Annotated in this window: 52 protein-coding genes and 1 pseudogene (1 of these 53 cut by a window edge); 37 read left to right on the top strand and 16 right to left on the bottom strand. The window is 70.7% G+C overall.

Annotated features, from left to right (window positions below):
- Both ACX80L_RS13655 and ACX80L_RS13650 read left to right on the top strand, forming a co-directional pair.
- Positions 1-178 carry the 3' portion of a F0F1 ATP synthase subunit epsilon gene (locus tag ACX80L_RS13655; protein ID WP_459290294.1) on the top strand. The gene continues 116 nt to the left of window position 1, outside the view, so only the last 178 of its 294 coding nucleotides appear in the window; the start codon falls outside the window, past its left edge; its stop codon occupies positions 176-178.
- A 10-nt stretch (positions 179-188) separates the two neighbouring features.
- Positions 189-620: a DUF2550 domain-containing protein gene (locus ACX80L_RS13650; protein WP_133080837.1), complete on the top strand. Its 432-nt coding sequence runs from the start codon at positions 189-191 to the stop codon at positions 618-620.
- Positions 621-654: 34 nt separating this feature from the next.
- On the opposite strand, the gene ACX80L_RS13645 is transcribed toward ACX80L_RS13650, so the two are convergent.
- Complete coding sequence (locus ACX80L_RS13645) at positions 655-1,863, bottom strand: N-acetylglucosamine-6-phosphate deacetylase (protein ID WP_459290292.1); 1,209 nt, start codon at positions 1,861-1,863, stop codon at positions 655-657.
- Positions 1,864-1,901: 38 nt separating this feature from the next.
- Entirely contained in the window at positions 1,902-2,597 is a 696-nt protein-coding gene (gene nucS, locus ACX80L_RS13640; protein ID WP_133080835.1) for an endonuclease NucS, read from the bottom strand.
- A gap of 347 nt (positions 2,598-2,944) precedes the next feature.
- Here nucS and ACX80L_RS13635 point away from each other — a divergent pair, with 347 nt between their 5' ends.
- The 3 genes from ACX80L_RS13635 to ACX80L_RS13625 all read left to right on the top strand — a co-directional run bounded on the left by ACX80L_RS13635 (position 2,945) and on the right by ACX80L_RS13625 (position 5,602).
- Positions 2,945-4,177 carry a hypothetical protein gene (locus ACX80L_RS13635; protein ID WP_459290290.1) on the top strand — a complete coding sequence of 411 codons (1,233 nt, stop codon included), beginning with the start codon at positions 2,945-2,947 and terminating at the stop codon, positions 4,175-4,177.
- A 118-nt stretch (positions 4,178-4,295) separates the two neighbouring features.
- A complete protein-coding gene (locus tag ACX80L_RS13630; RefSeq protein WP_133080833.1) occupies positions 4,296-4,619 on the top strand; it encodes a hypothetical protein in 324 nt (107 codons plus the stop codon).
- 179 nt (positions 4,620-4,798) lie between these two features.
- Positions 4,799-5,602, top strand: a complete 804-nt coding sequence (locus ACX80L_RS13625) for an alpha/beta hydrolase (protein WP_459290288.1) — start codon at positions 4,799-4,801, stop codon at positions 5,600-5,602.
- A gap of 12 nt (positions 5,603-5,614) precedes the next feature.
- On the opposite strand, the gene ACX80L_RS13620 is transcribed toward ACX80L_RS13625, so the two are convergent.
- Positions 5,615-6,928: an AI-2E family transporter gene (locus ACX80L_RS13620; RefSeq protein ID WP_459290286.1), complete on the bottom strand. Its 1,314-nt coding sequence runs from the start codon at positions 6,926-6,928 to the stop codon at positions 5,615-5,617.
- Between the two features lie 297 nt (positions 6,929-7,225).
- Between ACX80L_RS13620 and ACX80L_RS13615 the strand changes: the two genes are divergently transcribed.
- The 7 genes from ACX80L_RS13615 to ACX80L_RS13585 all read left to right on the top strand — a co-directional run bounded on the left by ACX80L_RS13615 (position 7,226) and on the right by ACX80L_RS13585 (position 15,389).
- On the top strand, positions 7,226-8,971 hold the full coding sequence (locus ACX80L_RS13615) for a hypothetical protein (protein ID WP_459290284.1): 1,746 nt from the start codon (positions 7,226-7,228) through the stop codon (positions 8,969-8,971).
- A 59-nt stretch (positions 8,972-9,030) separates the two neighbouring features.
- On the top strand, positions 9,031-9,987 hold the full coding sequence (locus ACX80L_RS13610) for a tetratricopeptide repeat protein (RefSeq protein WP_133080830.1): 957 nt from the start codon (positions 9,031-9,033) through the stop codon (positions 9,985-9,987).
- Positions 9,988-10,049: 62 nt separating this feature from the next.
- Positions 10,050-11,162: an NADH:flavin oxidoreductase/NADH oxidase gene (locus ACX80L_RS13605; RefSeq protein WP_459290282.1), complete on the top strand. Its 1,113-nt coding sequence runs from the start codon at positions 10,050-10,052 to the stop codon at positions 11,160-11,162.
- Between the two features lie 64 nt (positions 11,163-11,226).
- Entirely contained in the window at positions 11,227-12,036 is an 810-nt protein-coding gene (locus tag ACX80L_RS13600) for an ABC transporter ATP-binding protein (RefSeq protein ID WP_459290280.1), read from the top strand.
- Entirely contained in the window at positions 12,018-13,583 is a 1,566-nt protein-coding gene (locus ACX80L_RS13595; RefSeq protein WP_459290278.1) for a transporter, read from the top strand. The genes ACX80L_RS13600 and ACX80L_RS13595 overlap by 19 nt, the downstream gene beginning before the upstream one ends.
- 178 nt (positions 13,584-13,761) lie before the next feature.
- The gene (locus tag ACX80L_RS13590; protein ID WP_208741497.1) at positions 13,762-14,412 is read left to right on the top strand and encodes a DUF6318 family protein; all 651 of its coding nucleotides are present in this window, start codon (positions 13,762-13,764) and stop codon (positions 14,410-14,412) included.
- Between the two features lie 311 nt (positions 14,413-14,723).
- On the top strand, positions 14,724-15,389 hold the full coding sequence (locus tag ACX80L_RS13585) for a PKD domain-containing protein (RefSeq protein WP_208741496.1): 666 nt from the start codon (positions 14,724-14,726) through the stop codon (positions 15,387-15,389).
- Positions 15,390-15,409: 20 nt separating this feature from the next.
- Here the strand turns inward: ACX80L_RS13585 and ACX80L_RS13580 are convergent, their stop codons facing one another.
- A complete protein-coding gene (locus ACX80L_RS13580; RefSeq protein ID WP_459290275.1) occupies positions 15,410-16,843 on the bottom strand; it encodes an HNH endonuclease in 1,434 nt (477 codons plus the stop codon).
- A 167-nt stretch (positions 16,844-17,010) separates the two neighbouring features.
- Here ACX80L_RS13580 and ACX80L_RS13575 point away from each other — a divergent pair, with 167 nt between their 5' ends.
- The 3 genes from ACX80L_RS13575 to ACX80L_RS13565 all read left to right on the top strand — a co-directional run bounded on the left by ACX80L_RS13575 (position 17,011) and on the right by ACX80L_RS13565 (position 21,013).
- Entirely contained in the window at positions 17,011-17,310 is a 300-nt protein-coding gene (locus tag ACX80L_RS13575; protein WP_208741494.1) for a DUF3039 domain-containing protein, read from the top strand.
- 482 nt (positions 17,311-17,792) lie between these two features.
- A complete protein-coding gene (locus tag ACX80L_RS13570; RefSeq protein ID WP_459290273.1) occupies positions 17,793-19,238 on the top strand; it encodes an MFS transporter in 1,446 nt (481 codons plus the stop codon).
- A complete protein-coding gene (locus ACX80L_RS13565; RefSeq protein ID WP_459290271.1) occupies positions 19,235-21,013 on the top strand; it encodes a DEAD/DEAH box helicase in 1,779 nt (592 codons plus the stop codon). The genes ACX80L_RS13570 and ACX80L_RS13565 overlap by 4 nt, the downstream gene beginning before the upstream one ends.
- 117 nt (positions 21,014-21,130) lie before the next feature.
- Here ACX80L_RS13565 and ACX80L_RS13560 read toward each other — a convergent pair whose 3' ends face one another.
- Positions 21,131-21,754: an isochorismatase family protein gene (locus tag ACX80L_RS13560; RefSeq protein ID WP_459290269.1), complete on the bottom strand. Its 624-nt coding sequence runs from the start codon at positions 21,752-21,754 to the stop codon at positions 21,131-21,133.
- Positions 21,751-23,067 (bottom strand): nicotinate phosphoribosyltransferase, encoded by a 1,317-nt coding sequence (locus tag ACX80L_RS13555; protein ID WP_459290362.1) that lies wholly within the window; start codon positions 23,065-23,067, stop codon positions 21,751-21,753. The genes ACX80L_RS13560 and ACX80L_RS13555 overlap by 4 nt, the downstream gene beginning before the upstream one ends.
- Positions 23,068-23,202: 135 nt before the next feature.
- Here ACX80L_RS13555 and clpS point away from each other — a divergent pair, with 135 nt between their 5' ends.
- The 8 genes from clpS (at position 23,203) to ACX80L_RS13515 (ending at position 28,873) form a co-directional block, all read left to right on the top strand.
- Positions 23,203-23,511 carry an ATP-dependent Clp protease adapter ClpS gene (gene clpS / locus ACX80L_RS13550; protein WP_133080820.1) on the top strand — a complete coding sequence of 103 codons (309 nt, stop codon included), beginning with the start codon at positions 23,203-23,205 and terminating at the stop codon, positions 23,509-23,511.
- A gap of 5 nt (positions 23,512-23,516) precedes the next feature.
- Positions 23,517-24,092, top strand: coding sequence for a DUF2017 domain-containing protein (locus ACX80L_RS13545; RefSeq protein WP_133080819.1), 576 nt, complete (start codon positions 23,517-23,519; stop codon positions 24,090-24,092).
- A gap of 89 nt (positions 24,093-24,181) precedes the next feature.
- A complete protein-coding gene (gene murI, locus ACX80L_RS13540; RefSeq protein WP_133080818.1) occupies positions 24,182-25,093 on the top strand; it encodes a glutamate racemase in 912 nt (303 codons plus the stop codon).
- Positions 25,090-25,887 carry an MBL fold metallo-hydrolase gene (locus ACX80L_RS13535; protein WP_133080817.1) on the top strand — a complete coding sequence of 266 codons (798 nt, stop codon included), beginning with the start codon at positions 25,090-25,092 and terminating at the stop codon, positions 25,885-25,887. Before murI ends, ACX80L_RS13535 begins: the two co-directional genes overlap by 4 nt.
- An 84-nt stretch (positions 25,888-25,971) precedes the next feature.
- The gene (gene rph / locus ACX80L_RS13530; RefSeq protein WP_459290266.1) at positions 25,972-26,763 is read left to right on the top strand and encodes a ribonuclease PH; all 792 of its coding nucleotides are present in this window, start codon (positions 25,972-25,974) and stop codon (positions 26,761-26,763) included.
- Positions 26,756-27,382, top strand: coding sequence for an RdgB/HAM1 family non-canonical purine NTP pyrophosphatase (gene rdgB, locus ACX80L_RS13525; RefSeq protein WP_459290264.1), 627 nt, complete (start codon positions 26,756-26,758; stop codon positions 27,380-27,382). Before rph ends, rdgB begins: the two co-directional genes overlap by 8 nt.
- 112 nt (positions 27,383-27,494) lie before the next feature.
- Positions 27,495-28,175 carry a DedA family protein gene (locus ACX80L_RS13520; RefSeq protein WP_432206156.1) on the top strand — a complete coding sequence of 227 codons (681 nt, stop codon included), beginning with the start codon at positions 27,495-27,497 and terminating at the stop codon, positions 28,173-28,175.
- Positions 28,172-28,873 (top strand): GNAT family N-acetyltransferase, encoded by a 702-nt coding sequence (locus tag ACX80L_RS13515; RefSeq protein WP_459290262.1) that lies wholly within the window; start codon positions 28,172-28,174, stop codon positions 28,871-28,873. The genes ACX80L_RS13520 and ACX80L_RS13515 overlap by 4 nt, the downstream gene beginning before the upstream one ends.
- Here the strand turns inward: ACX80L_RS13515 and ACX80L_RS13510 are convergent.
- Positions 28,839-29,528, bottom strand: a complete 690-nt coding sequence (locus ACX80L_RS13510) for an HAD-IA family hydrolase (protein ID WP_459290260.1) — start codon at positions 29,526-29,528, stop codon at positions 28,839-28,841. The genes ACX80L_RS13515 and ACX80L_RS13510 overlap by 35 nt on opposite strands.
- 94 nt (positions 29,529-29,622) lie before the next feature.
- Between ACX80L_RS13510 and ACX80L_RS13505 the strand changes: the two genes are divergently transcribed.
- Positions 29,623-30,624 (top strand): exonuclease domain-containing protein, encoded by a 1,002-nt coding sequence (locus ACX80L_RS13505; RefSeq protein WP_133080813.1) that lies wholly within the window; start codon positions 29,623-29,625, stop codon positions 30,622-30,624.
- Here ACX80L_RS13505 and ACX80L_RS13500 read toward each other — a convergent pair.
- Together ACX80L_RS13500 and ACX80L_RS13495 are read right to left on the bottom strand one after the other, a co-directional pair.
- Positions 30,621-31,601 (bottom strand): SDR family NAD(P)-dependent oxidoreductase, encoded by a 981-nt coding sequence (locus ACX80L_RS13500; protein WP_459290258.1) that lies wholly within the window; start codon positions 31,599-31,601, stop codon positions 30,621-30,623. The two genes, ACX80L_RS13505 and ACX80L_RS13500, sit on opposite strands and share 4 nt — an antisense overlap.
- The gene (locus ACX80L_RS13495) at positions 31,602-32,660 is read right to left on the bottom strand and encodes an ADP-ribosylglycohydrolase family protein (protein ID WP_459290256.1); all 1,059 of its coding nucleotides are present in this window, start codon (positions 32,658-32,660) and stop codon (positions 31,602-31,604) included.
- A 140-nt stretch (positions 32,661-32,800) separates the two neighbouring features.
- Between ACX80L_RS13495 and ACX80L_RS13490 the strand changes: the two genes are divergently transcribed.
- The 6 genes and pseudogenes from ACX80L_RS13490 to ACX80L_RS13465 all read left to right on the top strand — a co-directional run bounded on the left by ACX80L_RS13490 (position 32,801) and on the right by ACX80L_RS13465 (position 39,730).
- A complete protein-coding gene (locus ACX80L_RS13490; RefSeq protein ID WP_459290254.1) occupies positions 32,801-33,811 on the top strand; it encodes an aquaporin in 1,011 nt (336 codons plus the stop codon).
- A gap of 66 nt (positions 33,812-33,877) precedes the next feature.
- Positions 33,878-35,041 (top strand): exonuclease SbcCD subunit D, encoded by a 1,164-nt coding sequence (locus tag ACX80L_RS13485; protein WP_459290252.1) that lies wholly within the window; start codon positions 33,878-33,880, stop codon positions 35,039-35,041.
- A gap of 9 nt (positions 35,042-35,050) precedes the next feature.
- Entirely contained in the window at positions 35,051-37,177 is a 2,127-nt protein-coding gene (locus ACX80L_RS13480; protein WP_459290250.1) for an AAA family ATPase, read from the top strand.
- A 381-nt stretch (positions 37,178-37,558) separates the two neighbouring features.
- A pseudogene (locus ACX80L_RS13475) lies at positions 37,559-38,104 on the top strand (SbcC/MukB-like Walker B domain-containing protein); the annotation flags it as partial.
- A 70-nt stretch (positions 38,105-38,174) separates the two neighbouring features.
- The gene (locus ACX80L_RS13470; protein WP_459290248.1) at positions 38,175-39,494 is read left to right on the top strand and encodes an MFS transporter; all 1,320 of its coding nucleotides are present in this window, start codon (positions 38,175-38,177) and stop codon (positions 39,492-39,494) included.
- A gap of 77 nt (positions 39,495-39,571) precedes the next feature.
- Positions 39,572-39,730 carry a hypothetical protein gene (locus ACX80L_RS13465; RefSeq protein WP_208741469.1) on the top strand — a complete coding sequence of 53 codons (159 nt, stop codon included), beginning with the start codon at positions 39,572-39,574 and terminating at the stop codon, positions 39,728-39,730.
- Between the two features lie 12 nt (positions 39,731-39,742).
- On the opposite strand, the gene ACX80L_RS13460 is transcribed toward ACX80L_RS13465, so the two are convergent.
- Together ACX80L_RS13460 and ACX80L_RS13455 are read right to left on the bottom strand one after the other, a co-directional pair.
- Positions 39,743-40,714: a serine/threonine-protein kinase gene (locus tag ACX80L_RS13460; RefSeq protein ID WP_459269079.1), complete on the bottom strand. Its 972-nt coding sequence runs from the start codon at positions 40,712-40,714 to the stop codon at positions 39,743-39,745.
- Between the two features lie 136 nt (positions 40,715-40,850).
- On the bottom strand, positions 40,851-41,648 hold the full coding sequence (locus ACX80L_RS13455) for an alpha/beta fold hydrolase (protein ID WP_459290246.1): 798 nt from the start codon (positions 41,646-41,648) through the stop codon (positions 40,851-40,853).
- A gap of 234 nt (positions 41,649-41,882) precedes the next feature.
- Here ACX80L_RS13455 and ACX80L_RS13450 point away from each other — a divergent pair, with 234 nt between their 5' ends.
- The 6 genes from ACX80L_RS13450 to ACX80L_RS13425 all read left to right on the top strand — a co-directional run bounded on the left by ACX80L_RS13450 (position 41,883) and on the right by ACX80L_RS13425 (position 48,530).
- Positions 41,883-42,578: an NUDIX hydrolase gene (locus tag ACX80L_RS13450; protein ID WP_459290244.1), complete on the top strand. Its 696-nt coding sequence runs from the start codon at positions 41,883-41,885 to the stop codon at positions 42,576-42,578.
- Between the two features lie 110 nt (positions 42,579-42,688).
- Positions 42,689-43,972, top strand: a complete 1,284-nt coding sequence (nadA, locus tag ACX80L_RS13445; RefSeq protein WP_459290242.1) for a quinolinate synthase NadA — start codon at positions 42,689-42,691, stop codon at positions 43,970-43,972.
- The gene (gene nadB / locus ACX80L_RS13440) at positions 43,969-45,645 is read left to right on the top strand and encodes an L-aspartate oxidase (RefSeq protein ID WP_459290240.1); all 1,677 of its coding nucleotides are present in this window, start codon (positions 43,969-43,971) and stop codon (positions 45,643-45,645) included. The genes nadA and nadB overlap by 4 nt, the downstream gene beginning before the upstream one ends.
- Positions 45,642-46,580 (top strand): carboxylating nicotinate-nucleotide diphosphorylase, encoded by a 939-nt coding sequence (gene nadC, locus ACX80L_RS13435; protein WP_459290238.1) that lies wholly within the window; start codon positions 45,642-45,644, stop codon positions 46,578-46,580. The genes nadB and nadC overlap by 4 nt, the downstream gene beginning before the upstream one ends.
- Positions 46,567-47,721, top strand: a complete 1,155-nt coding sequence (locus ACX80L_RS13430) for a cysteine desulfurase family protein (RefSeq protein ID WP_459290236.1) — start codon at positions 46,567-46,569, stop codon at positions 47,719-47,721. The genes nadC and ACX80L_RS13430 overlap by 14 nt, the downstream gene beginning before the upstream one ends.
- Positions 47,722-47,756: 35 nt before the next feature.
- Positions 47,757-48,530, top strand: coding sequence for a hypothetical protein (locus ACX80L_RS13425; protein WP_459290234.1), 774 nt, complete (start codon positions 47,757-47,759; stop codon positions 48,528-48,530).
- Positions 48,531-48,537: 7 nt separating this feature from the next.
- On the opposite strand, the gene ACX80L_RS13420 is transcribed toward ACX80L_RS13425, so the two are convergent.
- Positions 48,538-49,458, bottom strand: coding sequence for an oxidoreductase (locus ACX80L_RS13420; protein ID WP_459290232.1), 921 nt, complete (start codon positions 49,456-49,458; stop codon positions 48,538-48,540).
- A 121-nt stretch (positions 49,459-49,579) separates the two neighbouring features.
- Here ACX80L_RS13420 and ACX80L_RS13415 point away from each other — a divergent pair, with 121 nt between their 5' ends.
- A complete protein-coding gene (locus tag ACX80L_RS13415) occupies positions 49,580-50,383 on the top strand; it encodes a transglutaminase-like domain-containing protein (protein WP_459290230.1) in 804 nt (267 codons plus the stop codon).
- A 27-nt stretch (positions 50,384-50,410) separates the two neighbouring features.
- Here ACX80L_RS13415 and ACX80L_RS13410 read toward each other — a convergent pair whose 3' ends face one another.
- From ACX80L_RS13410 to ACX80L_RS13395, 4 genes are all read right to left on the bottom strand, one after another.
- Positions 50,411-50,914, bottom strand: coding sequence for a MarR family winged helix-turn-helix transcriptional regulator (locus ACX80L_RS13410; protein WP_459290228.1), 504 nt, complete (start codon positions 50,912-50,914; stop codon positions 50,411-50,413).
- Positions 50,915-51,001: 87 nt separating this feature from the next.
- Positions 51,002-54,151 carry an efflux RND transporter permease subunit gene (locus ACX80L_RS13405; protein ID WP_459290227.1) on the bottom strand — a complete coding sequence of 1,050 codons (3,150 nt, stop codon included), beginning with the start codon at positions 54,149-54,151 and terminating at the stop codon, positions 51,002-51,004.
- A gap of 51 nt (positions 54,152-54,202) precedes the next feature.
- The gene (locus tag ACX80L_RS13400; protein WP_459290225.1) at positions 54,203-55,696 is read right to left on the bottom strand and encodes a malate:quinone oxidoreductase; all 1,494 of its coding nucleotides are present in this window, start codon (positions 55,694-55,696) and stop codon (positions 54,203-54,205) included.
- 108 nt (positions 55,697-55,804) lie between these two features.
- Complete coding sequence (locus ACX80L_RS13395) at positions 55,805-57,520, bottom strand: ABC transporter substrate-binding protein (RefSeq protein ID WP_459290223.1); 1,716 nt, start codon at positions 57,518-57,520, stop codon at positions 55,805-55,807.
- Positions 57,521-57,671: the final 151 nt, after the last annotated feature.

The following is a 57,671-nucleotide window of genomic DNA, read 5'->3' as shown; positions in this document are numbered from 1 at the left end:
CGGCCACGCCCCGATCCTCGCGATCCTCGAATCGGGGGAACTGTCGGTGGAACCGGTCAACGGCGAACGCCTGGTGGTCGGTGTGGACGGTGGTTTCTTCTCCGTCGATTCGAACCGCGTCGTGATCGTGGCGGACAACGCCAGGGTCGGCGGTTCGGTGACTCCGGAATCCGTCTAGGCTTCCCTGGATGGAGGCACTCGGTGTGACGTTCATCTGCCTTGCGGTCGTCTTCGGCCTGCTCGTGCTCGTGATCGCCGCGTTCCTCCTCCGTCGCTACCAGCTCAACCGTGCCCTCGGCACGTTCGACGCCTCCATCCGCCTCCCTCCCAAGGGCTGGCGGGTGGGGGTTTGTCGTTATACGGACAAGAACCTGGAGTGGTTGAGCCTCCTGTCCCTGAGCCCCATCCCGAGGTTCCGCTTCCTCCGCAGCTCGCTGGAGGTCGAGGGGTGGCGGGCGCCCACCGAGGCGGAACGCGTCCGGATCCAGCCGGGGGCGATCATCGTCCAGCTGGCCTACGAGGGCGAACCCTTCGACCTCGCCATGAAGTACGACGTCTACGCCGGGCTCTCCTCCTGGATCGAGGCCGGTCCGGTCATCGGTATCGGCACCTGGCGCTGAGCGGACGCCTCCCGAGGCATCCGGGCCGGGCGGCTCAGATGTCCAGCGGCCGGACCCACACGCCGGCGCGGAGCACGCCCCTCAGTTCCAGGTCCGGCGACACCACGACGGCGTCGGCGCGCAGGCCCGTACGCAGGCTGCCGAGTTCGTCGGCGAGTCCCAGGACCACCGCCGGGACCGCGGCCGCGGAGCGGACGGCGTCCGCCAGGCCCACACCGGCCTCCACCGTGCAGCGCACCACATCGAGCAGGCTCCCTGAGCCCCCGGCGAGTGCTCCCGTCGCGGTCAGGACGGCGGAGTCCCCGACGAGCGAGATCTCGCTGCGCCCCAGGCGGTAGGTGCCGGTCGCGCACCCCGCCGCCGCCGTCGAATCGCTGACCAGGCAGATGTTCTCCGACCCCGCGATCGTGAAGGCCATCCGCACGGTCTCCGGGTGCAGGTGCACGTTGTCGGCGATCAGCTCGACGGCGATCTCGCCGGCTCGTGCCCGCTGCAGGAGCAGGGGTACCGGGCCGGGGGAGCGGTGATGGATGGCCGGCATCGCATTGAAGAGGTGCGTTGCGGTCGGGCGTCCGCTGAATCCCGCGAACCCCGTGGCTGCCAGCTCCTCGTTGATCAGGTCCAGCCCTGCCGTGGCTTCCTCCGTCGTGCTGTCCGTATGGCCGATCGACGGGATGACCCCGTGCATCACGAGTTCGTAGACGAGCACGTCGCTGCCGGGCAGTTCCGGGGCGTAGGTCATGGAGGCGACGTGCCCCCGGCCCGCGGTCACCAGCCGGGCGACGTCCTGCTGCGTCGGCAGGAGGAGGAACTCCGGGTCGTGCGCCCCGTTGCGCCGGCGCGAGAGGAACGGGCCTTCCGCGTGGATGCCGGCGACCAGCCCGGACTCCGCCGCGGCGGCGAGCCTGCCGAAGGCCGACTCGAGGTCCTCGAGGGGCGCGGCGCAGGTACTGGCGAGCACCGTCGTCGAGCCGCTGCGATGCAGGTGGGCGGCGGCCGCCTCGATGTCGGCGGCGGACCCCGAGGTGAAATCGCCGCCGCCCGCGCCGTGGCAGTGGAGGTCGATGAGCCCGGGCAGGATCAGGAATCCCTCGGGCAGCTGCTCCACCGCCTGGTCCTGGTCGTCCACCCCGGCGCCGGTGATGCGCGTGCCCTCCCAGCGCAGGACGCCGTCCTCGACGATCCCCGACTCGGTCACCAGTCGTCCGGACAGGGCAGTGGGCGTTCCGCTCGCGAGGGCCATGGTCCGATTCTAGGGGGTCGGCCCCAGGGCCGGGCGGGCTAGAAAAGCCGCGACGCGCTGTCGTCGACGCCGCGCATGGCGTCGTAGTCCAGGGTGAGGCAGTCGATGCCCCGGTCCAGCGCGAGCACGCGGGCCTGCGGCTTGATCTGCTGGGCGGCGAAGACGCCCCGCACCGGCGACATGAGGGGATCGCGGTTCAGCAGCTCGAGATAGCGCGTGAGCTGCTCGACGCCGTCGATGTCCCCGCGGCGCTTCAGTTCGATGGCGACGGTGCGCCCGGCCGCGTCCCGGGCGAGGATGTCGACGGGACCGATCGCGGTCATGTACTCACGGCGGATCAGGGTGAAGCCGGTTCCCAGCAGTTCGATCTGCTCTGCGAGCAGTCTCTGGAGGTCTGCCTCGACCCCGTCCTTGACGAGTCCCGGATCCACCCCGAGGTCGTGCGAGGAATCGTGCAGTTGCTCACGGATGCTGATGACGAGCCGATCATCGCTCTTGGCGTGCTGCACCGTCCAGACCGCGGTGATGCCCTCGGCGCGGTCCGCGTCGTCGGGCTCGCTCACCCGGAGCGTCGCGGGCGGGCTCATCCAGTTGAGGGGTTTGTAGGAGCCGCCGTCCGAGTGCACCAGGACCGACCCGTCCGCCTTCACCATCAGGAGCCGGGTGGCTAGAGGGAGATGCGCCCGGAGGCGGCCGACGTAGTCGACGGAGCAACGGGCTATCACTAAACGCACAAGCATCCTTCAGATCTACCGGACGGACCGTTCTGCGGGCGATGGACCATCGGTGCGCAGGACCTGTCCATTCTAGGGGCGCACGGCACGCCCACCGAACCCGACGGGTACCGTCCACGACCTCGTGAGTGGCGTGCGGGCGAGAGGCCAGTAGCGCCGGCCGCAGAATACGCGCCCCTCCGGGGAAGACGAGTATCCGCGAGCGTTGTCCGCACCATCCTGCCCGCTCAGACTTTAGGGGGAGCCGCCACGCAGGAATCCGATGCGATCGTTCTCCTTCGCCTGGTCCACCCCGAAGATCCCACATGAGCCGACTACCCGCGACGTCGCGAGGCAGGAACACAACCATGAGATCACGCAGATTCGCGACCAGCGTCGCCGCCGTCGCTCTCCTCGTCGGCGGTGCGGTGGGACCGCTCGCGCCGGCCGCCCATGCCGACCACACCCGGCAGCACACCTGCGACCAGGCCGGCGGCCAGTTCACCCAGGGTGCACTGCCGGGACAGGACCGCTGCGTCGTGGTCGTGACCACTTCGATCACCGGGCCGTTCGGCCGTCCGACGAGTTCGCTGGGCGATCCGGTGCCCGTGAACTCCCCGTTGACGACCGAGACGCCTGTCGTCCCGACCGGTGCACCGGGCGTGCGGACGGAGACGCGCGACGTCGGGGACCCCGTCGTCGTCGAGGGTGAGCGTCGCGGCGAACCTGAGGTGACCTCGGAGGAGGTCGACGCCGGCGAGGCGACGGCAACTCCGGTCGTCGTCGCCGGGACACCCGAGGTCGCAAGCCGCACCGAGCGTGGAACACCCACCAGCACCGACGCACCCGGCACGCGCAACTGCGAGCGGGTCAACAACGAGAACGGAACACGGGGCGTCGAGCGGTGCGAGCGGACCGTCGTGACCACCACGACCACCCCGACGACCGTCACCACCACCACCACCACGCCCCAGCAGCGCGTCACCACGACGACCCAGCCGAGGCAGACCGTCACCACGACGACGACGCCGGTGACGGAAGTCTTCACCTCGACCCAGCAGCAGGAGTCGTGCGTCACCACCACGCAGCCGACGTCGTTCACCAGGACCAGCACCCAGCTGACCACGCAGTCGCAGATCGTGACCTACCAGCAGCGGACCATGACGACGACGACCACGAGCACCTTCCGGTACGTCGGCGGCGGACCCGGCACGCTGGAACTGGTCGTCTTCCCGGTAGCCCCCAATCCGCGGGTGCAGACCTCCACCACCGCCGCGGAGCCGCTCGTGGCGACGGTTGGACTGATCGCCGGTCCGCCGCAGGTCACCGTCGAGACGCTGCCGGGCCAGGACATCGTGAGCACGACCTGCGCTCCTATCGCCCCCGAGATCACGACGGCCGACGGCGAGACCACCGAGGACGTGGAGAGCGTCTCTGCTCCGGCCGCCCCCGTGATCACGGTCGCACGAGAGGATCTGGACCCGATCGTCACCGAGACCACCGTGCCCGGACCACCCGTCGTGACCGTCAGCACCCGCGGAACCGGCAGCACCTGCTTCAACAATCCCTCGACGGCGGCCCAGCGCGCCAACCGCTGCTGACAGGGTCCCCCGACGCGCGACCCTTCCCGTCCCTACCAGGACCGGGAGGGGCGCCGACGGACGCAGGCTCCGGTAGCACCGGTCCGCGCATTCCCCGTCGATCGTGCAGACTGGGACGGTGCCCCGTTCCAACCGTCCGAACCGCCCGCGTGGTTCCGCCCGACCCAAGTGGGCCGCACCGCCGGAGGTGGACCTCGAGCGGGCCCGCGCGGGACTGCCGCTCCGTGAGTCGGCTCCCGACGGCGAGTGGTCGGTCCGGCGCATCACCGAACGGAACGCGGCCAAGACCTACACCTGCCCGGGTTGCAACTCGGCCATCCTGCCGGGCATCGCCCACCTCGTCGTGTGGCGCGAGGATTCGCTGTTCGGACCCGAGACGGCCCTCGCGGACCGGCGGCACTGGCATGTGAGGTGCTGGCAGACGCGGAGCTTCCGCTACTGACGCGCTACTGACGCGCTGCCGGTCGTCCTGCCGACACGCTACTGATGCGCTGCCGACCGTGCAGCCGGTCGTCCTGCCGACACGCTACTGATGCGCTGCCGATCGTGCAGCCCGTCGTCCTGCCGGTCGTCCTGCCGGTCGTGCAGCCGGGCGGAACGCGGCCGACCTAGACTGGGGGGATGGCCAGCGATACCCCCTCCTACACCTTCACGACCAGCGATGAGGCGGTGGAGATCCGGGCGTCGACGGTACTCCCCGCGGACCGCCGGAACATCGAACTGCGGACCGCGGACGGCCTCACCCTCGTGGGGGAGTTCGCGGCGCCCGCAGGACGCGCCCCCGCAGCCACCCTGGTGACGCTCCACCCCCTGCCGACGCACGGCGGTTTCATGGACTCCCACGTGTACCGGAAGGCGTCCTTCCGGCTGCCCGCCCTCGCCGACATCGCGGTGCTGCGCTTCAACACCCGCGGCACGTGCTCGCCGCGCGGCTGCAGCGAGGGGGCGTTCGACGGCGGCGACGGGGAACGCCTCGACCTGCAGGCCGCGGTCGACTGGGCGGTGGCGCAGGGACTCCATCACATCTGGCTCGTGGGCTGGTCCTTCGGGACGGAACTGTGCCTGAAGTACGGAGCCACGGACCCGGTGGCGGAACTCATCGAGGGGGCCATCCTGCTCTCGCCGCCGCTGCACCGCGCCGACGACGGCGATCTCGATGCCTGGGGCGCGAGCGGACTGCCCCTGAAGGTCCTGGTCCCCGAATTCGACGACTACCTGGTGCCCGACGACGCCGCGGCACGCTTCTCGCGGGTCCCGCAGGCCGACGTGACGGGCGTCGACGGGGCCAAGCACCTGTGGGTGGGGGAGAAGTACGCGGCCCGGGCGCTCAACGAGATCGTCGGCGTCGTCCGCCCCGAGCTGTCCCTGCCGCTGACCTCGCAGTGGCTGGGCCCGGCCGCCGTCGCGCCGTCACCGGCAGGCTGAGCTCGGAAGCGGTTACTGGCTGTCCTGGCGCGCGATGAAGACTTCCTTCAGGAGCAGCATCACGGCCGCCGCCGTCGGGATGGCGATCAACGCGCCGAGGACTCCGAGGAGGCTGCCTCCCGCGATCACCGCGATCACCGCGACCGCGCCCGGTACGGCGACTGCGCGCTGCATGATCCGCGGTGAGATGAAGTACGCCTCGAACTGCAGGTACGCCACGTAGGGGATCGCGAACAGCAGGGCCGTGTGCCAGCCGACCGTGAGCGCGATCAGGCTGACCAGGACGGCGGCAATCGTGCCGCCCACGAGCGGGATGAAGGCGAGGAGTGCGACGACGAACGCCAGCAGCACGGAGAACGGGACGTCGGCGAGCGACATCACGATGAACGCGAAGGAGCCGTTCAGCAGTGCCACGCAGGCCTGCCCGATGACGTACATGCCGACGCTGCGCGTGATCTCCTCGGAGAGGACCTCGACGCGGGGCCTGCGCGAGCGGGGGGCGAGCCTGTACGCCCACTTCTTGATGGAGGGCAGGGATGCGAGGAAGTACAGCGCGAGGACCAGGATCACCAGGGTGCCGAAGAGTCCGTTGAGGATCACGGTGCCCACCCCGAGGACGCCGCCGAAGATGCCGCCGACCGCCTCGCTGTTGGCGAAGAACCTGTCGATCTCCGAGCTCACGCGGTCCCGCAACTGGAACTGTGCGTCCACCGTGGTGAAGAACTCCGACTTGAGGAAGTCGTCCGCGTAGCCCGGGGCCCGATCGACGATCTGCGAGGTCTGGCTGACGATCGTCGGGATCAGGAGGGCGAAGAAGCCTGCCACGATACCGACGAGGATCGAGAGGGACACCGCGATGCCCGCCGGCCGCGGTACGTGCTTCGTCTCGAGCCACCGCACGATCGGGTCGAGTCCGAGCGCGATGAACAGCGCCGCCCCGATCCAGACGAGGAGCTGGCCGACGTTCGTGATGATGAAGAACGCCAGGAGCGCGAGCCCCACGCCCACGCTCATCATGAAACCGAAGTGGATGGGGTGCGCGCGCATGCTCCGGGGATAGGCGCCACCGAACTTCAGCCGTTCGTCGCTCAGCGACACGTCCGGGTCCACGGCGACAGGATCGGGCTCGCGCTCCGGCGGGAACTCGAAGCGCGGCCGGGGCTGGGCCGACGGGAGCGCCCTGCGTGCGACGGCGAAGAGCGACCGCAGGGTCGACGGAGGGGTTCCACCGATCGGAGGACCCGCCGGGAGCAGTGCGTCCTCGCTCCCCGTCGGCTCGGGCCGCGGGAGCGGCTGGTCGAGCGGGACGTCCTGGTGGTCTGTCAACGAAGAGCTCTGCTTTCACGTGTCCGGTGCTGTCACCGCGGGTGGTCCGACTAGCGAAACCCTAACAGTGAGGGGGATCCGGACGGCGTTCTTGACGAACACGGTCCCGCGCCGTGTGCCGTGCGGCCCCGGACTCGCCCTGGTGCGGGTGGGCCTGTGCGCGTGACCGGTCCGGCCGGGCGATGTTCGTTACCATTGGGTGACTATTCCTGAGTGGCCTGGCGCGGCATGCTGCGCCGGGCCAGGAGAGCGGAAGGGGCCACGCGGTCCGCCGTAACGGACGACGATAGGCAATCAGTGCGCGGAAAGACAGCAGTACCGATCATCGTGGCAGGGCTCCTGCTGATGCTCCTCGGCATCGGCCAGCGGACCGTGTGGGCTCCCGCCGAGACCGTGACCGCGAGTCTCGCGCAGGACACCCAGGCGGCACCCGTGACGGTGATCGAGTCCGGCGCGCGCGGTGGGACGAGCGGACCCGTGGAGGTCACCGTGGAGGCGGACGGCCCGTTCACCCTCGCCGTCGGCCGCGCCTCCGACGTCGAGGCATGGGTGGGGGCGGCCGCCCACCTGAGCGTCACGGACATCAGCGAGGAGACGCTGACCTCGGAGTACTCCGACGGTGAGGCGAGCGTGCCCGATCCCAGTGGCAGCGACCTCTGGGTCAGCGAGGAGCCCGGCGACGGCACGCTGACCTACCGCTGGAGCGAACCGGCGGAAGGCGACTGGTCCATCCTGCTCGCGGCCGACGGCCAGGATCCCGCGCCGAGCCAGGTCTCGGTCACGCGACCCAATGACGAGTCCACGCCCTTCGCCCTGCCGCTGGTCATCGGCGGAGCGCTCGTCACCGTCCTCGGCATCGCGCTCCTGTTCATCGCACCGCGGGGGCGGGGCGACCGCGGGACCGACGCGGCCGAGGGCACCCGGGCCTACGCCCGCAGGCACGCACAGGCCGGCAAGGGGGGCGCGACGGCCACCATGGCCGCGCCCGGTCCCGTCCTGATCGTCACGGGCCTGGTCGGTGCCGGATCGCTCCTGGGCATCGCGCCGGGGATGGCGACGACGACGCCGTCGCCCTCGGTCACCCCGTCCTCCACGTCCACCGCCTCCCCGACCGCGGCTGCCACCGGCGCGCCGTCGGCCGGCAGTGAGGCCAGCGGTCCGCCGGTCGTCGTCGAGAGCCAGCTCGAACGCATCCTCGATGCCGTCGCCTCGACCGTGTCCAACGCCGATGCCGCCGCCGACGCAACACTCCTCGCACCCCGGGTCGCCGGTGCTGCGCTGGACCTGCGCACCGGTTCCTACGCCGTCCGCGCCAAGGACCAGAACGCTGCCGCTCCCGCGCCCGTCGCCGCCGACCCGGTCCTGCTGGACATGATCCCGACCGGCGCCGAATGGCCCCGGACGATCGTCGCGCTGACGCAGGGCGACGACAACGCGGTGCCGCAGGCCCTGCTGCTCGTGCAGGACACGCCCCGCGACAACTACAGGCTGACCTCCGCGGTCCAGATGCTCCCGGGCAGCACCTTCCCGTCGCCGCCGGCGCCGGGCGCGGCCGGCCCGATCCCACTCGACGCGTCCGGGCCACTAGCGGTCGCGCCGCAGGGTGCCGTCGCCTCGATCGCCGACTTCCTCACGACCCCTGCGGGTGCCAATGCCGGCACTTTCGAGGAGAACTCCTTCGCCGAGGCGATCACGGGGTTCCAGGCCGGCGTCGTGGCGGACCCGGGCAACACGGCCGCGAACATCACCTTCACGCACCAGTCCCAGGCGGACCGCACCCAGGCGCTGCTGACGGGCGACGGCGGGGCGATGGTGTTCGGCTACCTCACCCACACCTACTCCAGCGTGCCCAAGGCCGCCGGTGACACGATCGACCTCACAGGCACGGTGTACCAGTCCCTGACCGGCACCGACACCAGCGAGAAGGGGATCGACGTCAACTATGGGGAGGCCGTCATGATGTACGTACCACCCGCAGGCAGCGACGATAAGATCCGGGTCATCGGCGCCGCCCAGCAGTTGCTGTCCGCCACGCTCCGCTGAGCCGAACCGGCAGGAAGCGACCCGGGTCCCACCACCAGCAGTCAGAGAAAGGCAGAGCATTGTCCACACCAGCACAGCGCGGCGGGATGCCGCCGTCGAGCATGAACCTGCGGGGAGCGGTGGACCTGTCCGCGCTCAAGGCACGCGCCGACGCCGCCGCACGCCCTGCAGCGGCGCGACAGGCGTCCGCGGCGCCCAGCCCGTACATCGTCGAGGTGACGGAGCAGACGTTCCCGCAGCTGGTGCAGCTCTCGTCCCAGGTGCCCGTGGTGGTGAACCTCCGGGCCACCTGGAGCGAGCAGTCCAACCAGGTGACGGCCGTCCTCGAAGCCGCGGCCGTGGAGTTCGACGGACGGATCCTCCTGGCCAATGTGGACCTCCAGGCGCAGCCGCAGATCGCCCAGGCGTTCCAGGCGCAGGGTGCTCCCACCGTCGTCGCCGTGGTCAAGGGACAGCCGGTACCCCTGTTCGAGGGGGTCCTGCCCGACCCCCAGATCCGTGCGTACCTCGACGAGCTCATGAAGGTCGCCGAGGCCAATGGCGTGACCGGAACGCTCAACGACGGTTCCCAGCCCGGTCCTGCCGACGCGGAGGAGCCGCCGCTGCCGCCGCTGCACCAGGCGGCCTTCGACGCCATCGAGGCGGGCGACTATCCGGCTGCCGCGGCGGCCTACCGCCGGGCGCTCGCCGAGCAGCCGGCCGACGCCGACGCCAAGGCCGGGCTCGCTCAGGTGGAACTGATGCAGCGCGTCCAGGACCTCGACGCCGCGGACGTGCGGCAGCGCGGGGCCGACGAGCCGGACGCGGTCGACGCCCAGCTCGCCGTCGCCGATCTGGACATCACGGGTGGCCATGTCGAGGACGCGTTCAACCGCATCATCGCCTTCATCGGACGCACCGCAGGCGAGGACAAGGAAGCGGCGCGCAAGCGCCTGCTCGAGCTGTTCGACGTCGTGGGCGTCACCGACCCGCGCGTGACCAAGGCCCGCGCGGCGTTGGCCCGCGCCCTGTTCTAGGCGTCGTCCGGGCCCTGTCCCGATCCACACGTTCCGACCCAGTTCCCGATCCCGAGGATGGCATGACCTCCCCAGCTGCAGCGGCCGGTACCTCCGGCCTCTTCGACCCCATCTCGCTCCGATCCCTCGACCTCGCGCACCGCGGCTGGGTCGCGGCCATGTGCCAGTACTCCTGCAATCCCGCCGTCGCGGCCGGCGTGCCGACCGACTGGCACCTCGTGCACCTCGGCCAGTTCGCGACGGGCGGTGCAGCGCTGATCATCACGGAAGCCGCGGCCGTCAGCCCCGAGGGGATGATCAGCCCCCGCGACGCCGGCATCTACACGCGCGAGCAGGCCGAGGCGTGGCGCCGCATCAACGACTTCATCCACGAGCACAGCGCCATCGGGACGAAGACCGCCGTGCAGCTCGCCCATGCGGGCCGCAAGGCGTCGACATACTGGCCGTTCAGCGGCAGGAACGGCTCGGTGCCGGAATCGGAGGGCGGCTGGCAGACGCTCGCTCCCACCGACGAGGCGTTCGGCAGGTACGCGGCGCCGCGCGCCATGACCGAGCACGATATCGAGAAGGTCGTCCGCGACTTCGGAGCGGCCGCCGCACTCGCCGTCGACGCCGGCTTCGACGCCCTCGAGATCCACGCAGCCCACGGCTACCTGCTGCACCAGTTCCTCTCGCCCCTGGTGAACACCCGGACGGACGGCTGGGGTGGCTCGGAGGAGGCACGTTTCCGGCTGACCCTCGACGTGATCCGCGAGGTCCGCCGCACCGTTCCGGAGACCATGCCACTCCTGCTGCGCATCTCGGCGTCCGACTGGACCGAGGGCGGGCTCGACGGCGCCACCTCCGCACGGCTCGCGAAGCGGGCTGCCGAGGAGGGCGTGGACTTCGTCGACGTCTCGTCCGGTGGCGCGGTACCGTCGGCGTCCATCCCGGTCGGGCCGGGTTACCAGGTAGCCCTCGCGGAGGAGGTGCGCACCTCCGGCGTGCCCACCGGTGCCGTCGGGATGATCAGCGAGCCGGCCCAGGCGGACGAGATCATCAGGAACGCGCGTGCCGACGTCGTCCTGATCGCACGGGCGGCGCTGCGGGATCCGCACTGGTGGATGCGGGCGGCCCACGAGCTCGGCCAGGACCTGGTGCCGGCGCCCCAGTACGAACGCGCGGGATCGTTCTGACGGGCGTGCCTTCTCCTCCTTTGGGATGACGAGAGGCGCGAGGGCGCGTTGCTAGCGTGGAAGCATGAGTTCCCTTGTGCCACCACCGTCCGACGAGAACAATCCCGAGGCGAAGGCCGGCACGGCTGCGTTGAGCATCCGCGGACTGGCCAAGCGCTTCGGCGAGAAGATCGCGGTCAACGGTGTCGATCTCGAGGTGCCGCCGGGTTCGTTCTACGGGCTCGTGGGACCGAACGGTGCCGGCAAGACCACCACCCTGTCGATGGCGACGGGCCTGCTGCGCCCCGACTTCGGGCAGGCCCTCGTCCACGGTGTGGATGTGTGGGCACAGCCCCTCGAGGCCAAGAAGCTGATGGGCATCCTGCCCGACGGCGTGCGGCTCTTCGACCGGTTGACCGGCGAGCAGCTCGTCACCTACGCCGGGTTGCTGCGCGGCATGGACCGCGAGACCGTCATAGAGCGGACAGGGGACCTGCTGCGTGCCCTCGACCTCACCGGTGACGCAGGCACGCTCGTGGTGGACTACTCGGCGGGCATGACGAAGAAGATCGCGCTGGCGTCGGCGCTCATCCACGCCCCGAAACTGCTGGTGCTCGATGAGCCCTTCGAGTCCGTCGATCCCGTCTCGGCGGCGAACATCCGTGACATCCTCGCGGGCTATGTCCGGTCCGGCGGTTCGGTCATCGTCTCGAGTCACGTCATGGACCTCGTGCAGCGCATGTGCGACCACGTCGCCGTCATCGCTGCGGGCACCGTCCTCGCCGCAGGGACGGTGGACGAGGTCCGCGGAGAGGCGACGCTCGAGGAGCGCTTCGTCGAGCTGGTCGGGGGACGCAACACGTCGGAAGGGCTGTCGTGGTTGCGGACCTCCTGAAGCTGAAGCTCCTCCTGCTGCGCAATTCGTTCAAGCGGAGTACTGCGCAGCTGATCGGTGTGATCCTGGGTGGCCTGTACGGCCTGGGCCTGCTGTCCGTCATCGTGGTCGGGCTCGTGCTCCTGGGCACCGCGGACGTCTCCCTCATCCGCACGATCCTCGTGATCGGCGGATCGGCGGCGGTGCTCGGCTGGATCATCATCCCGATCGCAGCGACCGGCATCGACATGACGCTCGATCCGGCGAGGTTCGTGACGTTCGCGATCCCGATGCGGCAACTGCTGGCCGGCCTCGTCCTCGGCGGGCTGCTGGGTATCCCCGGAGTGGTGACGCTCATCGCCGCACTGGCGCAGGTGGCCACCTGGATCCGTTACCCCGCCGCCGCCCTCACCGCGCTGGTCTGTGGCCTTGTGGCCGTCCTGCTGTGCGTCGTCGCGTCGCGCCTCGTGACGACGGCCGTGTCCTCCATGACGGGGTCGCGCCGTTTCAAGGACGTGAACGGCATCGTGGCGTTCATCCCGCTGATCTTCCTCGGACCGATCATCGGGGGAGTGACGGCCGGTTTCCAGAATTCGCCCGGCTTCGCCGCGTCCCTTGCCGACGTCCTCGCCTGGACTCCACTGGGCGTCCTGTGGGCGGCCCCGGCCGATGTCGCCGCGGGGGAGCCCGGGCTCGCCGTCGTACGCTTCCTGATCGGTGCGGCGACCCTGGTGCTGTTCCTGGTGCTGTGGAGCCGCAGCCTCGGTCACGCCCTCGTCACTCCTCCCTACAACGCGGTCACCAAACGAGCGGGTGGCAACCTCGGCTGGCTCGGCCGGTTCCCGTCGACGCCCGCCGGTGCCATCGCTGCCCGGGCCCTGACCTACTGGCTGCGGGACCCGCGGTATTTCGCCTCGCTCATCGTCATCCCGTTCATCGCCGTGTTGCTCTACTTCTCCGGAGGGGCATCGGGCGGCGGGTTCGCCTTCCTCGGACCCATCACCGCGTTCCTGCTGGCCTGGTCCATCTCCGCCGACATCTCGTACGACAACACCGCCTTCAGCCTGCACCTCTCCACCGGGGTGAGCGGACGTGATGACCGTCTGGGCCGGGCGGCGGCCCTGCTGGTCTTCGCGCTGCCCATCACTCTGGTGTTCACGGTGGTGCCGCCGCTCATCACGGGGCGTGCCGAGGACCTGCCGGTCCTGTTCGGCCTGTCGATCGGACTGCTGCTCACGGGGACGGGACTGGCCAGCGTCGTGTCGGCCCGGTACACCTACAACGTGCCACTGCCCGGCGAGAGCGCCTTCAAGACGCCGCCGGGGACGAATTTCACGATGTTCGCCGTGCAGTTCATCGGCTGGTTCGTGATGCTGCTGCTCGCGTTGCCCGAGATCATCCTGGCCATCGTGTACTTCGTCACGGGAGACGCGCTGTTCGGCTGGCTGACCCTGGTCATCGGATCGGTGCTCGGCGTGATCCTGCTCGTCGTAGGGATCCGCTCCGGAGGTCGATGGTACGACCGCAGGGCTCCGGAACTGCTGCTGTCGGTGTCCGCCAACCGGTGAGTGCTGATCGGCCCGGCGGGGTCGAAGCACCTGAGCGGAGTCGGTACGGCTGGCGAGGGTTGCTCCGGACGTCGGAATTTTCACGGATTTGGTCTGTGCATAACCTGTAGCTGCCCGATGGCTCGGGGCTATGCTAGGGCGATTCCGGGTAGGTGACCGACTTCGATGGGGGCGTGCCGTGTTCTCTGTGGGTGCAAGGAGCCGGGAGCGGGGAACGCCGGCGCTGGCGGGAGCGGTCATCGCGGTGATGCTGCTGACGGGATGCCAGGGCGACGGCGATCCTTCAGCCAATCAGACGACTGCGAAGGCGTCATCGCCGGCAGCACCCACCACGGGTGCGCCAACCCCCACAGCTCCGGTGGCCCCAGCGTCGTCGGCCGGTCCTGCTGCCAATGTCCCGGTCCCCGTCAAGCCTGCTCTTGCGGACGAGAACTCGAAGGAGGGCCTGGAGGCCTTCACCAAGTACTGGTTCGAGTTGTTCTCCTATGGCTACGAAACAAATGACTGGGCACCATACGACGAAGTGACCGACCCGGGGTGTCAAACTTGTGCTCAAACTCGCCAAGTCGTTGGGGATTTCTACTCGGACGGCGGTTGGATGACTGGGGGCAATTTCCAGGTTATCGATTTCGAGACTGATTTCCGCCTTAATACATCCGGATCGGTTCAGTCCTTTGTTAACTACCAGCAGACCGACCTCACCTATCATGAAAAATCCGGGATCAAATCTCTCGGTAATTCCCCGGATGCGTCTGTGAACGTAACTTTCTCCATCTTTGAGAATGGCGCTTGGCTAATGCTTGATTTCGGGAGACCGGAGGGAACGTGATGCGACCAAACACTGGTATGCGGCTGTGGGTAGTTGTTCCTGTGCTGATATTGCAGCTCGTCTCTTCATCTTTTGCCTCAGCGCAAAGTGGCGTTCCGTCTGCGTTCGCCGAGGATAATGAGTTTGGAGCTTCTAATTCATCGCCATCGCAAACACCGGCAGGCTCCGCGTCCCTTGGTTCGCGGACAGATCCAATCGTGCCTGCAGTCGGGGCCGCGGCGCTGCCGACAAGTGACGGCATCGATTATGTATACGAGCGAGCCTGCACTGCCTCGGTCGGGAGCGATCTGGACCCCGCAACCTGTCCTACTATGAACGCCCAGTGCGATGCCCGCGACGGCGGCGTCCTCGTCAATTGGATCGAGGTGAACAACAACGTGCAGCCCGCGACCGAGACCCCTACTGGTCGCTCGTCGTGCATGTATCCGGGCGAGGTGCCCGAAGCGCCGATCGCGGGAGCCCCTGCCGCCGAGGAAGCGCCGATCGTGATCACCCTCGAGGAGTTCCAGAAGCGGCCGGTCCTGGCCGCCACGATCATCTCCCAACCCCTGAATTTCGGTCTACGGAACGCCCACTCGAACATCTACGCCGAAGCCCAGGAGCAGGAGTTCACCTTCGAGTTCCAGGACGCGACGATCGTGCTCAAGGCCCGGCCCGTGACGTATCAGTGGGACTACGGGGACGGAACGACAGCGACGACCACGACTCCCGGTGGGCCGGTGGAGGGCGACGCGTTCGACACCAGGACACCGACCAGCCACCAGTACGCGCAGACGGGCGACTTCGATCTCACACTGACCACCTACTTCGCCGGCGATTACTCGGTGGACGGAGGCCCGTTCCAGCCCGTTGCAGGCGAGGCTGCTGTGGTGTCCGCGCCACACCTCATGAGCATCTGGCGTACCAAGGGCCACAGCGTCAGTGAGAACTGCATCGAGAACCCAGCAGGTATCGGCTGCGAAGCGCCCACCCGCTGATTCGGCACGCGGAACGCGCTTCAGATGCACGACCCATGAGCAGGCACATCTCTCCGCGACATCCGCGCTAGAAGGGTGGTGGTTCGGGTTCGCTGGTATACGTGCGGCCTGTCGGTGACGTTGCGGTGAGGGTGCCGGCGTCGGACTGTCGGTAATGCCAGATGCCCTCGCTCTTGAGCATGTGGTGCTTGCGGCAGAGGGGCGAGATTGGTCTGCGTCGTGGTGCCCTGCTGGGACCAGGGTTGGGTGTGGTCGAGTTCGCATCGTGACGCCGCGACGTTGCAGCCCGGGTGCCGACAGGTTCGATCGCGGACACGCAACCACTTCTTGAGGTCCGCGGGCACGGCGTAGGTGGTCCGACCGACACTCAGGACTGCACCCGTCTCGGGGTGCGTGAGCAACCTGGTGAAGGAGGGGGCATGGGCGGCGAGGCGCCGGGCGATGTCCGCGGGGACGGGACCGTATCCTTCGAGGTCTGCAGGTGCGTCGTCGACCCCGAGGAGTGTCAGGACCGGCACGGTGACGTTGATGGAGGCACGGACCCTGTAACCGTCTGCGTGTAGCCGGCACCCGGTACCACCGTCATGACCAAGGCTGGAGCGAGCACCTGCGCCGGTTCCGGCACCTGTGGCCGAATCAGCCCCTGGTCCTGCTCCTGCTCCTGCTCCTGCTCCTGCTGGAATCGTTCCTTCCGCGGCCTCCGTGGTGGGACAGGTGCAGTCGGCGAGGAGGAGGTCGGTGAACACATCGGTGCGGAGCTGGGGCAGGGTGCGGTGTTCGCCGGGTGATTGCAGAGCCCGGGCGGTCGTGGTGAGGCGTGTGTCGATGGCTGCCGCGTCGGTGGCGGGAAGCTGGATGTGGAGCCAGGCCATGGCGTCGTCGGCGGGTTCGAGGTCCACGCGCCGGTGATCGACCGCGTTGCGCGCGCGGGTCTCGAGGGTAGTGGGATGGGCCTGCGTGCGGAGGCGGCGGGCCCGGTAGGACAACCGGGGCACCGTGGTGGCGGATGCCACGGGTAGCAGGGCGTCCTCGATCCGGGCGGCAGTGCCGGCGGGCAGTCCGGCGTACTCGTGGAGGAGCGTGGTGGCGTGTGCCCAGGTGATCGTGCCGGTGCGCAATGCCGTCAGTGTCCTCGGGTGATGCTGGGCGAGGAGTGCCGCGTGCTGGACGAGGCGGTGGGCGGACCGTTCGCTGATGCGCAGCAGGCATGCGATCTCGGTCGCGGTTGCCGTATCGGCGAGGTTGGTCCGCCGTCGTCGTGAATTCCCCAGCCCATTCTCCGGGGGTAGCTTCGGGGTAGGAAAATCCTGCAGGAAACGGTCTTCGAGGAGCTCACGCAATTCATTGGCGGCGTCGACCATCTCCGCGTCGATCCGGGCTTTCTCGACGCTCAGTGAGGTGATGCGGTCGTTGATCCGCCCCATGTCCCTCAATTGCTCCGCCGAGTTTCTCATACCGCTATTGTCGCCTCCACCACTGACAATTCGGGGAGGGAATGAACCGGTCGACGGGCTGCCGCACGAAGAATCGGATATGACAGCTGAATTGTTTCCGCGGCCGTCGACGGCGCGTCATCCCTCGCGCCCCTGCCTGTCGCCCGGCCGAGCGATAGACTGGACGCATGACGATGCCTGCAGACCCCTTCGCAAACGATCCCCTCGACGCCGGCATGGGCGGCTCCACGGCGACCATCGAACGTGAGGAAGTACGCCAGGAAGTCGAGCCCGGTGACGCAGAGCGGTTCGCGCACTACGTCCGCAAGGAGAAGATCATGGAGTCGGCCTTCACCGGCGAGCCAGTGATCGCACTCTGCGGCAAGGTGTGGACCCCGGGCCGTGACCCTGAGAAGTTCCCCGTGTGCCCCGAGTGCAAGGAGATCTACAACGGCCTCCGCCCGGGGAACGACAAGCCCGAGGGCTGAACAGGTTCCACCCAGCGCTTCCGGGAGGAAGCGTCGGCCGGGGCGTGCCCGCAGCGAGGAGCGCCCACGGTCGTCACGGCCGGCCTGAGGACGGCGGGTCCCAGGACCGAAGCGACACCGGCCTGACCGAAGACGCACACGGAAACGCACCCGGAAACGCACCCGGAAACGCACCCGAGCCTGACCCGAAATTCGAGTCCGAAATTCGAGCCCAGAATTCGAGCCCGGACATTCACCCGAGCCCGGACACGCAGCGGCGCCCGACCCGGAATTCGAGCCCGGAACTGGAGCCCGGAATTCGAGCCCGGACACGCAGCCGCGCCCGACCCGGAACTCGAGCCCGGACACGCACCCGAGCCCGACCCGGAACTCGAGCCAGGACCCGAGCTCCTCAACGCGCACGGACCCGAACACAGTCCGGCGACACACACGCACCCGAACACGAACCCGGACACGAACCCGAACAAGCAGGACAAGGTGGCATGAAGAAGACCGCGAGCCAGGCCGCCGGAGCGATGTCGCCCGAGCTCCGCCCCCTCACCATCGGGATCCTCGCGATCATCACCTGCGCCGCGTTCGAGGCGATGGCGGTCATCACCGCCATGCCCGTGGTCGCCGATGAACTCTCGGGCGAATCGAGCTACGGGCTGGCCTTCTCGATGTACCTGACGGCGTCGCTGCTGGGCACCGTGGTGGCCGGGTCCTGGTGCGACCGCAAGGGACCGCGGCCGGCCCTCGCCGTCGGGATGTCCCTCATGATTCTCGGGCTGCTCGCAGCAGGAGCCGCCCCGGACTTCTGGCTCGTGACCGTGGGGCGGGCCGTATCCGGCCTCGGCGGCGGATTCATGATCGTGGCGGTCTACGTCGTGATCGGCAGGTCCTTCCCGCAGCGGGCCCAACCTGTCGTGTTCGGCTGGCTGGCAGCCGCGTGGGTGCTGCCGGCACTCATCGGCCCGGTGGTCGCCGGCTTCGTGACGCAGCAGTTCGGGTGGCGGTGGGTGTTCCTCGGAGTCGCCCCGGTGGTGATCGCCGCCGTCGTGATCGTATGGCCCAAGACGAGGGAGCTCGGGGCCATGGCGGCGGCCGATGCCGCTCCGGCGAAGGCGCGGGTGGTTCGTGGTCTCGCGCTGGCCGGCGGGGTGTTCGCCGCGCAGTGGGCGGTCGTCCGGCTCGCCGACACCGATGAGCCTGGAACCGGGACCGTGGTGGGACTCGTGGTCCTGGCGGCCGCCGGGGTGGTCGTCGCGCTCGCGGTCCTGCCCGCGCTCCTGCCCCGGGGCACCCTCGTACTGGCCCGCGGGCTTCCCAGCATCATCGCGACGCGAGGCATCGTCAATGTGGCGTTCTTCGGGACCGAGGCCTTCATCCCCCTGATGCTCGTGAGTTCCCGCGGTATCGACCCGGGAACCGCCGGCCTGACCCTGAGCGCAGGTGCCCTCGGCTGGAGCGCCGGGTCCTTCGTGCAGGCCCGGGTCACGTTCGGCCGTCAGTGGCTGCTCGTCGCCGGTTCCTCCGTGCTGTCCCTCTCGCTCGGGGGGTTCGCCCTCGCCACGGCCACGGAGGCCCCGCTCTGGGTCCTCGTCGTCGTCTGGGGGCTGTCCGGCTTCGCCATGGGGATGACCCTCTCGAGCACCTCGGTCCTGGTGCTGAAACTCTCGGCCGCCACCGAACAGGGACGTAACTCCGCGGCCCTGCAGATCTCCGACCAGCTCGGCGGTGTGGCAGGCACCGCCGGCGCGGGTGCGCTCTTCGCCCTCCTGCACGACCCGGCGGATCCAGGACACGTGCCCACCTTCGTTGCCATTTGGCTCGCTCTGTGGGTGTTCACGGCAGCAGGTATAGTTTCGGGTCTGAGAGGGGCCCGGTCATCGGATGACGGCCCCGGCCTCACCCCCAGCAAGTCAATGGAAGGTACTGTCCCGGCGTGAGTAGTGACACCCTGTTCGGTACCGGCGCAGCCCTGCCTCCCGCATATCCGGAGCGCGCAGCCTGGGGGACCGCCCCCAAGCTGCGCCAGTGGCAGAGCGAAGCGCTGGAGAAGTATTTCCGGGAGTCCCCGAGCGATTTCCTCGCCGTGGCGACCCCGGGCGCCGGCAAGACGACCTTCGCGCTCCGCGTGGCCACCGAGCTCGTCGACCGGGGCATCGTCAACCGCATCACGGTCGTCGCTCCGACCGACCACCTCAAGCGCCAGTGGGCCGACGCCGCGGCGCGGGTCGGTCTCGCGATCGACCCCAACTTCAAGAATGCCGACGGCCGCCACGGTGGCGCGTTCATCGGTGTCGCCGTGACCTACGCGCAGGTCGCCAGCAAGCCGATGCTGCACCGCGCCAAGACGGAGGCGGCCCGCACCCTCGTGATCCTCGACGAGATCCACCACGGCGGTGACGCGCTGTCCTGGGGCGACGGCATCCGGGAGGCCTTCGAGCCCGCGGCCCGACGCCTCGCGCTCACCGGGACGCCGTTCCGGTCCGACACCGCCGCGATCCCCTTCGTCGAATACGCCGAGGACCGCGACGGGATCCGCCGATCGCGCGCCGACTACACCTACGGCTACGGCCAGGCGCTCCGGGACCACGTGGTCCGGCCCGTCATGTTCATGGCCTACTCGGGCCAGATGCGCTGGCGGACGAGCGGCGGCGAGGAGATGGTGGCGTCGCTCGGCGAGGCCGCGGTCACCAAGGACATCACGGCCCAGGCCTGGCGCACGGCGCTGAACCCGGCGGGCGAATGGATCCCCGCCGTCCTCGCGGCCGCCGACAAGCGGCTCACCGAGGTGCGGCGCACCGTGCACGACGCCGGGGGCCTCGTCATCGCGACGGACCACGACGACGCGCGGGCCTACGCCGGCCAGCTGAAGAAGATCACGGGCGAGTCCCCGACGGTCATCCTGTCCGACGACGCCAGGGCCTCCTCCAAGATCGAGGAGTTCTCCGAGGGGGACAAACGCTGGATGGTCGCGGTCCGCATGGTGTCCGAGGGCGTCGACGTCCCGCGACTGGCGGTCGGCGTCTATGCCACCTCGACGGCGACGCCGCTGTTCTTCGCCCAGGCCGTCGGCCGGTACGTCCGTGCACGCCGGCGAGGCGAGACGGCGTCGATCTTCCTGCCCTCGGTGCCGAACCTCATGGCGCTAGCGAATCAGCTCGAACTCGAACGCGACCACGCCCTCGACCGCCCCGAGAAGGACGACGAAGGCTTCGGCCTCGAGGACGGGCTGATGGAGGCCGCGAACCGCGAGGACAAGGCGTCGGATGCCCTGACCAAGCAGAAGTTCGAGGCCCTCGAGTCACAGGCGTCCTTCGACCGCGTCCTGTTCGACGGCGGCGAGTTCGGCACGGGCGGCGAGATGGGCAGCGAGGAGGAGCTCGACTTCCTCGGGATCCCTGGCCTGCTCGACGCCGACCAGGTGGGCCAGCTGCTGCGCCAGCGCCAGCAGGAGCAGCAGTCCCGCCGGAAGGGCAGGCCGACGGCAGCTCCTGCAGCCGAGCCGATCATCGTCGACCACCGGCAGCTCACGGAACTGCGGGGGCAGCTCGCCAAGAACGTCTCCGCCTGGGCGGCCCGGACCGGCATGCCGCACGGCCAGGTCCACACCGAGCTGCGCCGCCAGTGCGGCGGACCCGCCGTGGCGCAGGCCAACGAGGACCAGCTCCAGCGCCGACTGCAGAAGCTGCAGGACTGGTTCATCGGCAAGAAGTGAGACCGTCCCGACGAGAACGAGAACGAGAACGAGAACGAGAACGAGAACGAGAACGAGAACGAGAACGAGAACGAAGGCCGGGCTGGTTGGACCAGCCCGGCCTGTCGCGTCGAGGGCCTAGCGTGCCAGCTCGACGCCGGCGGCTTCCATCTCGTCCAGCGCCTCCTCGGACCGGTCCGCGTGGACGCCCCGCGTGAGGTCCGCCAGGACCGTCACGGAGTAGCCCGCCTGTAGCGCGTCGAGGGCCGTCGCCCGGACGCAGTAGTCGGTCGCGAGGCCCGCGACGACGACGTCGTCGACCTCGTGGTCCTGCAGCCAGTCATCGAGCGTCATGGGTTCGACATCGCTGTCCTCCGCCGCTCCGCCGAGCTTCTGCTCACCCGTCGGCACCTCGTCGTCGGGCGCCTTCACGCCCTCGAAGCCCGAGTAGGCCGCCTCGAACTGTCCCTTGCGGAACACAGCGTCGATGCTCTCGGTGTCGAGATCGCGGTGGAAGTCCGAGCCCTTCGTGTCCGCCACGCAGTGGACGGGCCAGGAGTCGACGAAGTCCGGGGTCTCCGAGAAATGGCTCCCCGGATCGATGTGCCAGTCCTGCGTGGCGACGATGTAGTCGTAGGAGCCGGCCTGCTCGTCGATGTGGTCGCTGATGTCGGCCGCCACCTGCGCACCGCCGGCGACGGCGAGCGAGCCGCCCTCGCAGAAGTCGTTCTGCACGTCCACGATGATCAGTGCGCGTGTCATGGTGCTGCCTCCTCGTACTCGGTGGGGATGACCGGTTCGCCGCGCTGCAGGCGCCGGACGGCTCCGGGAAGTTCGGCGAGCGACTGCTGGTGGCGCTCGGCGGCGCGGACCACGGCCTCGGGTCCGGTCCAGCCGGGCAGAAGGACGCCGTCGGCCACGAACTGCTGGGTGAGCGGGCGATCGTTGCCGTCGTCGGCCGGGCTGATCCCGATGCCCACCATTTCGGCCTGCGCCGTGCCGTGCCCGTCGAGGCGCCGCAGCGCGCGCTTCAGCCCGCCCACGGAGGCCTTGTTCTTGGCGGCCTTGGCCACGGACACGAAGGTGCCGTCGTCGTCCTCCCGGCTCACGAGCTTGTAGACCATGCCGGCGGTCGGCGCACCCGACCCGGTGACCAGGGACGTGCCGACCCCGTAGGAGTCGACCGGCGCCGAGGCGAGGAGGCCGATCGCGAACTCGTCCAGGTCGGACGTCACCACGATCTTGGTGTTGTGGTTGCCGAGGTCGTCGAGCAGTTCACGGACCCAGCGGGCCTGGGCGACGAGGTCGCCGGAGTCGAGGCGGACGGCGCCGAGCTCCGGACCTGCCACCTCGACGGCGGTCCGCACGCCCTGTTCGACGTCGTAGGTGTCCACGAGGAGCGAGGTACCGCGACCGAGCGAGGCGACCTGCGCCTCGAACGCGGCACGCTCGGAATCGTGCAGCAGCGTGAAGGAGTGCGCCGCCGTGCCGACCGTGGGGAGGCCGTAGCGGCGCCCCGCCTCGAGATTGGACGTGCTGGCGAAGCCGCCGATGATCGCGGAACGCGCGCAGGCCACGGCTGCCTCCTCGTGCGTGCGCCGCGAGCCCATCTCGATGCAGGGCCGGCCCGCTGCCGCACCCGTCATGCGGGACGCCGCCGACGCGATGGCGCTGTCGTGGTTGAGGATCGAGAGGATGAGCGTCTCGAGGATGCACGCCTCGGCGAACGTCGACTCCACGGTCAGGATCGGGGAGTTCGGGAAGTACGCCTCGCCCTCCGCGTAGCCCGAGATCGAGCCCGAGAACCGGAAGCCGGCCAGCCAGGCGAGCGTGGTGTCGTCGACGATCCGGTGATCGCTCAGGAACGCGAGCTGCGCGTCGTCGAAACGGAACGTGGCCAGTTCCTCGAGCAGGCGTCCGGTCCCGGCGACGACGCCGTACCGCCGGCCCGCGGGGAGTCGGCGGGCGAAGGCCTCGAACACCGAGCGGCGGTGCGCCGCCCCGGAGTGCAGCGAGGCCTGCAGCATCGTGAGTTCGTACTGGTCGGTGAAGAGCGCGCTGTTCGCCGCGTTCACCGCCGCAGGCGGCGGACCGGCGTCGGCCGGAGGATCTGTGGTCAGGGCTTTGGTCACCCACAGAACGATAGCCGGGCGTCCGCCGTGAGAGTACCCGGCCACCGGGCCCGGGTCATCGCACCTAGAATGAGGGATATGACCGTAGGCTTTGCAACCGGCACCGACACCCAGGAAGAGGTGCGGACGGCCGAGAAGACCGACCTGGACCAGCCCTGGGTGGTGGTGGTCTGGAACGACCCCGTGAACCTCATGAGCTATGTGAGCTTCGTCTTCCAGACCTACTTCGGGTACAGCGAGGCCAAGGCGCGCACGCTCATGCTGGAGGTCCACGAGCAGGGCCGTTCCGCCGTCGTCTCCGGCAGCCGGGAGAAGGTGGAGCAGGACACCGTCGCGCTCCACTCGTACGGACTGTGGGCGACCTTCGAAAAAGCCGGAAGCGAGTAGGCCCCTTGGCGAAACCGTTCAAATCGACGCGCCGCGGCATCACCGGTGCGCTGGAACCGGGTGAGGCGCGGCTCCTGGGCGCCCTGCTCGACGACGTCATCTCGATGCTGGAACCCGAGACGGGCCCCAGCGAGGACCCCCTGGCCGCCCTCGTGGGCATGTCCGGGGCGGACGCCGAGGCGACCGCACCCGACGATTCGGCCGTCCGGCGCCTACTGCCCGACGCCGTGCGCGGCGACGACGACGAAGCGCTCGCCTTCCGGCGGTTGACCGAGCGGTCCCTGCGCGAGCAGAAGATCGGCGCGCTGCGCGGCACGGCGCTCCTGATCGAGTCGAGTCCCATGACGCTCAACGACGAGCAGGCCCGCCTCTTCGCGCAGGCACTCAACGACGTCCGCCTGGTCCTCGCCGACCGGCTCGCCATCGAGACGGAGGAGGACGCCGAGCGACTCCACGACATCGCCGACTCGAAGGACGTCGACAACGTCGAGTCCTATCTCGCGCTGGTATACAACTTCATCACCTGGCTGCAGGAGTCACTGGTGCAGGCGATGCTGAAGGCCGCCCGGCTCGAGCGCTGACCCGCCCGGGCCCGCCGGGGAGGCCTGTGACATACCCCACGGGTCGGCGGATAGTTTTCGGGGGCAGCACGTCATATTCTCAGAGGATCATGAGCCCAGAGCGAGCGAACACGGACCGCAGCGAAGCGCCGATCGGCATCTTCGACTCCGGCGTCGGCGGACTGACGGTCGCACGAGCCGTCATCGACCAGTTGCCCCACGAATCGATCATGTACGTCGGCGACACCGCGAACGGCCCCTACGGACCGCTGCCGATCGCCCGGGTACGCGCCCACGCCCTCGGGGTGATGGACGAACTGGTGGACTCGGGCGTCAAGCTCCTCGTCATCGCCTGCAACTCGGCCTCGGCGGCCGTGCTCCGCGATGCGCGCGAGCGCTACACGGCCCGCTACGGCATCCCGGTGATCGAGGTCATCCAGCCCGCCGTCCGCAGGGCCGTCGCCGCCACCCGCTCGGGTCGCATCGGCGTCATCGGCACGACGGCGACCGTCGGATCGCGCGCCTACGACGACACGTTCGCGGCCGCCCCGCATCTCGAGGTGACCTCCGTGGCGTGTCCGGCGTTCGTCGAGTTCGTCGAGGCTGGCATCACCGGCGGTCCGGCCCTGCTGCGGACGGCCGAGGAGTACCTCGAGCCGCTCAAGGACGCGGGCGTCGACACCGTCGTGCTCGGCTGCACCCACTATCCGCTGCTCACCGGCGTCATCTCCTACGTCATGGGCGACGCCGTCACCCTCGTCTCCAGCGCGGAGGAGACGGCCAAGGACGTCTACCGTGCGCTGGTCTCGCACGACCTCGAGCGGGACAGCGTGGATCCCGCCGTGCACCGCTTCATCGCGACGGGCGACGCCGGGAGCTTCGAGGTGCTGGCGCGCCGGTTCCTCGGCCCCGAGGTGCTGAGCGTGCAGCACGTGGACCACGTCGCAGCACAGTACCCGACCGGCAGCCTCGCCCGGATCACCCCCGAGATGATCGCCGCCGCCGGCTTCCCCCGGGCATGAAACTCACCATCGTGGGGTGCAGCGGGTCCTTCCCCGGCCCGCAGTCACCGGCCTCCTGCTATCTCCTCAGCGCGGAGTGGGAGGGCCGCACCTGGCGGATCCTGCTCGACCTCGGCAACGGATCGCTCGGCGCGCTGCAGCGGTACATGGACCTGCGCGAGATCGACGCGGTGTTCCTCTCACACCTCCACCCGGACCACTGCATGGACCTGTGCGGACTCCACGTCGCCGTCCACTGGGATCCGGCGGGCTGGGGCCTGCCCCGCATCCCGGTCTGGGGGCCGGCCGCGACGGCCGATCGGATGGCGAGCGCCTACGGGCTCGAGCTCGACCCGGGCATGCACGAGGACTTCGACTTCCAGCCCTGGCGGGATCGGGACCCGGTGACCGTCGGTCCCTTCACCATCACGCCGTTCCAGGTCCTGCATCCCATCGAGGAGGCGTACGCGCTGCGCGTCGAGGTCGCGGAGACGGACGAGCACGGTGTCCTCCGCCCCCATGTCCTCACCTACTCGGGGGACACCGACGCGTGCGACGGACTGGTGGACGCCGCCCGGGACGCGGACGTCTTCCTCTGCGAGGCCGCGTTCCACGAGGGGCGCGACGACGCCATCACCGGTGTGCACCTGACCGGTAAGCGGGCAGGGGACGTGGCGACCCGCGCGGCCGCCCGACGGCTCCTGCTCACCCACCTGCCCGTGTGGAACGACGCGAACCTGGCCGTCAGCGAGGCCCGCCAGAGCTACGACGGCCACCTCGCCGTCGCGGTCGCCGGGGTGTCCTACACCGTCTGAACCGGCAGGCAGCCGGTCGCCGGTCGACCGTCCACTGCGGCACTGCCAGCGATCTCCCATGTGCTCCCGTCTAGACTGGAAGTCATGACCCCCGCGAATTCCCCCTCCCTGCCTCCCTCCGCCGGCACCGCTGCCCCCGTGCTGCGGGCGGACGGACGGACGCCCGACCAGCTGCGCAACATCAGCATCACCCGCGGCTGGTCGAAGCAGGCCGAGGGGTCCGCGCTGATCGAGTTCGGCAACACGCGCGTGCTCTGCACGGCGTCCCTGACCAGCGGGGTGCCCCGGTGGCTCAAGGGCGAGGGCAAGGGCTGGGTGACGGCGGAGTACGCCATGCTGCCGCGCGCGACCAACACCCGCTCCGACCGCGAGTCCGTCAAGGGCAGGATCGGCGGCCGCACGCACGAGATCTCCCGGCTGATCGGACGCTCCCTGCGCTCGATCATCGACACGAAGGCCCTGGGCGAGAACACGATCGTCCTCGACTGCGACGTCCTGCAGGCCGATGGCGGCACGCGTACGGCGGCGATCACGGGCGCCTACGTGGCGCTCGCCGACGCGATCCGCTACGCGAAGGACAAGAAGCTCATCCCGGCGTCGGCTTCCCCGCTGACGGACACCGTCGCCGCGATCAGCGTCGGGATCATCGACGGCGTCCCCATGCTGGACCTCCCGTACGTCGAGGACGTGCGCGCGGAGACCGACATGAACGTCGTCGTCACCGGATCTGGCACGTTCGTCGAGGTGCAGGGCACCGCGGAGGGCGCCCCCTTCGACCGCGCCGAACTCGACGCGCTGCTCGACCTCGCGCTCCTCGGCACCGCGCAGCTCGCCCGGATCCAGCTCGACACCCTCCGGGACTCCTCCGGTGGCTGACGCACCCCGGCTCGTCCTCGCCACCCGCAACGCCGGCAAGCTGCGGGAACTGCGCGAGCTGCTGCGCGGCCAGGTGCCGGGGCTCGACGTCGACACCCAGGTCGTCGACGCCGCCTCGGCGGGCGCGCCCGACGTCGTCGAGAGCGGTGTGACCTTCGAGGAGAACGCCCTGCTCAAGGCGGAGCAGACCGCGCAGGCCACCGGGCTCATCGCGGTCGCCGACGACTCGGGCCTCGCCGTCGACGTCCTCGGCGGAGCGCCCGGCATCTTATCGGCCCGCTGGGCCGGGCGGCACGGCGACGACGCCGCGAACCTCGAACTCCTCCTGGCGCAGCTCTCCGACATCCCGGCTGACCGCAGGGGAGCGGCGTTCGTCTGCGCGGCGGCCCTCGCACGACCGGGTGCTTCCGGCGGGAGCCGTGCGGAGCGCGGAGAGCTGCGTGGCACCCTCCTGACCGCCCCCCGCGGGGCAGGTGGCTTCGGCTACGATCCGATCCTCGTGCCCGAGGGGCTCCAGCGCACCTGCGCCGAACTAGCGCCGGAGGAGAAGAACGCCATCAGCCACCGCGGCATCGCCTTCCGGGCGCTGCTGCCGCACCTCGTCGACGCCCTGTCCTGAGAGCGCCGGGCAGAACGGCAGCGCAGCACGAACCCGAGTAGACCAACCAGCACCGCACGCCGTCCGTCCAGCAGGACGGACAACGAGAGGGACGAATACCACCGTGAGCATCATCCAGACTGTCCAGGCCGTCCAGGCGACGACGGCGAGCCCCACGTCGGACGGATCGGCCCTCGGCGCAGTGACGGACTGGGCCGTGAACCTCATGGAGACCATCGGCGCGCCCGGCGCCGGGCTCGCCATCGCCCTCGAGAACCTCTTCCCTCCGCTGCCGAGCGAGGTGATCCTGCCCCTCGCCGGGTTCACCGCCAGCCGGGGCAACTTCTCGCTGTTCGAGGCGATCCTGTGGACGACCCTGGGCTCGGTGGTCGGAGCCTACGCGCTGTACGCCCTCGGCGCGTGGCTCGGCCGCGACCGCATGCGCCGCCTGGTCTCCAAGGTCCCGCTCATCGACATCGAGGACGTCGACAGGGTCGAGGACTGGTTCAACCGGCACGGGTACCGGGCCGTGTTCTTCGGCCGGATGATCCCGCTGTTCCGGAGCCTCGTCTCCATCCCGGCGGGCATCGAACGCATGCCCGTCGGCAAGTTCCTCCTGCTCACGACCGCCGGCAGCCTGATCTGGAACTCCCTCTTCGTGCTGGCCGGGTTCTACCTCGGGGAGAACTGGCACATCGTCGAGCAGTACGCGGATGTCTTCCAGAAGATCGTGATCGTCGCCGTCGTGCTGTTCGCCGTGTACTTCGTCGTCTCCAAGGTGCGCAAGCACCGCGCGGACAAGCGCGTGCAGTGACGCCGGCCCCGGGCATGGTCGACGCGGCGGACCCGCTCGTGCAGGTCTGGCCGCTGTTCGGGCTGGAGATCGCCACGCCGCGCCTGGTCCTCACACCGGTCCGGGACGAGCACCTGCCGGGGCTGGTCGACGCCGTCCTCGCCGGGATCCACGATCCCGCCGACATGCCCTTCAGCGTGCCCTGGACGGACGCGCCCCGCGACGTGCTGATCACGGAGACCGCCAAGCACCAGTGGCGCCTGCGGGCGGGCGTCTCGGCAGGGGAGTGGACCGTCAACTTCGCGGTCCTGCACGAGGGCCGCGTGATCGGCGTCCAGGACCTGGCGGCGCGCTCGTTCCCGCTGCTGCGCCGTGTCGAGACAGGATCCTGGCTCACCCGGGCCGCCCACGGCCGGGGATTCGGGACGGAGATGCGCGCCGCCGTGCTCCAGTTCGCCTTCGACCACCTCGGCGCGACGTCGGCCGTGTCGGGAGCGGCCGCGTGGAACGCCGCGTCGCTCGGCGTGTCGCGCCGGCTCGGCTACGTCCCGAACGGGACCGCGCTGGCCGAGGCCAGACGGGGAGAGGTGCAGGTGCTCCAGAACCTGCTGCTCGCGCGGGAGAACTTCGTCCGGCCCGACTGGGTGGCCGAGGTCCGGGGACTGCAGGCCGCGCTGACCCTGCTCATTCCCGGGTCGCTGCGCGGGGCGGCAGGCTGAGTTCCGTCCCCGGCGCGGGCGCCACGGCGGACAGGACCCGGTCGGGCGCAGGTCCTGCGAGCACCCGCGCGAGATCCGACGCCGGCCCGAACAGCCGGGCGTCGAGGCCCAGGGCGAGGGCCGCAGCGACGTTGGCCGGGGTGTCATCCACGAAGGTCACGAGGCCCGGCTCCACCGCCAGTTCCGTGAGCACATGGTCGAAGACGGCCGTCGACGGCTTGACGAGGCGCAGCGACGAACTGAAGAAGCGGTGCCGGAACAGCCGGGTCCAGCGGGCGTCGCCCAGCTGGGCCACCATGGCCGCCGGCATGTTCGACAGCAGGGCGAGGCGCTCGCCCCTGCCGTCCAGGTCCTCGAGGACATCCAGGGTGTCGAGGTTCAGGTGCGACCACTGGTTGCCGTCCAGGACGTCGAGCCAGGCGGAGCGCGCGCTGCCCACGCGCCCGCCCGTGACGAGGGACCAGTAGTCCTCGGAGGTCAGCGCCCCGATGTCGTAGGCGTGGCGGTGCTGCCAGTAGGTCGACGCCTGCCCGTGCAGGCCCTCCACGCCGGTCGCCTCCGCGAGCAGCTCCCAGTCCTGCGGCGTGGGGGCGGTGGAGACCACGTTGCCGTAGTCGAAGAGGTACCACCGGCGGGAGCTGTCGATGCGGGCCATGACTCAGGGTAGGACGCCCAGCCGTCGAGAGGACCCCGCCACCGGTGAACATCGGGTGAACGGGCGGGACGGGCAACGGCGGTAAACTGGCTGCGTGGGAATCGCATTCACGGCCATCGACTTCGAGACTGCGAATGGCTTCCGTGGCTCCCCGTGCGCCGTCGGCCTGACGAAGGTCCGGGACGGCCGGATCGTCGAGGAGGCATCCTGGCTGATGCGCCCGCCGGAAGGCCACGACCACTTCGACTCGCGGAACATCGCCATCCACGGCATCACCTCGGGCATGGTCCAGGACGCCCCCCGCTTCGGCGAGCTGTTCCCCGAGATCGGCGGCTTCATCGGCTCCGACGTGCTGGTGGCGCACAACGCGGCCTTCGACCTCGGCGTCATCCGGTCCGCGCTGGAGGTGTCGGCTCTCGCCGGCCCTGCCTGGGACTACGCGTGCACCGTCGTGCTCTCCCGCAAGAGCTACTCCCTGCCGTCCTACTCGCTGCCGTTCGTCGCCGAAGCGGCGGGGGTCCCGCTGCTCAACCACCACGACGCCGTCGAGGACGCGCGGGCGTGCGCCGGGATCATGATGGACCTCGCCCGGCGGTACGAGGCAGGCACCGTCGAGGACGTCCTCGGGTGCCATGGCCTGCCGCTCTCTCGGGCAGAGGCCTACGCGCCGGGCGTGGACGAGCTGTCGAAGGCCACGCGCACCGCACTGGGTCGCGGCTCGTCGCCGTCGGGCTGGTCCGGCTGGCCGGAGGAGGGCGCGAATCCGCACGCCAATCCCCAGGCCGATCCGCGCCACCCGCTGTACGGACAGACGGTCGTCTTCACCGGGACCCTCGGCATCCCGCGGCCGCAGGCCAAGGAACGGGCAGCCCACCTCGGCGCACAACCGGCGAGCTCCGTCACCCGACGGACCACCGTCCTCGTGGTCGGGGACGGCTTCGTCGCATCCGACCTGCGCAACGGACGCGTGACCGGGAAGGCCCGGCGCGTGCTGGAACTGCACGAGCGGGGCCAGGCCATCGAGGTGCTCTCGGAAGCCGAGTTCCTGCAGATGACCGGCGACCGCTGGCCGGCCGCGAGCCCGGCGGCCGGCTAGAGACGCAGCGGGACGCCGGTGAGTCGGGCCGACAGGTCGATCAGCCGCGACGCGGCATTGCGCTCACGGGCGTGCGGTTCCGCCGGGACGAGGGCCGGCGGTCCCGTGAGCTGGAATCCGCTGCCAGGACCGCAGTAGGCACCGTTCGGGATCCCGGGATCGGCCGTCGCGCGGACGAGGGGCCACGCCCCGGCGTCCTTCCCCTGCGCCACGTGCGCCAGGACGGTCCGCCGCCACCGGGGCGCGTCCTTGCGGGCCGCGACGCCCGGCCGGTCCGGCGTGAGCATCCCGAGTGCGAGGCCGGGATGGGCCACGACGCTCGTCGCCGCGCTCCCTGTCGCATCGAGGCGGCGGGCCAGCTCGAACCCGAAGGCCGTGACCGCCAGCTTCGACGTCGCATACGCGACGGAGCCGCGGTACGACGACGGCTCGAGGAACGACGGCGTGAGGCGTGCCCAGCGGTGGCTGATGCTGCCGAGGTGGACGATCCTGGTCCCGGCGGCGGCCAGCGCGGGGAGGAGCAGGGCGATCAGGGCGTAGTGGCCCAGGTGGTTGGTACCGAACTGGAGCTCGAAGCCGTCCGCCGTCGTGCGCTCCTCGCGGGACCCGACCACCCCGGCGTTGGCCAGCAGGCCGGTCAGGGGCGGGCCGGCCGCTATCGCCGCGGCCGCGTCCCGGACCGATGCCAGGTCCGCGAGGTCGAGGAGCTGGAAGGTGACGTCGGCGCGGGGGTGGACGCCCCGGATGGCGCTGATCGCGCGTCGTGCCCTGTCCTCACTGCGCGATGCCAGCACCACGCTCGCGCCCGCTCCCGCGAGCTGCTCCGAGGCGAAGTAGCCGAGACCGGCGTTGGCGCCCGTGACGAGGAAGCGACGGCCGTCCAGACGGGGGAGGGCGGACGGATCCCAGTCCGAGGCGTCCGAGCCGTCCCGGCCCGTCGTCGGGCCGCTGCCGCCGTCGCGGGTCCGCCGCGGCACTCAGGTGCCTGTCGTCGCGGACAGGAGTGTCCGGGCCATGGAGCGGACGACGGCGGGAACCCCCGGCGAGGTCAGGTAGCCGGCCGGCAGGGCGCGTGTGCCGTGCAGGGCGCCGACGATCCCGCCCGCCAGGGACGCCGCGACCACCGGGGAGGCATCGGGCCTGCCGGCGTGCGCCGCATGCCGGAGGGCCGCGACGAGATGGTCCCGCGGCGACGAGGACTCGTCGGCGCCCTCGACGGCCGCCTGCAGTGCCGCCTCGAACGTGCCGGCCGCCGTCGCTCCGTCGGCTGCCGTGCCGTCCGACCCGGCATCGGAGGTGTCCGCTCCGTCGGCCAGCGCGCGGCCTGCATCGTGCCCGGCGTCCGCTGCGGAACTCCGTTCACCGGTGCGGGCGGTGGTGACCGCATCGTCCAGGGTCGTCCCCTCGATCGCCAGCGAGCGGATCACGGCGCTGAGGAGGCCTGCGGTGGCCCGGGCGGAGTGCGAGCCGTGCGTCAGCGCGGCGGCGTCGAGCGTGAGGCGCTCGACCATGCTGGCGGGGATCCGGGGGACCAGTCCGAACGGGGCCGAGCGCATCAGCGCACCCGGTCCCTGCGCCCGGGGGTTCAGGGGGCGGCCGAACGTCCCCATCTCGCCGGTGAGGAGGGCGCGGACGGTCTCGGCGTCGGGATCGTGGACGGCCACCAGCTCCTCCTGCCGGTCCAGCCACCTCGGCGGAGGAACCGGTGCGTTCGGCGGCAGGTGCTCGCCCTGCCGCGAGAGCCAGCGGAGATAGGCGAGCCACACGCAGGCGGTCTCGTCGGCGGCGACGCCGTCGTTCGCCCACTCCAGTGCCTCCACGAGGGCGTCCACGGTGTAGAGCGTGAGCTGCGTGGCGTCGGAGACGGCCACGGCTCCCGGCTCGTCGAGGGCGGTCGCGGGATCGTCACCCGCCACGGTGAGGACACCGTAGGCGTCCCCGGCCATCGTGCCGAGCAGGCACCCCAGGACCCGATCCTCGTACGTGTCCGGCGTGGTGTCCCCGGGGCCGGGACCGGCGGTGCTGTCAGTCGTCACCCGTCCAGTCTAGGGAGGAGTAGGACGGACCAGAGCCACCGGAGCTCCCAGCAGCCGTGCAGACTAGGATGGAAGGCTTGTCCGCGGCCCGGACCCTCCGGGCCGTCCCACTGCAGCACCGATCGAAGGAATGCGCATCCATGACCCACCACACGACGACGGCGGACGCCGTTCCCACCGGTACCGCTCAGGACGGTACCCGGCGTGCACCAGGACTCGCGGCACGCTCGATCGCCGAGGGGGTCGGATCCTTCCTCGTCATCCTCGTCGGCCTCGGAGCCACGATGCTGGCCACCGAGACGTCGCTGCAGCCCACCCTCGTCTTCGGGTTCGCCGTCGTCGCCGCGATGATCGCGTTCGGCCACGTCTCGGGCGGCCACTTCAACCCGGCCGTCACCGTCGGATCGGCGGTGGCGGGGCGGACCGACTGGAAGTCCGTGCTGCCCTATCTCGTGGCCCAGGTGCTGGGCGCGGTCGCCGCATCGGGACTCATCTGGCTGGTCCTGAGCGCCAACGCTCAGCTCTCCGACATCGGAGGGTTCTTCAGTTCGGCCTCCAACGGGTTCGGTGAGCACTCGGCGGCGCAGTTCCCCCTGACCAGCGCCTTCCTGCTGGAGGTCGTCGCGGCGGCACTCCTCGTCGCGGTCTTCCTCGGGGCGCGGTCGCAGCGCGGCGGGCGCGACCTCGCGCCGTTCGCCGTCGGCCTCACCTACGCCGGACTGCTCTCCTTCCTCCTGCCCGTCACGAACGGCGGCGTCAACCCGGTCCGCTCCACCGCCTCGGCCGTCTTCGCCGAGCCGTGGGCCCTCCAGCAGCTGTGGCTGTTCTGGGCCGCACCGGTGGTCGGCGGCGTGATCGCGGGACTGGTCTACCGCAGCCTGGACTCGGGCCGCCCGTCCCGCACGGAGGGGAAGACCGTTCCGGCGACGCCGCTTGGCGACGGCGACGGCGACGGCGCCGTGCACCAGCACGATGCGCAGCAGGACGCGGAGCAGCCCGTGGCCCAGCCGGGCACCTCCCAGTACGACGCCCCCGGGGCCGGCGGCACGGGACGCCCTGCCGGCGACGCCGAGTCCTTCTTCGATGCACGGCCCTCCTCGGGACACGACGCCTCCCGGGTCGACGATTCCCCGAGCGGGCCGGTGCGCTGAGCCGGATTCCGGGCCCGCCGAGCGCTGATCCTCCGAATGTCGGCATGCGGCGGTAGCGTGAAATCCATGAGGATCCTTCATACGTCAGACTGGCACCTGGGCCGGTCCTTCCACGGGACCGGGACCCTCGACGCCCAGCGGATCTTCGTCGACAACCTCGAGAAGACGGTGCGCGAGGAAGCAGTCGACGTGGTCCTCGTGGCGGGGGACGTCTACGACCGAGCACTGCCGGCCGTGGACGTCGTCGCCCTCTTCGACGAGACACTGGACCGGCTCACCGTCGCAGGCGCGCAGGTGGTCGTCAGCAGCGGGAACCACGACTCGGCCACGCGGCTCGGCTTCGGCGGCCGCATCCTCGCCCGCGGCGGCGTGCACCTGCGCACACGCATCGAGGACATCGGCACGGCTGTGACCTGGCCGCTCGGGGCGGAGGCCGAACTCGCGATCTACGGCGTACCGTACCTAGAGCCCCGCGTCGTCGCGGAGGCGCTGCAGGCGGACGGCACCACGCACACCGCCGTGACCCGCGCCGCCCTCGACCGCGTGCGCGAGGACATCGCGCTCCGGAGCAGGGAGCGCCGCGTGGTGTCCGTCGTGATGGCCCACACCTTCGCTGCCGGGGGCGAGGGCTCGGACAGTGAGCGCGACCTCGCCATCGGCGGCCTCGGATCCGTGCCCCTCGCGCTGTTCGAGGGCTTCGACTACAGCGCGCTGGGCCACCTGCACGGCAGGCAGAGGCTGTCCGAGACCGTGCGCTACTCGGGGTCGCCCCTCGCGTACTCCTTCTCCGAGGCGAACCAGCACAAGGGCGCGTGGCTCCTGGACGTCGGCGCGGACGGGATCGGTGCCGTCCGGCCCGTCGAGTGGCCGGCGCCGCGCGACCTCGCCGTGCTCACCGGCACCCTCGACGAGCTCCTGGAACGCGACGACCTCGCCTGGGCGGAATCGGCCTACTGCTCCGTCACCCTCACCGACCGTGAGCGGCCGGCGCGCGCCATGGAGCGCCTGAGGACACGGTTCCCCGACACCCTCGTACTCTCCTTCGCTCCGGAGGGCGGGGACCGGCAGGACGCGCGGACGTACAGCCAGCGGATCGCCGAGGCGCGGGACGACGCCGAGATCTGCTGCGGTTTCCTCGACCATGTCCGCGGCCGGAGTGCCTCTCCCGAGGAGCAGGCGCTCATCCGCTCGACCGTCGACGCCGCGTTGAGCCTCGCCCACGAACGCTAGGACGCGCGCATGAGACTGCACCACCTCGAGATCCAGGCCTTCGGCCCCTTCGCCGACCGGCAGAGCGTCGACTTCGATGCGCTGTCCAGCCAGGGCCTGTTCCTCCTGAACGGTCCCACCGGCGCCGGGAAGTCGAGCGTCCTCGACGCCGTGTGCTTCGCACTCTACGGTTCGGTCCCCGGCGCCCGTCAGGCGGCGAAGAGGCTCCGCAGCGACCATGCTGCGGAATCGGTGGCTCCGGAGGTGTCCCTCGAATTCTCGGTCGCGGACCGTCGTTTCCGCGTGGTGCGGTCACCCGCGTGGGACAGGCCGGCGCGACGCGGGAACGGGACCACCACGGAACAGGCCCGCACCCTCCTCAGCGAACGGGTGGACGCCGAGTGGGTGCAGAAGTCGGCGCGCAACGACGAGGCCGGACTGGAGCTGCAGTCCCTCCTCGGCATGGACAAGGAACAGTTCACCAAGGTCGTGATGCTTCCGCAGGGCGAGTTCGCGGCCTTCCTCCGGGCCGACGCGAAGCCCCGACGGGAACTGCTGCAGAGGCTGTTCTCGACCACGCGGTTCGAGGATCTCGAGAGGCTCTTCACCGAGGAGAGTCATCGCACCGCGCGGAACCTCGCGGACCAGGAGGGCAAGCAGCGGCACGTGTTCCTGCGCGCGGTCGACGAGGCCGAGCGCCATGACCTCAGCCTTGCCGAGACGGGAATCGACCCGGACAGCCCCGGCGGCTGGTCCGAGGCCCTGCAGGCACTCGCCGCGGCCCTCCACGACCGCCGGGACGCGGCAGCCCTCGAGAGCACCGAGCTCGCGGAACGGAGTGCGCTCGCGGACGGCGCATCGGCAGCGTTGAGGCAGCGCCGGTCCCGCTGGACCGCGCTCGGCGACCTGCGGAGGCAGCAGGCGGACCACGACGCACGCTCCGACGGGATCGCGGACCTGATGGAGCAGGCTCGGCTGCACGACCAGGCCCGCGGGCTCGCCCCGCTCCTCGAACTCGAGTCCGAGGCAGGCATCGGGGTGGAGGGCGCACGTGCCCGGCACGGCGAGGCCCTCCAGCGGCTGCGGAACAACGACGTCGTCCGGGACTATCTCGACGTCGATCCCACCGTCCAGGACGAGGTCCCGCGGAGCGTCCTCACCGGCGGCTGCACGGCGTCGTCCTCCGCGCTGGGGGTCCTGCGCGCCGCGCTGCCCGACGAGCAACGGTTGCTGGACGTGCGGTCCGAGCTCGACGACGGGTCGGCCGGGGTCCGGCGGCTCGACGAACGGCTCACCGTGACGGGCGAAGCCCTCACCGCGCTCCAGCATCGGCGCGCGGCCGATGTCGGACGCGTCGCGCCCCTGCGGCTGGCCGCCGACGGCCTGGTTCACCTGCGCGCGGACCTCGCCGCCGCCGTCACGGCCGAGGAGACGGTCCGGCAGTACCGGGCGGCTGAACTGCGCCGCGGTGCCGCGGACGCCGGGTACGATGCCGCATCGGGGCGCTTCCTCGCGCTCAAGGAGGACTGGCTCACCAAGCTGCAGCTGCGGCTGGAACAGGCTGCCGAGGAACTTGCCGAACAGTTGGCGGACGGCGAGCCGTGCCCGGTGTGCGGCAGCGCGGAGCATCCCGCACCCGTGGCGTCGCCGGGCGGCGAGAGGATCACCCTGGAGGAGGAACAGGTTGCGCGACGCCTGCAGGCCGAGGCCGAGAAGGAGCTCCAAGACCTCCGGGAGGTCCGGGACCGTGCGCGCCTCGACGTTGCCGACCTAGCCGCCCGGGGCGGTGAGCTGTCACCCGAGGACGCTGCTGCGTCCAGGCTCGCGGCGCGGACCAGGGTCCAGGCCGCCGAGACAGCCCAGGCCGAGTGTGAGCAGATCGAGGAGCGCATCCGGCGCGCCACCGAGGACGAGGAACGGATCCGCGCCGAGCGCGACGTGCTGCAGGAGGAACGGGCCGCCGCCGAGTCACGGCGGTCGTCGCTGCTCGACCAGGAGGACGTGCTGGCGCAACGGCTCACCGGGCTCCAGGGCGATGCACCGTCGCTGACGGCCCGCATCGGCGACGTGCAGCGCGCGTTCGACGACCTGGAAGCGGCGCGGGACGCCCTGGATGCGCTCACATCGGCCGTGGGCCGTCGGCAGGATGCCGTGTAGCGCGTCTAGGACGCGCTGCACGGAACCCCCTTCGGCTCGTCGGACGAGGCCCGCGCGGCGCTCCTCCCGGAGGACCGCCGCAGCAGGATGGCCGAGGCGGTGAAGGAGCACGAGGCACGCGGGCACCGACTCTCCGGCGCCTGGGAGGACGGCGCCGTCCGGGAGACCCTTCGGGAGGAGCAGGAAGGCGTGGAGCCACCCTCCGACGAGGACGAGCGCACCGCCGCCGCCGGCGCCGACGAACTCCGGGTGCGCGCACAGCGGGCCGGTATCAGTGCCGAGGTGCTGGGGCACTCGGTCGCCCAGCTCGAGACCTACTCCCGGCAGTTCGACGACCTCGAGCGGCAGATCGCACCGCTGCGCGAGGAAGCGCGGCTGGCGGCCGCCGTCGCCGACACGGCCCGCGGGGGTGGGGAGAACCTGTACAAGATGTCGCTGGCCACCTACGTCCTCGCCTCACGCCTCGAGCAGGTCGCGGCCGCCGCGACGGAGCGGCTGCTGCAGATGTCCGACGGCCGGTACGCGCTGGTGCACAGCGACGCCACGGCGGGCAACAAGCGCTCGGGACTCGGGTTGAACGTGATCGACGGCTGGACGGGGAACCGCAGGGACACCTCGACGCTGTCCGGCGGGGAGTCCTTCATGGCCTCGCTCGCCCTGGCGCTCGGGCTCGCCGACGTGGTCCAGCAGGAAGCGGGTGGGCTCGACATCGAGACCCTGTTCGTGGACGAGGGATTCGGTTCACTCGACGACCAGGCACTCGAGCAGGTCATGGATGCGCTCGAGGGCCTTCGGAGCGGCGGGCGCGTCGTGGGACTGGTCAGTCACGTGCCCGAACTCAAGCAGCGGGTCAGCGCGCAGCTGCAGGTGGTGAAGGGCCGCCAGGGCTCGGTCCTCCGCTACGTGGAGCAGCCTGCCAGCGTGTAAACTCGAGCCGTTACCGGGTCGGGCGCATCGGGAGGGGGGACGATGCGCGCTTGATGCACCCGGAAAGCGCATGTACAAGAATCCCTCACCGGCGTCGCCGGACTCTTCCCCGTCCCCTCTGCCGGGTCCCGTCCGCTCCAGGCGGTCCCGACTCGGCAGGTTCGGTATCCTCCCGGACCTCGCGGGCACCTCCTTCCTCCTGATCGGCCTCTTCGCGCGGCTGCCCCTCGCGATGCTCACGGTCGGCGCCCTCACGCTCGTCACGACCGCCAGCGGCTCCTACGCCGCGGGAGGTTTCGCGGCCGGAGCGGTCGGGCTCGGCTCGGCGCTCGGGGCCCCGCTGCTCGGCCTCCTCGCGGACAAGCACGGACAGCGCATCGTGCTCCTGGTCTCGGCGGTCCTGAACACCCTGGCCATCGCGGGCGTGCTCGTCGTGACGCTGCGCGGCGGAAGCATCACGGGCAGCACCCTCGCCCTCGTCCTCGCGGCGTCACTCGCCATGGGGTTCACGTGTCCCCAGATCGGCCCGCTGGCCAGGGTCCGCTGGATGGCGATGACCCGCCGCAGCCCACGCTCGGCCCTGGACACCGCCCTCTCCTACGAGGGGACGGCGGACGAGCTCACCTTCGTCCTCGGCCCCGCCCTGGTCGGCCTGCTCGCGAGCCTGATCGCCCCCTGGCTCCCACTCGCCCTGGCCGCGGTGCTGACCATCACCCTCGTCAGTGCGTTCGCCGTCCACCCGACGGTCGCCTTCAGCGATGCGGGCCGCGATCCCGGTGCCGACGGGAACGGGCACGACGGCGATCAGCCCCCGGAGTCCGCGGACTACCGCCCCGCGCTCGTCCTGCTGCCCGTCGCCGGGATGATCGCCATGGGGACGTTCTTCGGCTCCACGCAGACGTTCCTGACCGCGTTCGCGGGCCAGTTCGGGGCAGCCGAGTCCTCCGGGCTCCTGTACGCGGTCATGGGCCTCAGCTCGGCCGTGGCCGCACTGTCGGTCGCCTACTGGCCCGAGCGCTTCGGCCATACACGCCGGTGGATGGTGGCTGCCGCCGCCATGGCGATGGCCGCCGCCGCGCTGGCCCTGCCCGGCGCGATCCCGACGATGCTGGGAGCGCTCTTCCTCCTCGGCATCTTCGTGGGTCCCACCATGGTGACGATCTTCTCGATCGGCTCGATGGTCGCGCCGGCACACCGGCTGGGTACGGTCATGACGCTGCTCGCCTCCGGGATCGTCACCGGCACGGCGACCGGTTCGGCGCTGGCAGGGGCCCTCGCCGAAGCCTCCGGGCCGGCGGGCGCCTCGGTGGTCCCGGCAGCAGCAGCATGCGTCCTGCTGCTGCTCGGAGCGGCATCGGCCGTCGCCCTGCGGAGCACCAGCAGAGCCTGAGGCAGGTTCATCAGCCGGCTGTGCAACCGCCCGGGCCGAGCATAGGATCGAAGGACATCCAAGACGCAGGAGGACGCATGAGCACCGAAGGCAGCAAGCAGAACGACACCGAGGATGCGACCGGCGGATTGGGTCCCGAGGGGACGATCCCGGTCAGTGACGACGGGGTGGCCGCGGGATCGACGGACGAGGCGAGCAACTTCGAACCCGAGGAGGACGACGGCGACGGTTCCTAGGCCGCCCGGGCGTCACCGGATGCTGGGGGCCCGATCGGGCGGTTCGGGAATCCGGACGTTACCCGTGAAGACTCCGCCGGTGACGCTCTCCGCCTCGGGGGAGCCGGAGGCGGACAGCACGGGCCTGGCGGCTCCGGCCGCCGGCCCCGGGGCTCCGAGGTGCTCGTCGGCATAGTTCCGCAGCTGCAGTGCCACGTCGTGCGCGTACGGCCTGGCCGAGGGATTCCTCGATGTCATCCTCCGCAGCAGGGCGCTCCAGTCCGGTCCGAGCGAATCCGGCACCTCGGGATCCCGCAGCAGCCGAGCGAGGGCAGCCTCGACCACGGGTCCGGGGAAGGCCTTAACTCCCGTCAGGCACTCGAGGAGGACGAGCCCCAGCGAGTAGATGTCACTGCGCTCGTCCAGCGGACCGCCCTCGGCCTGTTCCGGGCTGAGGTAGTTGGCGGTGCCGATCGTGGCTCCCGCGGCGGTCGCCATGGTGGCCTCCACCATCCGTGCGATGCCGAAATCCGTCAGCTTGGCGTACAGGCGGGTCGCGTTGTCCCCGCTGTGGAACATGAGGATGTTCGCCGGTTTCACGTCCCGGTGCACCACGCCCTCGGAGTGGATGTAGGCCAGTGCATCGGCGAGGTCCGCGCCGAGCTGGGCCACGTCCTCCGCGGGCAGGGCGCCGCGCTTGAGCAGGTGCCGGAGGTCCTCGCCGTCGACGAGTTCCATCACGAGGAAGCCGGTGGTCCGTCCCGTGTCGTCCTCGTGGATGCCTGCGTCGTGCAGCGTCACGAGGCCCGGGTGGTTGAGGGTCGACAGCAGCATCGTCTCCGTGTGCTGGCGCCGGTAGTTGTCGTCGTCCGCCGTCGTCGGATTGAAGATCTTGATGGCGACGTCGCGTCCGAGGTTCCGGTCGACGGCCCGGTAGACCGACGCGGCTCCGCCGACGCCGAGGAGTTCCATGGTCTGGTACCGGTCAGCAAGGAGCACATCCATGGGTGTCCTCCCGCAGCAGATTGGAATTGTGGATCATCGCCGAGCCCCACCATAAGGCTGCTGATCAGTTCCGAGTATACCGGCCGCGCTCCTGCACGGGCAGCGACGCGCGCACCGCCGGAGCCCGGTCCGGCTCTCAGGAGAGGAATGCGAGGGCTGCATCCTTGAACAGTCGCGAGGTGATGGCGTTCGAGTGGCTCCTGCCGGGCAGGGTCGCCGTCTCGGCGAACGGGGCCCAGTCGGCGAGGTCGCCGATACCGCCGGCGTAGTCGTCCTGGTCCCCGGCGACGAGGAGCAGGGGCATCTTCGGGACGGCGCCCCGGGGGTCGAAGGGTTCCGTCTTGATGGCCGAGACCATGGCAAGGAGCGAGGGCAGATCGTTGCCGAGCCCCGCCTGGGCCATCCGGAGGAGGTCCGCCGTCGTCGCGTCCTGCGGGGCGGGCCCCCCGGCGAGGTGGCGCTCGGCTCCCTCGAGGTCGAATGCGGCGAGAGGGTCGTCGCTGCCGGGCCCCCCGAGCACCATCCTGCGCACGAGCTCGGGCTGCGTCGCGCCGAACTCCCAGGCGAGGCGGGATCCCAGGGAGTAGCCGAGCAGATCGACGCCGGAGGCGGGGTCGTCCTCCCGGAGGGGGGTGATGCGTTCGTCGAAGAGCGCCTGCAGGATGTCGGCGCGCATGCGGCTGGGTGCGTAGGCGCCGGCGTCGTCCGGCGCCGCGCTGTCACCGTGTCCCGGGAGGTCCACCATGACCACGGAGCGGCCGGCGTCGTTCAGGAAGCGGACCCAGCCGGTCTCCACCCAGTTCTGCCGCGACGAGGAGCCGAACCCGTGCAGCAGGAGGATCGGGGGCAACGCTCGGGGAGTGTCCGCGTCGCTGCGGGTGATGGCCAGGCGGGGATCGATACCCTCGACGTCGTGAACGGAATGGTGGTCCATGACCCCATCGTAAGGGCGGCAGAGATATGTGCGTCCTTGAACACATCTCCGCCGCGCGGCCCCTGCGGACCGACGACTGTGACTTTAGACACTTTCGGGAGCGGTGGCAACCCGCTGACTGAGGCTCCCCGTCCAGAACTCCTCGACGGACCATGACCGTCGGCTGCCTGCCATGAGTTATAGTCATCATGACTCTAACAAGGCGTCGACGATCACCCAGGCGGAAGGCCGGTCATGTACAGCTCCGCCAACGTCTCGGAACGGCAGGCCCAGGCGCCCTCCCTCGCCATCTCGACCGTCATCTTCGCGCTCCGGACGGATGCGGCCTCGGACCGATCGGAGATCTGGCTCCCGCTCGTCGGACGTATCCGCCAGCCGCACCTCGGGCGCTGGGCGCTGCCGGGCGGCCCGCTCGACGGCCGCGAGTCCCTGCAGGACGCCGCGGCACGGAACCTGCGGGACACCACGGGGCTCGAGCCGACCTACCTCGAGCAGCTCTACGCCTTCGGCGGGCTCGATCGTTCGGCGACGCAGCGCCTGGTGTCGATCGTCTACTGGGCGCTCGTGCGCCCGGACCAGGCCGATCTGGCGCAGGAATCGGAGAACGTGCGGTGGTTCCGGGCCTCCGACGTCGTCGGGCTCGCGTTCGACCACGACGAGATCGTCGCCTACGCCCTCGAACGGCTCCGCGGCAAGATCGAGTACGGATCGGTCGCCTACCACTTCCTCGGTGACCGTTTCACGCTGGCGCAGTTGCGCGGCGTCTACGAGGCGGTGCTCGGACGGCACCTCGATCCGGCGAACTTCCGGCGACAGCTCCGCTCCGCGAAGGACATCGCCGCCACGGACGAGGTGCTCCAGGGCGGGCGCAACCGGCCGCCGCGCCTGTACAGGTACACCGGGCCGCACGCCGGACGGCCTCCGTCCTAGACGGGTCCGATGCCCGGCCCCGGGCGATGCACCTCGAGCCCTGCAACCCACCCCGTCCACGACCCCAGTCCGCCGCCCAGCCCGGCGCCGGCCCATCGAGGGAGAAGCACGTGTCCGTTTCCACCGCCATCCAGCTCATCTCGCGAGGCGAGGCAGGATTCCCTGCGCCCGCGACCACCTGCACACCCGACCTGGCGCGTGATCCGTGGGTCTTCGACGCTCTCCCTCTGCCCGACTACGGCCCCGGTGCTTCCATGCACGACCCGGTCCCTCCCACGACCCCGCGCCAGGGTGAGCTGCCGGAGGAGTACCGGACCGCTTCCGCCGACGACCTCGATCGGAGGATCCTCGCCGCCAAGGAGACGCTGGGGGAGTCCGTCGTCGTCCTGGGCCACTTCTACCAGCGCGACGAGGTGGTGAAGTACGCGGACTTCGTCGGCGACAGCTACCAGCTCGCCCGCGCAGCCACCGAGCGCAGTGCCGCGGAGGCCATCGTCTTCTGCGGTGTCCACTTCATGGCGGAGACCGCGGACATGCTGTCGACGCCGGAGCAGGCCGTGATCCTGCCCAACCTCGCGGCGGGGTGCTCCATGGCGGACATGGCGGACATCGACTCGGTGACGGAGTGCTGGGACCAGCTGACCGCGCTCTTCGGATCGGAGCCCGACGCGGACGGCCGGCGGCCCGTGATCCCCGTGACGTACATGAACTCCTCCGCGGCGCTGAAGGGATTCTGCGGAGAACACGGCGGGATCGTCTGCACGTCGTCGAACGCGGCTGCCGTGCTCGAGTGGGCGTTCGAGCGGGGGCAGCGCGTGCTGTTCTTCCCCGACCAGCACCTCGGCCGCAACACCGCCAAGGCGATGGGCGTCCCGCTCGAGCGGATGCCCCTGTGGAATCCCCGCAAGGCGTGGGGCGGCACGGACGAGCAGACACTCCGCGACTCCCGGGTGATCCTGTGGCACGGGTTCTGCTCGGTCCACAAGCGCTTCACCGTGGCCCAGATCGAGAAGGCGAGGGCGGAACACCCCGGAGTGCGCGTGCTCGTGCATCCCGAGTGCCCGATGCCCGTCGTCGACGCCGCCGACGAGGCGGGCTCGACCGACTACATCCGGAAGGCGATCGATGCAGCCGCACCGGGCAGCACCTTCGCCGTCGGGACGGAGATCAACATGGTGAACCGGCTCGCCGCGCAGTACCCGCAGCACACCATCTTCTGCCTCGATCCCGTCATCTGCCCCTGCTCGACGATGTACCGCATCCACCCCGGCTACCTGGCCTGGGTGCTGGAGGGCCTCGTCGAAGGACGCGTGCCGAACCGCATCACCGTGCCGGAGAGCGTCGCCGGGCCGGCACGCGTGGCCCTGAACCGGATGCTCGCGGTCCGCCCGTGACCTCCGGACGCGTGCGGGAGGAGCCGGACGCCACCCGGGGGCCGCTCCGCGTGGTGATCGTGGGCTCCGGCATCGCCGGTTTGCAGACGGCACTCGCCGTGCGGCGGCTCGCCCCCCGGTCCGACGTCGTGCTGGTCTCCAAAGCCGCGCTCGGCTCCGGCAACACGGGCTACGCGCAGGGCGGCATCGCCGCGGTGCTCGCGGCCGGGCACGGAGCGTCCGGCCGCCCGTCCGGACCGGCCGGCGGCCGTCGCGACTCGGTGGAGGCACACATCGCGGACACCCTCGCGGCCGGCGCTGGGCTGGCGGACCCGGAGGCGGTCGAAGTCCTCTGCCGGGGCGCAGCCGAGGGGATCGACGCCCTGCAGCGGGCCGGGGTGGTCTTCGACGCCGCGCCGCACGACGCGTCGTCGCCCGCACTGGGCCGCGAGGCGGCTCACTCCGCGGCACGGATCCTCCACCTCGGCGGTGATGCGACCGGCGCAGGGCTCATCGCCTCCCTCACGGCGGCGGTGCGCCGGGACCCGGCGATCCGGGTCCTCGAGAACGCCTTCGTCGAGCGGATACTGCTCGACGGCGCCGGGGGATCGCCGCGTGCCGCCGGCGTCGAGGTGCTGCAGGACGGCATCCGGCGCCCGATCGCGGCCTCCGCCGTGGTGCTGGCGACCGGCGGGGCCGGCCAGCTCTTCGACCGCACGACGAACCCGGCGATCGCCACGGGCGACGGTGTGGCGCTGGCCTGGCGGGCCGGCGCGGTGGTCGCCGACCTCGAGTTCTTCCAGTTCCACCCCACGGCGCTCGACGTCCCGGGGAACCCGCTGATCTCGGAGGCCGTGCGCGGCGAGGGCGCGCGCCTCGTCGATGCCCGTGGTCACCGGTTCATGGCGGACTACCACCCGGACGGCGACCTCGCGCCGCGGGACGTGGTCTCGCGCAGCATCGCACGCCACCTCGCCCAGGAGCCCACCGACGCCCCGGGCGTCCGTACCGGGGCCGCGGCCGGTGACCGCAGGGCACGGTGCGTCTACCTGGACGCGACGGCCCTCGGTGCCGACTTCCTCGCCCGCCGCTTCCCGTCGCTCACCGCGCTGACGGCACGGCACGGGTACGACTGGTCCGCCGCCGTCGTCCCGGTGGTCCCGGCCGCCCACTACTGGATGGGCGGCGTGCGGACGGACACGGACGGGCGCACCTCCGTCCAGGGCCTCTTCGCCGTCGGTGAGGTGGCGCGCACGGGTGTGCACGGCGCCAACCGGCTGGCCTCCAACAGCCTCCTCGAGGCCGTGGTCTTCGCTACGCGGTGCGCGGCGGCGCTCTCCGACGGAGACGGCGCGGCGCCGGTCTTCGAGGCCGAGGTCCTCGACCTCGACGCGGAGACCGGAACCCACCCCGTGACGCGCCGCGAGCTCCAGGCGGTGATGACAGACCACGCCGGCGTCCTGCGGACGGGCAGCGGTCTGGACGTCGCCGCGAAGCAGCTCGCGTCCTATCGCGCCGGCACCGATCCGGAGACGGCGAACCTGCTGCTGTGCGCGCGGCTGCTCGTGCGCGCCGCCTCGGACCGGCCCGGGTCCTGCGGAGCGCACCACCGCTCCGACCAGCCGAACCCCGCACTCCGCCGGCCCGCCCCGAGCCGGTCCTACCTCCGAATCCCCGAAGGGACACAGCCATGACGCAGACCGCCGACAGCCCGTTGGACACCGCCGCAGCGCCGGCGCGGCCACCGCAGCACCTGGTCGACGCCATCGTTGCGGCGGCCCTCGCCGAGGACGCGCCGTGGGGTGACGTGACCTGCCAGTCCCTCATCGACCCCGATCTGCTGACGACGGCGGCCGTGACCGCACGCGAGCCCGGCATCCTCTGCGGGACCTCGGCGATCGAGGCGGCGATGAGGCTCACCGACCCGCGCATCCACGTCGCCTTCCCGAGGACCGACGGCACGCCGTTCGGGACCGGCGACACGATCGCGTACCTCAGCGGGCCCGCGGCCGGCATCCTCACCGCGGAGCGCACGGCCCTCAACATCGTGCAGCGCCTGAGCGGGATCGCGACCATGACGCGGGCCTTCGTCGACGCCGCGGGTGGTACGCGTGCCCGCATCGTCGACACCCGCAAGACCACACCGGGGCTGCGGGTCCTGGAACGCTGGGCCGTCCGCTGCGGGGGCGGATCGAACCACCGCGCCGGTCTGTCCGACGCCGTGATGGTCAAGGACAACCACCTGGCGCTGCTGGCGGTCGACGGGCCCGCCGCACTCACGGCCGCACTGCGGTCGGTGAGGTCCCGGCTGCCCCACACCGTGCACGTCGAGGTCGAGGTGGACGGGCTGGACCAGCTCGAACCGGTCCTCGCTGCGGACGTCGACACGATCATGCTGGACAACTTCACCGTCGAGGACCTCGCGGAGGGAGTGCGGCGGGTGGCCGGCCGGGCGCTCGTCGAGGCGAGCGGCAACGTACGGCTCGACACCGTGGCGGCCATCGCCGCCACCGGCGTGGACATCATCTCCGCAGGGGCACTCACCCACAGCGTCCGATCGCTCGACCTCGGCCTGGACTTCGTCCCGCCGGTCCACCAGACCCCGGTCGGCGGCCATGCTGTACCTTGACGCCGCCGCCACGGCACCGGCACGCCGCGAGGTCCTCGAGGAGATGTGGCCCCTGCTGACGTCGACCTTCGGCAATCCGTCCAGCCACCACGCCTACGGCGAGGCAGCCGCGAACGCCTTCGCCGCGGCCCGGTCGAGGATCGCGGGTCTGCTCGGATGCCGTCCCGCGGAGATCATCTTCACCTCGGGCGGCACCGAGGCCGACAATCTCGCGCTCAAGGGCATCGCCCTGGCCGCGCCTCGCGGACGCCACATCGTCACCAGCGCCATCGAGCACCCGGCAGTGCTGGACGCGCTGTCCTACCTCCGGGACTTCCACGGCTTCCGCATCACGACCCTGCCCGTCTCCGGAACAGGACGGGTCGCCGCGGAGGAGCTGGCGGCCGCGCTCGAAGCCGGGACGACGCTGTGCACCGTCATGTACGCGAACAACGAGGTCGGCACGGTCCAGGACATCCCGGCGCTGGCGGCGGTCTGCCGGAACGCCGGAGTCCCCTTCCATACCGACGCCGTGCAGGCGGCGGGATGGCTTCCCCTCGACGTCGACTCCCTGGGCGTCACCGCGCTCAGCATCTCGGGCCACAAGCTGGGCACCCCGAAAGGCATCGGCCTGCTGTACCTGCGCGCGGGCACCCCCTGCGAACCCGTCCTGCACGGCGGCGGCCAGGAGCGCGGCCGTCGCTCGGGAACGGAGAACGTCGCCGGAGCGGTCGGGCTGGCGCGAGCGCTCGGCCTCGCGCAGCGCGCCCTGCCGGCCGCAGCCACCCGATCGCGGTCGGCGCAGGACGCGCTGGTCGCCGCGGTCCTCGCCGCGGTGCCCGGCGCCCTCGTCACGGGTGACCCCGACGCGCGGCTCCCGAACCTCGCCTCGTTCTGCTTCCCGGGGGTCGGCGGTGAGGCGGTCCTGCTGGAACTCGAGCGCCGCGGGGTCGTCTGCTCCAGCGGTTCGGCCTGCGCCGCCGGTTCGTCCGAGCCGTCGGCCGTGCTGCTGGCACTCGGGATCGACGAAGGGACCACCCACTCCGCCGTCCGGCTGTCCTGGACACAGGACACCCCGCCGACGGATCTCGCGGAGGCGGCACGCGCCGTGATCGCGTCGGTCGAGGCGGTGCGATCGCTCGGCGCGGCGCGTGGAGCCTAGACTTGCGGCACCGGATTCCGCCGGGGAGGGACGCCATGGACAACGGTAGTGCGGCACGGCTGTCGGTGCGGCGCGTGCTCCGGGCCGTCGCCGGCGGGGCGCTCGCAGCGCTGCTGCTCACAGCGTGCACCGGGAGCCCGGAGGGCGGAAGCGCTGCGCCGTCGTCGGACGCCCCCTCGGCCACCCCGACGGTGCCGCCGGTGCCCCTGCGCGAGGCGCGCGAGGGCTGGAAGATCTTCACCGACCCCGGCCGGCTCGTGAGCTTCGAACTGCCGGAGGCCTGGGTGGTGCAGCCGCTGGAACCCGCACCGGGCGCCTACGCCCCGGACTCGCTGCACTATGCCGTCCGTACACCGGAGGGAACGACGGCGGCCGAACTGCACTCCGGCATCCTGACGCCGGAACCGCCCTGTCCCGATGCCGAACGCACCTCCTACTACGTGATCGGCAGCGAGCCGCTCGCGCTGACCGGGGCACCGCCGGCGGACACCGGCATCGAGCCACGCTTCGTGGTCCGCCTGATCACCGGCTTCCGCTTCTTCGGCGCCTACGGCATCACGGACCAGATGGGCGGCGCGGACGGCCTTGCCTGCTCCCTGCCGAACACCGTGCAGGGGAGCGGGGCACTCGGCCGGTTCAGCTTCGGCGACCTCGAGGCGCTGGCGCCGAAGGCACCGGCGAACACCGGTCCGCAGACGGTGTCCTTCGGCACCCTCGGGGAGGCCGAGGCCTACTACGCCACGCCGGACTTCGCGATCATCCGCGAGATGATCCGGTCCGTGCAGGTCGCCGCCGAGCCCGCGGCCTAGCTGAGGGTCAGGTGGCGGGCTGCAGGGCCGCGAAGTCCACCCCGGTCAGCTCGACGCTGCGATTCCAGAGCCGCACGGCGATGTCGTGGTCCAGCACCCGCGCCACGGGGGCGACGAGGCGGGGAGCGCCGCGCGTCTCGCCCGGGCCGGAGGGCCCGTAGTAGTCGCCGCCGCGGACATCGTCGGCGGTTGCCGCGTACAGGGTCGGCAGGGCTCCCGCGGCGTCGGACTGGCTCATCAGTCTGGAGAAGCCCGCGAGGACGTCGAGCACGGCGGGCGCCTGCATGCCTGCCGTCAGGTTGGTGTCGGCGAGGCCCGGGTGGGCGGCCACGGAGGTCAGGTCCCAGCCGGCGGCGCGCGCACGCCGATCGAGCTCGACCATGAAGTACAGGTTCGCGATCTTGCTCTGTCCGTAGGCGCGCCACCTGCGGTACCTGCGCTCGGACTGGAGGTCGTCGAAGTCAATGCGTCCCCGCTTGTGGGCGAGGCTCGACAGCGTGACCACGCGCGCCGGACCCGCCTCCCGGAGATTCGGCAGCAGGAGGCCGGTGAGCGCGAAGTGACCCAGGTGGTTGGTGCCGAACTGCAGTTCGAAGCCGTCAGCCGTCGTGGACTTCGGCGTGGCCATGACCCCCGCGTTGTTGACGAGGATGTGGACGGGACCCGTGACGTCGGCCGCGAAGGCCCGCACGGAGGCGAGGCTCGCGAGGTCGAGGAGACGCATCCCGACGCGCTCGCTGCCGGACAGGGCCCGGACCTTCTGCTCGGCGTCCCGCCCGCGCTGTTCGTTGCGGCAGGCGAGGATCACGTCGGCGCCCCTGCGGGCCAGGGCGACGGCGGTCTGCAGTCCCAGCCCGCTGTTGGCGCCGGTGATGATGACACGCCTGTCCGTCAGATCGCCGATCGCGTCCGCGGTGAAACTGCTCATGGGGAGCCTTCCGTGCTGGTGCGTCCTGCCCGGCCGGATGATGCCGGCCGGCGTCGAGGGTCGCCGCCTCCAACAGCTTAGAGTTGGAGGCGATCACGCCGCCTACCGGGAGCAACGAACCATGCGACGCACTGTCTCCGCCGACCTCGGTGCCACGACGATCGCCGGCACCGAGGTGGTCCTGTCGATCGCCGTCGCACACCCCGGGGACTACCGCGAGGTCGACGAGCACCTGTCCGTCCTGGTCGACGGGCAGCCGGCGGAGGTCCGCGAACGGCAGGCCGGGGACGGCACGCGGCTGCACCTGCTCACGACGCCGCACGCGTCATCGCTCGAGGTGGAGTACCGGGCCACCGTGACGGGGACCTCGGAGCGGTCCCCCGGGGACGACGTCGACCTGGTGCGGTACGTGCGACCCAGCCGGTACTGCGAATCGGACAGGATCCTCCCGACGGCGTACGCCCTCTTCCCCCGCCTGCAGGGCGCCGAGCTCGTCCAGGGCATCCGTGACTGGGTGTCGGGTGAACTGTCCTATGTCCCCGGGTCGTCCCGTTTCACCGACGGCGCCGTGGACACCCTCCTGTCCCGGAGGGGGGTGTGCCGGGACTACGCCCACCTGGTGATCGCCCTCCTCAGGTCCCGCGACATCCCGGCGCGGCTGGCGTCCGTCTACGCGCCCGGACTCAGCCCCATGGATTTCCACGCCGTCGTCGAGGCCTGGACCGACGGCGGCTGGCACCTCCTCGATGCGACCGGCCTGGCCCCTCGTGCCTCGATGCTCCGCATCGCGACGGGCAGGGACGCGACCGACACCGCGTTCCTCTCCACGGTCGGCGGCTCGCTGCAGCTGACCCGCCTGACGGTGACCGCGACGGTCGACGACCTCCCGCTGGAACGGACGGGCGAGAGGCACTTGCTCCGCTGACCACGCTCCGGGGGAGCGCCGTCTGGATCAGGCCAGCGCGGCGTTGATCTTGTCGGTCAGCGCCTTCAGCTGCGCCATCTCGGCGGGATCGAGGACGGGCGCGAGCACCTCCTGGATGCGGTGGACGTGGGCGGAGCCGATGCGCCGCTGGAGGGCCCGGCCCTCGTCCGTCAGAGCGAGCTCGACGCCGCGCTGGTCGGTCTCGGCGGGCCGGCGCCGCACGAGCCCCTTGGCCTCGAGGCGGTCCACCATGCGGCTGAGGCTGGGCTGGCTGATGAGCAGGTGGTGGTTCAGCTCGTTCAGGCGCGTCCACCCGGTCGGGCAGCGGCTGAGGTTGAACAGGACGTCGTACTCGCCGATCGGCAGTTCCCGGAACACCGGATCCTGCCGAAGACGGCGCATGACGCCGACCTGGGCACGGAAGAGCGATTCCCAGCTCTCGGAGGCCTGCCGCACGGAGGCGCCGCTTCCGTCGTCGCCGGTCGGCACCGCCTCCCGCTGCTCCGCCGCGGCGTCCACCTGGTCAGCCATGACTGCTTCCCGCCTCCTGCCGGCGAACCGGCAACTAGATGTCTTTGCATCTAGTATACGCTCGGCGGCGGTTGCGCGGCAGGTGCATCAGCCCGCGGGCGTCGCCGCCCGGCGCAGGGCCCGTTCCTCGCGCCGCCCCTCGACCAGCCGGTACAGGACCGGTACCAGGACGAGCGTGAGGGCCGTCGACGAGACGAGCCCGCCGATCACGACGACGGCCAGGGGCTGCGAGATGAAGCCGCCCTCGCCCGTGAGCCCGAGCGCCATCGGCGTCAGTGCGAAGATCGTGGCGAGAGCGGTCATGAGGATCGGCCGGAGGCGCTGCCGTGCGCCTTCCCGGATGGCATCCGCGACCAGCAGGCCGCGGGACCCGTCCTGCGGCCGCCGGTACTGGTTGATGAGGTCGATCAGCACGATGGCGTTCGTGACGACGATGCCGACGAGCATCAGCATGCCGATGAGGGACGGCAGTCCGAGCGGGATCCGCGTGATCAGGAGCAGGGCGATCGCGCCCGTGGCGGCGAAGGGGATGGACACGAGGAGGATCAGGGGCTGCACGAGGCTCTTGAAGGTTGCGACCATGATGACGTACACGATCGCCACGGCGGCCCACAGCGCCAGGAACAGCTGGTCGAAGGATTCTGCCTGCTGGCTCGAGGCGCCGCCGATAGTGGCGGTGGCGCCGGCAGGGAGGTCGATGGCGTCGAGACGCTCGGTGACCTCTGCCGTGAGGGTTCCGAGGTCGTCGCCGGACGGCGTCACGGAGACCCTCGCCGTGCGCTCCCCGTTGGAACTCGTGACGGAGAGCGGTACCTGGACCTCCTCGACCGACGCGACCGCCGTCAGCGGGATCGGCCCCCGGGCGGTCGGTATCTGCAGGTCACGCAACTGGCCGAGGCTCGTGACGGGCGTCCCCTCGCCGATCAGGACCGGGAAGTCGTCGGCGTCGAAACGCACCGACCCGGCGGGCACGGGGCTGATGCTGCCACCGAGGAGTCCGGCGATCTGGCCCTCGCTCAGTCCCGCCGCCACGGCAGCCGCCCGGTCGACGTCGATCTGCACCTGCGGCTGCGCGGCCGACAAATTGCTCGAGACCTCACCTGCGCCCTCGAGTCCCTGCATGCCCTCGAGGACGGCGCTGTTGGCGGACTCGAGATCGGCACTCGCCGGGGCCGTGATGTCGATGTCGATGGTGCTCGAGGTACCGAAACCGCCCTGCTGGCTCGAGAGCGAGAACGTCCCGGCACCCTCGAGCGCCTCGAGCTCCCGGCGCACCGACTCCTGCAGGTCCTCCTGATCGGCCTCCTCGTCGGTGATCACCGTGAACGACGCCACGGAGGCGCCACCCGAGAACCGGGCCGCGAATCCGCCCTGTGCGTTGCCCACGGTCAGCTGGACGTCCTGGACCTCCGGCGTGTCCGCCAGGATCTCCTCGGTTCGGCCGGCCGCCTCCGTGGTCGTCGCGAGGCTCGACTCCGGGGGAAGGGTCTGGGTGATGGAGAAGCTGTTCTGGCCCGACCCGCCGAGGAGGTTGGTCGGGAGGAACGGCACCATGGCGGCCGTCGCGCCGAGCACGACCACACCGCTCACGAGGGTGATGACGGGATGCCGCTGGGTGCCGGCGAGGATCGGGAGGTAGCCGCGCTGGAGGAACGACGGGCGGTCGGGGGCATGCGACGCGGCCGGGTCGCCGGTGGCGTCGGTGGCATCGGTGGCATCGTGGCGGGCGCCGTGCCGGCCGCGCGACGCCGTGCGGGGCAGGAACCAGTAGGCGAGCACCGGGATGATGGTCAGCGCGACGGCCAGGGATGCCAGCAGGGCGATGCCGGTCGTGACGGCGAAAGGCCGGAAGAGTTCGCCCGCGAGGCCGCCCACGAACCCGATCGGGGCGAAGACGGCGACCGTGGTGAGGGTCGAGGCGGTGATGGCACCGGCCACCTCACGGACCGCGGTGAGGATCGCGACCCGTTTCTCCTCGCCGTAGCCGAGGTGCCGCTTGATGTTCTCGATGACGACGATGGAGTCGTCCACCACGCGGCCGATGGCGATCGTCAGGGCGCCGAGCGTCAGCAGGTTGAGGGAATAGCCCGCGGCGTAGAGCCCGATGAAGGTGATGAGCAACGAGAGGGGGATCGAGATGGCCGTCACCAGCGTCGACCGGACCGACAGCAGGAAGACGAGGATGATGACCACGGCGAAGCCGACTCCCAGGATGCCCTCCGTGGTCAGATCGTCGATACTGCGCTCGATGAAGGGCGCCTGGTCGAACACGACCGTGATGTCGGCGGCATTGCCGAGCTCGGCCTCGAGCTCGGGCACCAGGGCCACGATCTGCTGGGAGATCTCGACGGTGTCGCCGTCGGGCACCTTGGTCACGGCGAGCGCGAGCGTCTCCACCGAGTTGGTCCGCGTGATCGACGTCGGCTCGTCATCGGCGAGGTCGACGTCCGCGACGTCGCCGATCGTGGTCGCCCGACCTGACGGTGCGCTGCCGGACGAGGGCAGCACCGGCAGGGCGCGGATGTCCTCCAGCGACCCGATCCGGCTGCCGGCCTGGATGGTGAGCGACCGCGGGTCCTCCTCGAGGGTCCCGACCGGGAACAGCGCGCCGTTGTCCTCCAGCGTGCTGGTGAGGTCGGCGACGGTCAGCCCTGCGGCTTCGAGGGCGCCGGCCCGCGGCAGGATCGCGACATGCTGAGTGGTCCCGCCGGAGACGTCCGCGGTCCGCACGCCCTCGATCTTCTGGAGTCTCGGGACGGTGAGGCGGGCGAGGTCGCCGTTGAGTTCGCTGAGCGACTGGTCCGAGGACACCGCCATGAAGACGATGGGCAGGTCGCTGATACTGCCGGCGAGCGCCTGTGGCTCGACGTCCTCGGGGAGGGTGGGTCGCACCGTGGAGATCGCCCGGTCCACCTGCGCCCTCGCGCGGTCCAGGTCCGTCCCGTACACGAAGACGAGGCTGACGGTCGAGACACCCGTGCGCGACGTGGACGAGGACGACTCCAGGCCCTCGACCCCGCTGAGTGCGGATTCGAGCGGCTCACCGACCTGCTGGTCGAGATACTCGGCCGAGGCGCCCGGTGCCGAGGACAGCACCGTGATCTGCGGGAACTCGAGCGACGGGATGAGCTCCTGCTTGAGCGACCCGAGCGTGATGACGCCGAAGACCGAAGCGAGGATGGTGATGAGCGCGATGAGCGCCCGGTTGCCCAGGGACAGCTGTGCCAGACGGAACAAGGGACCTGCCTTCGATGCTGACGGTCGCCTGGCTGGCCGGCGGCGCCGTGGCTACTTGAGTTTGAGGACCCGATCGGTGAGCGACTGCACCTCGGCGGCGAGGGACGGGTTCTCGTTGAGCCGCACCCCGTACCCGGGCAGCATCTCCTTCAGCTGGGGCTCCCAGTCCGCCATCCTGGTGGGGAAGCACCGCTTCAGCAGTTCGACCATGATCGGGGCCGCGGTCGATGCGCCCGGCGAGGCGCCGAGCAGTGCTCCCACGGAACCGTCCGACGACGTGATGACCTCGGTGCCGAACTGGAGGACGCCACCCTTCTTCGGGGCCTTCTTGATGACCTGCACCCGCTGGCCCGCGGAGATCAGTTCCCAGCTGCCGCCCTCGGCCGTCGGGAGGAACTCGTTGAGCGACTCGTTCTTGGCGTCGCGGTTCTTCAGGACCTCGGTGACGAGGTACTTGGTGAGCGACATGTTGTCCTTGGCCACGGCGAGCATCGGCACCAGGTTGGAGGTCCGGATGGAGGTGGGGAGGTCCAGGTAGGAGCCGCGCTTCAGGAACTTGGTGGAGAAACCGGCGTAGGGGCCGAAGAGCAGCGACCGCTCGCCCTTGACGAAGCGTGTGTCCAGGTGGGGGACGGACATCGGGGGAGCACCCACCGACGCCTGCCCGTACACCTTGGCGTTGTGCTGTGCGACGAGCTCCTGGTCCGTGCAGCGCAGGAACTGGCCCGATACCGGGAAGCCGGCGAATCCCTTGCCCTCCGGGATGCCGCTGCGCTGCAGGAGGTGCAGGGCACCGCCGCCGGCGCCGATGAAGACGAACCTGGTGGTGACGGTGCTCGTCTCGCGCGTGGCCCTGTTCCGGACCTTGACGTCCCACCGGCCGTCGGTCGCCCGCGCGACGTCGAGCACGTCGAAGCCGTAGTGCAGGTCGACGCCGGCGCCCTCGAGGTAGCCGGTGAGCTGGCGGGTCAGGCCGCCGAAATCGACGTCGGTCCCGCCCTCGACGCGCGACGCGGCGACGGGCTGCGAGGGATTGCGGCCCTTCATCAGGAGCGGCGTCCACCCGGCGATGGTGTCGTGGTCCTCGCTGTGCTCCATGGTGCTGAACAGCGGCTGCGGGCTCAGGGCGTCGTAGCGCTTCCGCAGGTAGGCCGCGTTGGCCTGGCCCCAGACGAAACTCATGTGGGGGACGGCGTTGATGAAGTTCCTCGGATCGCCCAGGTGCCCCTCGGACACCATGTGCGACCAGAACTGGCGCGAGACCTGGAACTGCTCGTTGATCGCCACGGCCTTCGCCGGGTCCACGGAACCGTCCTTGCCGGCGGGCGAGTAGTTCAGTTCGCACAGCGCCGAGTGTCCGGTTCCCGCGTTGTTCCACGGGTCGGAGCTCTCGAGGCCGGCAGCGTCGAGGCGCTCGAACAGGGAGATGTCCCACTCGGGCTGGAGCTGGCGCAGGAAGGCGCCGAGGGTCGCGCTCATGATCCCGCCGCCGATCAGTACGACGTCGGTTGTCGTGGCGGGTGTGCCCTGGTTGTGTGTGGTCAACGTTGTCTCCAGTCGCGAGGTCCTAGCAGGGAAAGCCTAGCGTCTGGCAGTGACCTTATCTAAATCAGGGAAGCCGCCCGGAGGCGTTCCGGTGGCGCGGTCGGTGTGTCATCCGGAGGGAGCGGGCCGGGGCTCGACGTCCGCCAGATCGATCCGGTTGAAGACCTCGTTCATCACGGGGCTGACGGGGTAGGTCGTGACGCGGGCGCTCATCGCGAGGGCGGAGATCGGGAAGGCGAGCGGGACGGCCGGGAGCCGCGCCGAGACCTGCGCACTGATGTCCGCGTAGGCCTCCGTACGGTCCTCGCCGTCGGGCAGACCCCGCGCACGGTTGATCTTGCTGAACAGCTGCGGATCCTCGTAGGCGAACTCGTCGCTGTAGCTCCCGAAGAGGGCGCCGACGAAGTTGTCCGGGTCCTGGTAGCTCCCGCTCCAGCCGAGGAGGTGGAAGGCACGGTCACCGGATGCCTGGACGGCGTCCACATAGCCCTCGCTCCACTCGACCGGCACGGGCCTGATGTTGAACCCGGCCGCGGTCAGCTGGCGGCTGAGCTCCGCGTAGGCCTTCTCGGGCGACGGCAGATAGGCCCGCGAGACGTTGCGCGGGTAGTAGAACGGCAGCTCACGCCCGTCGTAGCCGGACCGCTCCAGCAGCTCCCGGGCGCGATCGACGTCGTAGCCGTAGTCCTCGACCGCGTCGGTACCCACCCCCAGCTTCTCGGGGATGAAGTGCCGCGCCGGCTTCGTCCCCTCGAGGAACCGTCCGTCGATCAGCGAGTCCTTGTCGATGGCGTGCGCGACGGCCTGTCGGAACAGGACGTCGTCGACGCCCGGGAACGCCTCGTTCAACCCGAGGTACAGCACGGAGTACGGGTCGCGCTGGAGGAACTGCAGGCCGTTGCGGGCGAGGTCCACGGCGCTGTCGACGGAGACGAAGTCGTACCCGTCGATGCGTCCCGAGGTCAGCGCGCGGGCACGCGAGTCGGGGTTGGCGATGGTGGTGAACAGCACACGGTCCACGTCGCCGCGCTCACCCCAGTACCCGTCGAAGAAGGCGAGCTCGACGGCGCCCGGTTCCCAGGAGACGAAGCGGAACGGGCCGGTCCCGACGGGCGCCCGGCCGTAGCGGGACACGGCCGTCCCGCCCTCCGATCCGATCGGCTCGTCGGCCGCGCCGGCCTCGAGGGCGGCGGGGGAGGACATGGCGAAGGCCGGGGCGGCGAGCGCGGGGACGAGCCCGGTGATCCGGCCCGCGAGGCGGAGTTCCACCGTGTCGTCCGACGTCGCCGTGCAGCCCCTGTACAGGCTGACGTCGGGCTGGTCGGAGAAGGCCTTGAACACGTTCTCGAACGGCAGGCGGGAGGTGCCGGAGCGGGCGCTCGCCGGCAGGTTGTACCAGCGGTCGAAATTGGCGCAGACGGCCGTCGCGTCGAAGGGCTCGCCGTCATGGAAGACGACGTCGTTCCGAAGGGTGAACTCGTAGGCCCGCCCGCTGTCCTTCTCTTCCCACTCCTCGGCCAGCAGCGGTGCCGGCCCGGAGGTGAGGGGGTCGACGCCGACGAGTCCCTGCAGGACCTGCTGCGTCACGCGATAGGACTCGGTGTCGTTGGCGAGTGCGGGGTCGAGCGTCCTCGGGTCCGCGGAGGTCCCGAAGGTGAAGGTCGAGGCCTCCGCTGCCCGTGTCGCCGTCGTCGCGGACGGTTGCGGGGGAGCGACCTCGCCCGCGGTACAGGAGGTGAGGAGCAGAGCCGCCGCCACGGACGCTGCCAGCGCGCCACCGCCGACCCGTCGGTGGCGGGTGCGGCGCGGGGCAGGGGTCTTCACAGGCTTCGATCTCCGAACAGGCAGGGGTCTCCCGGTCCTTCGGGAGCGGGGTGTCTGGAAGCCCAAGTGTAGGTGATCGTCCTGTCCGTTCCACCCAGGAGCGGCCGCGGGGGAATGCAGGACGGACCCCCCACCACGAGGGTGAGGGGTC

Source organism: Arthrobacter sp. MDT1-48-3 (assembly GCF_054511015.1).
Note: the sequence above shows the minus strand (reverse complement) of the source record. Positions and strands in the feature narration are given on the sequence as shown.

Coding starts and splice junctions, on each gene's coding strand:
- ACX80L_RS13650 (WP_133080837.1), top strand. CDS start 189: ATGGAGGCACTCGGTGTGACGTTCATCTGCCTTGCGGTCGTCTTCGGC.
- ACX80L_RS13645 (WP_459290292.1), bottom strand. CDS start 1,863: ATGGCCCTCGCGAGCGGAACGCCCACTGCCCTGTCCGGACGACTGGTG.
- ACX80L_RS13635 (WP_459290290.1), top strand. CDS start 2,945: ATGAGATCACGCAGATTCGCGACCAGCGTCGCCGCCGTCGCTCTCCTC.
- ACX80L_RS13625 (WP_459290288.1), top strand. CDS start 4,799: ATGGCCAGCGATACCCCCTCCTACACCTTCACGACCAGCGATGAGGCG.
- ACX80L_RS13605 (WP_459290282.1), top strand. CDS start 10,050: ATGACCTCCCCAGCTGCAGCGGCCGGTACCTCCGGCCTCTTCGACCCC.
- ACX80L_RS13600 (WP_459290280.1), top strand. CDS start 11,227: ATGAGTTCCCTTGTGCCACCACCGTCCGACGAGAACAATCCCGAGGCG.
- ACX80L_RS13585 (WP_208741496.1), top strand. CDS start 14,724: ATGAACGCCCAGTGCGATGCCCGCGACGGCGGCGTCCTCGTCAATTGG.
- ACX80L_RS13580 (WP_459290275.1), bottom strand. CDS start 16,843: ATGAGAAACTCGGCGGAGCAATTGAGGGACATGGGGCGGATCAACGAC.
- ACX80L_RS13575 (WP_208741494.1), top strand. CDS start 17,011: ATGACGATGCCTGCAGACCCCTTCGCAAACGATCCCCTCGACGCCGGC.
- ACX80L_RS13570 (WP_459290273.1), top strand. CDS start 17,793: ATGAAGAAGACCGCGAGCCAGGCCGCCGGAGCGATGTCGCCCGAGCTC.
- ACX80L_RS13560 (WP_459290269.1), bottom strand. CDS start 21,754: ATGACACGCGCACTGATCATCGTGGACGTGCAGAACGACTTCTGCGAG.
- clpS (WP_133080820.1), top strand. CDS start 23,203: ATGACCGTAGGCTTTGCAACCGGCACCGACACCCAGGAAGAGGTGCGG.
- murI (WP_133080818.1), top strand. CDS start 24,182: ATGAGCCCAGAGCGAGCGAACACGGACCGCAGCGAAGCGCCGATCGGC.
- ACX80L_RS13535 (WP_133080817.1), top strand. CDS start 25,090: ATGAAACTCACCATCGTGGGGTGCAGCGGGTCCTTCCCCGGCCCGCAG.
- rph (WP_459290266.1), top strand. CDS start 25,972: ATGACCCCCGCGAATTCCCCCTCCCTGCCTCCCTCCGCCGGCACCGCT.
- ACX80L_RS13510 (WP_459290260.1), bottom strand. CDS start 29,528: ATGGCCCGCATCGACAGCTCCCGCCGGTGGTACCTCTTCGACTACGGC.
- ACX80L_RS13490 (WP_459290254.1), top strand. CDS start 32,801: ATGACCCACCACACGACGACGGCGGACGCCGTTCCCACCGGTACCGCT.
- ACX80L_RS13485 (WP_459290252.1), top strand. CDS start 33,878: ATGAGGATCCTTCATACGTCAGACTGGCACCTGGGCCGGTCCTTCCAC.
- ACX80L_RS13480 (WP_459290250.1), top strand. CDS start 35,051: ATGAGACTGCACCACCTCGAGATCCAGGCCTTCGGCCCCTTCGCCGAC.
- ACX80L_RS13470 (WP_459290248.1), top strand. CDS start 38,175: ATGTACAAGAATCCCTCACCGGCGTCGCCGGACTCTTCCCCGTCCCCT.
- ACX80L_RS13465 (WP_208741469.1), top strand. CDS start 39,572: ATGAGCACCGAAGGCAGCAAGCAGAACGACACCGAGGATGCGACCGGC.
- ACX80L_RS13460 (WP_459269079.1), bottom strand. CDS start 40,714: ATGGATGTGCTCCTTGCTGACCGGTACCAGACCATGGAACTCCTCGGC.
- ACX80L_RS13455 (WP_459290246.1), bottom strand. CDS start 41,648: ATGGACCACCATTCCGTTCACGACGTCGAGGGTATCGATCCCCGCCTG.
- ACX80L_RS13450 (WP_459290244.1), top strand. CDS start 41,883: ATGTACAGCTCCGCCAACGTCTCGGAACGGCAGGCCCAGGCGCCCTCC.
- nadC (WP_459290238.1), top strand. CDS start 45,642: ATGACGCAGACCGCCGACAGCCCGTTGGACACCGCCGCAGCGCCGGCG.
- ACX80L_RS13430 (WP_459290236.1), top strand. CDS start 46,567: ATGCTGTACCTTGACGCCGCCGCCACGGCACCGGCACGCCGCGAGGTC.
- ACX80L_RS13425 (WP_459290234.1), top strand. CDS start 47,757: ATGGACAACGGTAGTGCGGCACGGCTGTCGGTGCGGCGCGTGCTCCGG.
- ACX80L_RS13420 (WP_459290232.1), bottom strand. CDS start 49,458: ATGAGCAGTTTCACCGCGGACGCGATCGGCGATCTGACGGACAGGCGT.
- ACX80L_RS13415 (WP_459290230.1), top strand. CDS start 49,580: ATGCGACGCACTGTCTCCGCCGACCTCGGTGCCACGACGATCGCCGGC.
- ACX80L_RS13410 (WP_459290228.1), bottom strand. CDS start 50,914: ATGGCTGACCAGGTGGACGCCGCGGCGGAGCAGCGGGAGGCGGTGCCG.